The 57671-nt window shown below is 62.6% G+C and carries 51 protein-coding genes and 1 tRNA gene (1 of these 52 running past the window's edge); 30 read left to right on the forward strand and 22 right to left on the reverse strand.

What is annotated here, in order from left to right:
- Positions 1 to 660: 660 nt before the first annotated feature.
- Entirely contained in the window at positions 661 to 1383 is a 723-nt protein-coding gene (locus JQ574_RS04830; protein WP_212383348.1) for a DNA-3-methyladenine glycosylase I, read from the forward strand.
- Between the two features lie 50 nt (positions 1384 to 1433).
- Here the strand turns inward: JQ574_RS04830 and JQ574_RS04835 are convergent, their stop codons facing one another.
- From JQ574_RS04835 to JQ574_RS04860, 6 genes are all read right to left on the reverse strand, one after another.
- Positions 1434 to 3785, reverse strand: a complete 2352-nt coding sequence (locus JQ574_RS04835) for a mechanosensitive ion channel domain-containing protein (RefSeq protein ID WP_212209367.1) — start codon at positions 3783 to 3785, stop codon at positions 1434 to 1436.
- A gap of 196 nt (positions 3786 to 3981) precedes the next feature.
- Positions 3982 to 4173 carry a hypothetical protein gene (locus JQ574_RS04840; RefSeq protein WP_212209366.1) on the reverse strand — a complete coding sequence of 64 codons (192 nt, stop codon included), beginning with the start codon at positions 4171 to 4173 and terminating at the stop codon, positions 3982 to 3984.
- A 4-nt stretch (positions 4174 to 4177) separates the two neighbouring features.
- Entirely contained in the window at positions 4178 to 5335 is a 1158-nt protein-coding gene (locus JQ574_RS04845; RefSeq protein WP_212209365.1) for a PepSY domain-containing protein, read from the reverse strand.
- 67 nt (positions 5336 to 5402) lie between these two features.
- On the reverse strand, positions 5403 to 7979 hold the full coding sequence (locus tag JQ574_RS04850) for a TonB-dependent siderophore receptor (RefSeq protein ID WP_249119118.1): 2577 nt from the start codon (positions 7977 to 7979) through the stop codon (positions 5403 to 5405).
- Between the two features lie 33 nt (positions 7980 to 8012).
- Positions 8013 to 8945, reverse strand: a complete 933-nt coding sequence (locus JQ574_RS04855; RefSeq protein ID WP_212209364.1) for a helix-turn-helix transcriptional regulator — start codon at positions 8943 to 8945, stop codon at positions 8013 to 8015.
- Between the two features lie 185 nt (positions 8946 to 9130).
- On the reverse strand, positions 9131 to 9769 hold the full coding sequence (locus JQ574_RS04860; protein ID WP_212036419.1) for a GntR family transcriptional regulator: 639 nt from the start codon (positions 9767 to 9769) through the stop codon (positions 9131 to 9133).
- A 161-nt stretch (positions 9770 to 9930) separates the two neighbouring features.
- On the opposite strand from JQ574_RS04860, the gene JQ574_RS04865 reads away from it, so the two are divergent.
- The 14 genes from JQ574_RS04865 (at position 9931) to JQ574_RS04930 (ending at position 24235) form a co-directional block, all read left to right on the forward strand.
- Entirely contained in the window at positions 9931 to 10722 is a 792-nt protein-coding gene (locus JQ574_RS04865; protein ID WP_212209363.1) for an enoyl-CoA hydratase/isomerase family protein, read from the forward strand.
- A gap of 42 nt (positions 10723 to 10764) precedes the next feature.
- Positions 10765 to 11985: a CaiB/BaiF CoA-transferase family protein gene (locus JQ574_RS04870; RefSeq protein WP_212383350.1), complete on the forward strand. Its 1221-nt coding sequence runs from the start codon at positions 10765 to 10767 to the stop codon at positions 11983 to 11985.
- A gap of 60 nt (positions 11986 to 12045) precedes the next feature.
- On the forward strand, positions 12046 to 13050 hold the full coding sequence (locus JQ574_RS04875; protein ID WP_192736992.1) for a tripartite tricarboxylate transporter substrate binding protein: 1005 nt from the start codon (positions 12046 to 12048) through the stop codon (positions 13048 to 13050).
- 10 nt (positions 13051 to 13060) lie between these two features.
- Positions 13061 to 13528 carry a tripartite tricarboxylate transporter TctB family protein gene (locus tag JQ574_RS04880; RefSeq protein ID WP_212209362.1) on the forward strand — a complete coding sequence of 156 codons (468 nt, stop codon included), beginning with the start codon at positions 13061 to 13063 and terminating at the stop codon, positions 13526 to 13528.
- A gap of 12 nt (positions 13529 to 13540) precedes the next feature.
- Complete coding sequence (locus tag JQ574_RS04885; protein WP_212209361.1) at positions 13541 to 15049, forward strand: tripartite tricarboxylate transporter permease; 1509 nt, start codon at positions 13541 to 13543, stop codon at positions 15047 to 15049.
- A gap of 40 nt (positions 15050 to 15089) precedes the next feature.
- Positions 15090 to 16091 carry a 4-hydroxythreonine-4-phosphate dehydrogenase PdxA gene (locus JQ574_RS04890; protein ID WP_212209360.1) on the forward strand — a complete coding sequence of 334 codons (1002 nt, stop codon included), beginning with the start codon at positions 15090 to 15092 and terminating at the stop codon, positions 16089 to 16091.
- A 427-nt stretch (positions 16092 to 16518) separates the two neighbouring features.
- Positions 16519 to 17481 (forward strand): hypothetical protein, encoded by a 963-nt coding sequence (locus tag JQ574_RS04895; protein WP_249119119.1) that lies wholly within the window; start codon positions 16519 to 16521, stop codon positions 17479 to 17481.
- 269 nt (positions 17482 to 17750) lie between these two features.
- Entirely contained in the window at positions 17751 to 19541 is a 1791-nt protein-coding gene (locus JQ574_RS04900; RefSeq protein ID WP_212209359.1) for a peptide ABC transporter substrate-binding protein, read from the forward strand.
- A gap of 57 nt (positions 19542 to 19598) precedes the next feature.
- Positions 19599 to 20558 carry an ABC transporter permease gene (locus JQ574_RS04905; RefSeq protein WP_212209358.1) on the forward strand — a complete coding sequence of 320 codons (960 nt, stop codon included), beginning with the start codon at positions 19599 to 19601 and terminating at the stop codon, positions 20556 to 20558.
- The gene (locus JQ574_RS04910; protein ID WP_212209357.1) at positions 20524 to 21465 is read left to right on the forward strand and encodes an ABC transporter permease; all 942 of its coding nucleotides are present in this window, start codon (positions 20524 to 20526) and stop codon (positions 21463 to 21465) included. Before JQ574_RS04905 ends, JQ574_RS04910 begins: the two co-directional genes overlap by 35 nt.
- Positions 21465 to 22502, forward strand: coding sequence for an ABC transporter ATP-binding protein (locus JQ574_RS04915; protein WP_212209356.1), 1038 nt, complete (start codon positions 21465 to 21467; stop codon positions 22500 to 22502). The genes JQ574_RS04910 and JQ574_RS04915 overlap by 1 nt, the downstream gene beginning before the upstream one ends.
- Positions 22499 to 23470: an ABC transporter ATP-binding protein gene (locus JQ574_RS04920; protein WP_212209355.1), complete on the forward strand. Its 972-nt coding sequence runs from the start codon at positions 22499 to 22501 to the stop codon at positions 23468 to 23470. The genes JQ574_RS04915 and JQ574_RS04920 overlap by 4 nt, the downstream gene beginning before the upstream one ends.
- 82 nt (positions 23471 to 23552) lie before the next feature.
- Positions 23553 to 23774 carry an antitoxin gene (locus JQ574_RS04925; protein ID WP_212209354.1) on the forward strand — a complete coding sequence of 74 codons (222 nt, stop codon included), beginning with the start codon at positions 23553 to 23555 and terminating at the stop codon, positions 23772 to 23774.
- Positions 23775 to 23809: 35 nt separating this feature from the next.
- A complete protein-coding gene (locus tag JQ574_RS04930; RefSeq protein ID WP_212209353.1) occupies positions 23810 to 24235 on the forward strand; it encodes a hypothetical protein in 426 nt (141 codons plus the stop codon).
- A 56-nt stretch (positions 24236 to 24291) separates the two neighbouring features.
- On the opposite strand, the gene JQ574_RS04935 is transcribed toward JQ574_RS04930, so the two are convergent.
- The 5 genes from JQ574_RS04935 to JQ574_RS04955 form a co-directional block, all read right to left on the reverse strand.
- Entirely contained in the window at positions 24292 to 25551 is a 1260-nt protein-coding gene (locus JQ574_RS04935) for an adenylate/guanylate cyclase domain-containing protein (protein WP_212209352.1), read from the reverse strand.
- Positions 25552 to 25794: 243 nt separating this feature from the next.
- Positions 25795 to 28455 carry a nitrate reductase gene (locus JQ574_RS04940; RefSeq protein WP_212209351.1) on the reverse strand — a complete coding sequence of 887 codons (2661 nt, stop codon included), beginning with the start codon at positions 28453 to 28455 and terminating at the stop codon, positions 25795 to 25797.
- A 12-nt stretch (positions 28456 to 28467) separates the two neighbouring features.
- The gene (gene nirD, locus JQ574_RS04945) at positions 28468 to 28803 is read right to left on the reverse strand and encodes a nitrite reductase small subunit NirD (RefSeq protein WP_212209350.1); all 336 of its coding nucleotides are present in this window, start codon (positions 28801 to 28803) and stop codon (positions 28468 to 28470) included.
- An 11-nt stretch (positions 28804 to 28814) separates the two neighbouring features.
- Complete coding sequence (gene nirB / locus JQ574_RS04950) at positions 28815 to 31274, reverse strand: nitrite reductase large subunit NirB (RefSeq protein ID WP_212209349.1); 2460 nt, start codon at positions 31272 to 31274, stop codon at positions 28815 to 28817.
- Between the two features lie 111 nt (positions 31275 to 31385).
- On the reverse strand, positions 31386 to 31643 hold the full coding sequence (locus tag JQ574_RS04955) for a hypothetical protein (RefSeq protein ID WP_212209348.1): 258 nt from the start codon (positions 31641 to 31643) through the stop codon (positions 31386 to 31388).
- Between the two features lie 138 nt (positions 31644 to 31781).
- Here JQ574_RS04955 and JQ574_RS04960 point away from each other — a divergent pair, with 138 nt between their 5' ends.
- The 3 genes from JQ574_RS04960 (at position 31782) to JQ574_RS35650 (ending at position 36270) form a co-directional block, all read left to right on the forward strand.
- Positions 31782 to 33041 carry a NarK/NasA family nitrate transporter gene (locus tag JQ574_RS04960; protein ID WP_212209347.1) on the forward strand — a complete coding sequence of 420 codons (1260 nt, stop codon included), beginning with the start codon at positions 31782 to 31784 and terminating at the stop codon, positions 33039 to 33041.
- 66 nt (positions 33042 to 33107) lie between these two features.
- Entirely contained in the window at positions 33108 to 34781 is a 1674-nt protein-coding gene (locus JQ574_RS35645) for a bifunctional protein-serine/threonine kinase/phosphatase (protein ID WP_212209346.1), read from the forward strand.
- 127 nt (positions 34782 to 34908) lie between these two features.
- Complete coding sequence (locus JQ574_RS35650) at positions 34909 to 36270, forward strand: DUF1186 domain-containing protein (protein WP_212383352.1); 1362 nt, start codon at positions 34909 to 34911, stop codon at positions 36268 to 36270.
- A 25-nt stretch (positions 36271 to 36295) separates the two neighbouring features.
- On the opposite strand, the gene JQ574_RS04975 is transcribed toward JQ574_RS35650, so the two are convergent.
- The 5 genes from JQ574_RS04975 to JQ574_RS35830 form a co-directional block, all read right to left on the reverse strand.
- On the reverse strand, positions 36296 to 37096 hold the full coding sequence (locus JQ574_RS04975; RefSeq protein ID WP_212209344.1) for an AMP nucleosidase: 801 nt from the start codon (positions 37094 to 37096) through the stop codon (positions 36296 to 36298).
- Positions 37097 to 37194: 98 nt separating this feature from the next.
- Positions 37195 to 38427 (reverse strand): rhodanese-like domain-containing protein, encoded by a 1233-nt coding sequence (locus JQ574_RS04980; protein ID WP_212209343.1) that lies wholly within the window; start codon positions 38425 to 38427, stop codon positions 37195 to 37197.
- A 101-nt stretch (positions 38428 to 38528) separates the two neighbouring features.
- Complete coding sequence (locus tag JQ574_RS04985; RefSeq protein ID WP_212209342.1) at positions 38529 to 39620, reverse strand: patatin-like phospholipase family protein; 1092 nt, start codon at positions 39618 to 39620, stop codon at positions 38529 to 38531.
- A 118-nt stretch (positions 39621 to 39738) separates the two neighbouring features.
- Positions 39739 to 40983 carry an FAD-binding oxidoreductase gene (locus tag JQ574_RS04990; protein ID WP_212209341.1) on the reverse strand — a complete coding sequence of 415 codons (1245 nt, stop codon included), beginning with the start codon at positions 40981 to 40983 and terminating at the stop codon, positions 39739 to 39741.
- 91 nt (positions 40984 to 41074) lie between these two features.
- Entirely contained in the window at positions 41075 to 41677 is a 603-nt protein-coding gene (locus JQ574_RS35830; protein ID WP_212383354.1) for an isochorismatase family protein, read from the reverse strand.
- A 248-nt stretch (positions 41678 to 41925) separates the two neighbouring features.
- Here JQ574_RS35830 and JQ574_RS05000 point away from each other — a divergent pair, with 248 nt between their 5' ends.
- Positions 41926 to 43092: a S9 family peptidase gene (locus tag JQ574_RS05000; RefSeq protein ID WP_212209339.1), complete on the forward strand. Its 1167-nt coding sequence runs from the start codon at positions 41926 to 41928 to the stop codon at positions 43090 to 43092.
- 112 nt (positions 43093 to 43204) lie between these two features.
- Here JQ574_RS05000 and JQ574_RS05005 read toward each other — a convergent pair whose 3' ends face one another.
- Positions 43205 to 43648 carry a cupin domain-containing protein gene (locus JQ574_RS05005; RefSeq protein ID WP_212209338.1) on the reverse strand — a complete coding sequence of 148 codons (444 nt, stop codon included), beginning with the start codon at positions 43646 to 43648 and terminating at the stop codon, positions 43205 to 43207.
- A gap of 2 nt (positions 43649 to 43650) precedes the next feature.
- Positions 43651 to 44334, reverse strand: coding sequence for a helix-turn-helix domain-containing protein (locus JQ574_RS05010; RefSeq protein WP_212209337.1), 684 nt, complete (start codon positions 44332 to 44334; stop codon positions 43651 to 43653).
- Positions 44335 to 44472: 138 nt separating this feature from the next.
- On the opposite strand from JQ574_RS05010, the gene JQ574_RS05015 reads away from it, so the two are divergent.
- The gene (locus JQ574_RS05015; protein WP_409363405.1) at positions 44473 to 45030 is read left to right on the forward strand and encodes a nuclear transport factor 2 family protein; all 558 of its coding nucleotides are present in this window, start codon (positions 44473 to 44475) and stop codon (positions 45028 to 45030) included.
- A 56-nt stretch (positions 45031 to 45086) separates the two neighbouring features.
- On the opposite strand, the gene JQ574_RS05020 is transcribed toward JQ574_RS05015, so the two are convergent.
- Entirely contained in the window at positions 45087 to 46091 is a 1005-nt protein-coding gene (locus JQ574_RS05020) for a YafY family protein (protein ID WP_212209336.1), read from the reverse strand.
- Between the two features lie 167 nt (positions 46092 to 46258).
- Here JQ574_RS05020 and JQ574_RS05025 point away from each other — a divergent pair, with 167 nt between their 5' ends.
- A complete protein-coding gene (locus JQ574_RS05025) occupies positions 46259 to 46594 on the forward strand; it encodes a DUF1127 domain-containing protein (RefSeq protein ID WP_212209335.1) in 336 nt (111 codons plus the stop codon).
- Between the two features lie 524 nt (positions 46595 to 47118).
- Positions 47119 to 47877: an SDR family oxidoreductase gene (locus tag JQ574_RS05030; protein ID WP_212209334.1), complete on the forward strand. Its 759-nt coding sequence runs from the start codon at positions 47119 to 47121 to the stop codon at positions 47875 to 47877.
- Positions 47878 to 48160: 283 nt separating this feature from the next.
- Here JQ574_RS05030 and JQ574_RS05035 read toward each other — a convergent pair whose 3' ends face one another.
- Positions 48161 to 48514: a DUF2200 domain-containing protein gene (locus JQ574_RS05035; protein WP_212209333.1), complete on the reverse strand. Its 354-nt coding sequence runs from the start codon at positions 48512 to 48514 to the stop codon at positions 48161 to 48163.
- Positions 48515 to 48748: 234 nt separating this feature from the next.
- Between JQ574_RS05035 and JQ574_RS05040 the strand changes: the two genes are divergently transcribed.
- The 4 genes from JQ574_RS05040 (at position 48749) to JQ574_RS05055 (ending at position 52469) form a co-directional block, all read left to right on the forward strand.
- Positions 48749 to 49138 carry a hypothetical protein gene (locus tag JQ574_RS05040; RefSeq protein ID WP_212209332.1) on the forward strand — a complete coding sequence of 130 codons (390 nt, stop codon included), beginning with the start codon at positions 48749 to 48751 and terminating at the stop codon, positions 49136 to 49138.
- 123 nt (positions 49139 to 49261) lie between these two features.
- Entirely contained in the window at positions 49262 to 51331 is a 2070-nt protein-coding gene (locus tag JQ574_RS05045; protein ID WP_212383357.1) for a triacylglycerol lipase, read from the forward strand.
- Between the two features lie 7 nt (positions 51332 to 51338).
- Positions 51339 to 52079 carry a hypothetical protein gene (locus JQ574_RS05050; protein ID WP_212383360.1) on the forward strand — a complete coding sequence of 247 codons (741 nt, stop codon included), beginning with the start codon at positions 51339 to 51341 and terminating at the stop codon, positions 52077 to 52079.
- Between the two features lie 18 nt (positions 52080 to 52097).
- Complete coding sequence (locus JQ574_RS05055) at positions 52098 to 52469, forward strand: hypothetical protein (protein ID WP_212209330.1); 372 nt, start codon at positions 52098 to 52100, stop codon at positions 52467 to 52469.
- 168 nt (positions 52470 to 52637) lie between these two features.
- Here the strand turns inward: JQ574_RS05055 and JQ574_RS05060 are convergent.
- Both JQ574_RS05060 and JQ574_RS05065 read right to left on the reverse strand, forming a co-directional pair.
- Positions 52638 to 52714: transfer RNA gene (locus JQ574_RS05060), tRNA-Arg, on the reverse strand.
- A gap of 188 nt (positions 52715 to 52902) precedes the next feature.
- Complete coding sequence (locus tag JQ574_RS05065; protein ID WP_312014711.1) at positions 52903 to 54381, reverse strand: HAMP domain-containing sensor histidine kinase; 1479 nt, start codon at positions 54379 to 54381, stop codon at positions 52903 to 52905.
- A 439-nt stretch (positions 54382 to 54820) separates the two neighbouring features.
- Between JQ574_RS05065 and rpmH the strand changes: the two genes are divergently transcribed.
- The 4 genes from rpmH to yihA form a co-directional block, all read left to right on the forward strand.
- Positions 54821 to 54955 carry a 50S ribosomal protein L34 gene (gene rpmH / locus JQ574_RS05070; RefSeq protein ID WP_006609582.1) on the forward strand — a complete coding sequence of 45 codons (135 nt, stop codon included), beginning with the start codon at positions 54821 to 54823 and terminating at the stop codon, positions 54953 to 54955.
- A 25-nt stretch (positions 54956 to 54980) separates the two neighbouring features.
- Positions 54981 to 55421: a ribonuclease P protein component gene (gene rnpA / locus JQ574_RS05075; protein ID WP_212209329.1), complete on the forward strand. Its 441-nt coding sequence runs from the start codon at positions 54981 to 54983 to the stop codon at positions 55419 to 55421.
- Between the two features lie 15 nt (positions 55422 to 55436).
- Positions 55437 to 57314, forward strand: coding sequence for a membrane protein insertase YidC (yidC, locus tag JQ574_RS05080; RefSeq protein ID WP_212209328.1), 1878 nt, complete (start codon positions 55437 to 55439; stop codon positions 57312 to 57314).
- A 177-nt stretch (positions 57315 to 57491) separates the two neighbouring features.
- Positions 57492 to 57671, forward strand: partial view of a ribosome biogenesis GTP-binding protein YihA/YsxC gene (yihA, locus tag JQ574_RS05085; protein WP_212209327.1) — the beginning only. The gene runs 471 nt beyond the window's last position; the window shows 180 of its 651 coding nt (coding positions 1–180); it begins with the start codon at positions 57492 to 57494; its stop codon lies beyond the right edge, outside the window.

The following is a 57671-nucleotide window of genomic DNA, read 5'->3' on the forward strand; positions in this document are numbered from 1 at the left end:
ACCCGGCCTTCCCTGCGCAATGGCTTTACGGCTTATGCCGTGCTCTCCCCGGAGACGAGTTCTTGGTTGACTCCGTCACTGCCGTTCGGCTCTCGCCTACCCGACAGCTTGACACCTGCAACGGGCGCCAGAACCACACGGTTTTGCCGTACGCCTGTCCGCGCCGTCGTCTCAGCGCAAACCAGCGTCCACCGCAACCCGCCCAACGTCCGTGACGACGGCCGACGCCCTTCTGACCAGGACGGGATGGGCAAAGACATACCCGTGTTTTTCCTTCTGGTAAACAGAAATATTTTTTATTTCGGGGCTTGACACGACTTCCGTAAATCAGAAGTGATTTGCCCGTCGGGTTGTTTTGTCGCAGGCGACGACGACATTTGAGATTGCGAGCGATGCGACTCAGGCACTGAAGCTCGCCCCGAACTCGCTCTGTTCCCCTCCCCCCTTGCGGGGGAGGGCTAGGGAGAGGGGTTCTCACGGGCAGTCTCGCTTGTGGCCACCCCTCTCCCCAACCCTCCCCCGCAAGGGGGGAGGGAGCCGACCATTCGTGTGGCGCAAGCTCGGCATCATTGCGTAGGATGGATGCGCATCAGTTGGCCCTGCACTCGACCCATCCTAAGTGCCGCGCCAGAGGCCGAGACAGCCCGCAGGATTTTCCGCATGACCATCCCGTTCAAGACCATTCGCGCGCGCGCCGAGAAGCGCAAGGGCGGGCCGAAGGCGCTGCAGCAGCTGTTGCCGCCGAAGCCGGAGGCGAAGGCGCTTGCCAAACTCGGCGACGACCGGGTTCTCGCCGAGATGACCAAGCGGGTGTTTTCGGCCGGCTTTGCCTGGAGCGTGATCGAGAACAAATGGCCCGGCTTCGAGAAGGCGTTCCTCGGCTTCAAGCCCGGGCCGCTGACGCTGCAGGCGGATGAGTTCTGGGACGCGCTGATGAAGGACACGCGCATCGTGCGCAACGGCGCCAAGATCATGTCGGTGCGCTCAAATGCGAGTTTCGTGCGCGAGATCGCCAAGGAACATGGCAGCTTCGGCAAGTTTCTCGCGAACTGGCCCTCCTCCGACCAGATCGGACTACTCGATCTGCTGGCCAAGCGCGGCAGCCGGCTCGGCGGCAACACCGGGCAGATGATGCTGCGCTTTATCGGCTTCGACGGCTTCGTCACGTCGAAGGACATGGTGGCGTGCCTGCGCGAGTCCGGCCTAGATATCGCCGAGACCGTGACCTCGAAGCGCGACCTTGCCAAGGTGCAGGCGCAGTTCAACGCCTGGGCCGAGGAAACCGGCCTGCCTTACGTGCAGCTCTCACGCATCTGCGCGATGTCGGCCGGAGAGAATTACAGCAACGAGACGCTGGCGCGGTTCTTGGGTGGGGAGGAATGAAGATCTGAGGTCGGGGGTTTCCCTTATCAGGACACAGGCCTTCGTCGCCATCAGCCCGCCGCGCGCCGCGGCATCTGCTCCGGCGCCACCTCGGAAGGCTGCGGGATCTGCATCAGAATGGTTTTCCCTGTAGACGCGATTTCGATTCCGGCGTCCTGGAATTTCTGCTTCATGCGCCGGTTGAATTCGCGCTGCACCGGCCAGCGCCCGCTGTCGGTGCAGCGGATCTGACCGACGATCGAGACCATCGAACCATCAACCTTGTCGATGCCCCACAATTCGAGATCGCCGCGGATCGCGTGACGGTATGCGTCCTCGCGGCGCATCTCGGCGACGATGTCCTTGAGGATCTGCCCGGCGCGGTCGGTGTCTTCCTTGTAGGAAACATTGACACTGACGGACGCATTGCCGGCGCCGCGGCTTGAATTGGTGAGCGTCGTCACCGCGCTGAAGGGAACGATGTGCACCGAACCGTCGCCGGCCCGCAAGCGAATGGTGCGGATCGAGACATTCTCGACCGTGCCGGACAGGCCGGACACCGTGACGTTGTCGCCGACCTGGACGGTGTTTTCCAGGAGGAGAAACAGCCCGGTGATGAGGTCCTGCACCAGCTTCTGCGAACCGAAGCCGATGGCGATGCCGACGATGCCGGCGCCAGCCAGCAGCGGCGCGACGTTGACGCCGATCTCGCTGAGCGTGGTCAGACCGACCACCGTGACGATCAGGCACAGCAGCGCGGTGCGCAGCATCGGCTGGAACGTGCGCAGCCGCGCCGCGCGCGCGTAATGCCCCTCGCGCGACAGCGCATTGACCTGACGATCCATCAGCGCGTTGCTGATCTCCCAGATCGCGGCGGCCGCGAGCGCGGCAATGCCGATCGTCACCACCGCGGACAGCAGCCGGCTGCCGATCTGTCCGCCGTAGAACCAGACGATGGCGTCGATGCCCCATACTTCGAGCAGTGCGACGAAGCCCATGAAGGCGATGACCGAAGCGACGATCTTGCGCAGCAGCGGCAGATAGCGGTTGGCGCGGGTCTCCAGACCCGGGAAGCGCTGCAGAATCTCGGGGCGGATGCGGAAGCCTCGGTCGATCAGGCTCAGCACCACGATGATCGCGAGCCTTGCAATCAGGATGACGGCGATGCCGCCCACGAAATACTGCAACAGCAGCGAATAGCCGTTGCGGATGTGCAGCGCCCACACCGTCCACAGCGCGAGGTCGAGCGCGATTGCAGGATAGTGCCACACACCGGCAATGCGGTTGCGTATCTGGGCGGCCGCACCCGTGCGACCGTGAGGCGCGCGAATGGCGGCGGCGATCTGGCGGCGGCATTGCAGGATGATGACCACGATAAAGAGATGCACGACCAGCATCACGAGGCGCAGCAGCGCGGCATAGCCGCCGCGGCTCAGCCCGAGCAGCTGCGCCACGTTCGCAAAGGCGATGCCGGACACGCCGACGGCGACGATGCGCCGGACCCAGATCTCGATATAGGCCGCGGTCTCGGCGCGGACCCGAAACAGGCCGTACGGCCCAGCCAGCGCCCGCGCAGCACAGATCAGCGCGCGCGACAGCGCATAGCCATTGACGACCGCCTGGATCGCAAGCCGGACCGTCGGGCGATCGCCGATCTCGGTGCTCAGCAGCATGGTAGAAACGCCGACGAAGACCAGCACCGGCAGCAGTTCGAGCGCGAGCCGCCCCAGCACGAACGGCAACCTGATCAGCGACTGCCAGGCCCGCGCCAGGCTGAGACGCCGCCGGTGCAACGCCGGCTCCACGGTGACGCCAGCGGCGGAGGACGGCGGATCGACCATTGCCAGCGTCTGCGCCGGGGCGCGCGCGGTTTGCGGCAACCGCGCTTCCAACAGCGCCACCGGCCGCTTGATCAGGCGGAACACCAGCCATTCGGCAGCGAAAGCGCAGCCGAACACCAGCGCCAGTTTCCATGCGATGTCGAAGATCTGCCCGTAAGCCGCGGGATCGTTGACGGTTCGCAGGAACCAATAATAGAACGCCGGAAAATGCGTCATCGAGCGCACCAGATAGGTGACTTCGCGCGATATATCGCCGACCTGTTCGGAGACCGTCAGCAGCAATTGCGCGCCAAGACTGTCAGCGGTGAGCGGGATGGCCGGCTTCGCTTCGGGCGCCGGCTCGGCGGCCTGCGGCGATGAAGACGCACCCGCAATCGCCCGCAGCGTGTCGATCATCTGCGCGCGCTTCTTGTCGTCCTGCAGCGTCTCCAGCGCCCGCTTCGCCTGATCAGGCGTCAGCGCGTTGGTGCTGTTGGCCGCCGGGGCAGCGGCGGCCGGCGCGGTGTTGGATTGGGCAAGCGCCGCGGGGCAGGCAAACAGCGCGCACACGAGCAGCAGCGAGGGCAGGAATTTGTGCGACATCGAGGCCCCTTTTAAATGCGCACGACGGCAAAACCGGAACCGGTTTGCCGCCGCGCCAGCGTCATGTCGGAGAGCCCCTTTTCGCCGCCATCATGTGTCGGAAGTTTGCCATGGAGACGACTTTCTCTTGGCAATTTGCTCTTGGCATTTGCTGTTGGCATTTCACGAATGCCACGTCACACAAATGTCGCAGCAATTAATCGCGCGACGTCGCCTGCCTGCGGATGGTGAAGAAAAAATACAGCAGGACCGGCAGGGACAGCGAGGTCCATGACAGGCCGTCCCACCAGCCGTCACCGACGAGGGCCGCAACAAGGCCCACGGTGGAGAGGATGCCTATCAGTATAGGCAGCGAAAAGATTTGCCGCAGCGTCCGATGGTTTCTCAAGCGATCACCTGGACAGCACGGGCGTATCCAGGGCGATGGCGCGATCGACGCTGACGCCGGCCTTGCGCCGGCGCAGCCAGAGATAGACCCCTGTCCCCAACACGATGATCGTCAGCACGTCGAGCAGCGCCCAGAGGATCTTCAGCGGCATGCCGCCGTAGTCGCCAAAATGCAGCGGCTGCGAAATGAACAGCGTGGTGACGTACCAGGGCATGTCGCGGCTGTCGGTCAGCTTGCCGGTTTCCGCATCGATCAAGGCCGGCTTGAGCAGGCGCGAAGTCACCGGCGTGTCGCCCTTCAGGAAGACGGCATAATGGCTCTTGCTGCTGAACAGCGTTCCGGGGAAGGCGACAAAGCTCGGCGTCATGCCCGGCACCGTGTCCGTCGCGACGGTCACGGCCGATTGCAGCGAGGTCAATTTGGTGGGCGGCGCGCGATCGCGATATTGCGAAGTCATCTCGGCGAGCTGGCCGTATTGCCACATCTTCAGGACGAGATCGGCCCAGGTGTTGATCACGCCGGTGAAGCCGACCACGAGCGTCCACATCACGAGCAGAATACCCGCCAGATTGTGGATGTCGAGCCAGCGCACGATGCGCGGGCGCTGGCTGCGGTAGGTGCCGAAGTCAAGTTTCCGCATCGACGGCGCGTAGACCACGATGCCGGAGATGATCGCGACACAGAACAGGATCCCCATCAGGCCAAGAAACAGCTTGCCCGGCAAACCCGCAAACATGTCGGTGTGCAGCTTCAGCATGATGTAGGTGAAGCGGCCGGTGACGTCGGGCGAATCGAGATAGGCGCCGGTATGCGAATCCATCCGGACGAAGCGGTTGTTGGTCGGATCCGATGTGAGAGACTCGCCAACGCTGACGAACATCGCGTTGGGATCGTCGCGGTCCCAGATCAGGAAATGCGGCACCGGCATATTCTTCGGTGCATTCGCCATCGCGTTGGCGAGCAGCTTGTCCAGATCGGCGAACGGTGTGCCGGGCGCGACCTCGGCCGGCTTCACCTCGCTGTGCAGCAGCTCGTCGATCTCATGATGAAAGATCAGCGGCAGGCCGGTGATGCACAGCATCAGCATGAAAATCGTGCAGATGAGGCTCGTCCATTTATGGACGGCGCCCCATCTGCGAAGGGATCTGGTCGCTGGCGTCAATTGACTCTTCCTCCGTCCCGATAGGGTGCCGGTGCCATTCACAGCCCCGGCATCCCGACGTCCGAGCTCAATACTTCGTAACAAGCGCTGGCGGCTTTGGGGTTTCCCCCCAGCGATAGGTCAGTGTCGCGAGGATGGTGCGGGGCTGACCCAGCGCACAGAAAGCAAGGCCGGTGAAGCAATTCGTCACGTGATAGGTGTTGCCGATGTTGATGGCGTTGACCCGCAGATGAAGACCGCGCCAATCACGGTTCAGATAGCTGAAGTCGTACGTCAGCGCCGCATCGAACAGCGTATAGCCGGGGACCCTGATCAGGTTGGCGTCGTCGCCGAACAAGCTCCCCGTGTATCGGACGCCCCCTCCCAAACCAAGGCCCGCGACCGGTCCCCCGGTAAACTTGTAGAGCCCCCACAGGAATGCACTATCGCGATTCACGCTCGCAACGTCCTTGCCGATGATGGCAGGATCTACGTGATCCTCCACGATCGGTATGAGATGGGAGCCGCCGGCAATGATGTCGAAATTGTCCGTAACGCTCGCACGGAAGTCGGCTTCCACCCCCTTGACGCGGATTGCGCCAACCTGGAACGGAACGAATGTCGGCGTGTTCACCACGACATTCTTCTGGGTCATGTCAAAGATCGCAGCCGTGAACAGCATACTGGTGCCGGGTGGGGCGAATTTGATGCCCGCCTCGATTCCCTCTCCCGTCGTGGGCTTGAAGGGTTGTCCCGTTGCCGAAGTAAGCGACAACCCTGCGACCGGCTCGAACGACGTGGAATAACTGATGTAGGGAGCCAGGCCGATATCGAACACGTAGTTGAGACCAACCCTTCCGGTGAACGCAGAATCATCCTGGGGGACATTCACGTTGGCGAGCCTGTTGGTTGTCTCGGCAGTCGCACGGTCATGACGTCCCGTCAGGACCAGATTCCAGCGATCCAGCTTGATCTGGTCCTGAATGTAGACGCCCATCTGGTCCTTGTTTGTCGACGTGTTGATGAACGGGATCAGCCCGGCCTTGGTCGGCAGCGGCGTCGCATTATAGACCGGGTTGTAGACATCGATCGGGAAGCCGGGGAAAGTCCCGCGGTAGTCCGTATCGACTCTGGTTGTCTGGTAGTCCAGGCCGGCCAATACCTTGTGACGCAGCCAGCCCGTGTTGAAATCCGCCTGCAGTTGGTTGTCGATCGCGAAATTCTTCGTGCTGCCGCCAACAAAATTCGCATCGCGCAAGGTGATGCGTTGGGCCGGATCGAAAGCACCCGCGCAGGCGGGATGGCCGCCCGCGACAGGGCAAAGCGTCCCGGCATTGCGCATCGAAAACATATCAATGTCGACCGACGCCACCCGCATGTTCTGGCGGAACTCGAGGCCCTCGTTGAAGCGATGCTTGAACTCGTAGCCGATCATGGCCTGGTCATACCCGATCCGGTCGAACGCCGGTTCGCCGGTGTACCTACTGACGGGAATTCGACCGTTGGGATTGGCGAGGAGCGTACCGTACGCCGGCAGGTACTGATGGACCTGGCCGTTGAGGCGGTCGCGCTGCGCGCTGGCCAGCACGGTGAGGCTGGTGTCGGTGGTCGGCTGCCACGTGAAGCTCGGCGCTATGAAATAGCGTTGCTCCTTGTTCATGTCGACGAACGTGTCGCTTTCGCGCGCCAGGCCGACGAAGCGATAGAGAAATTCGCGATTCTTGTCGATGGGACCGGAGACATCGAAGGCCCCCTGAATCCGATTGAAGCTGCCGGTTTGTGCCTCTACCTCGCCGCGCTGCTCAGTGGTCGGGCGCTTGCTCACCATGTTGAGAATGCCGCCGGGAGAGGCCTGGCCGTAAATGCCCGATGCGGGGCCCTTGAGAACCTCGATTCGTTCGAGCCCGTACGGCTCTGTCCTTGGCTGAGCGAACTGGATCGTCGTATCGTAAGGCAGGCGCAGGCCGTCAAGATAACGCGGCGCGACAAAGCCACGGATCTTGACCTCGGTGTCGAACACGGACGCCGCGCCGTACAAGCTGCCCTGCGTCCCCGACGTATACCGAATGGCCTGTGCGACGCTCTGCGCGCCCTGTTGCTCGATCTGCTGCCGAGGTACGACATTGATGGATTGCGGCGTTTCGAGAATCGGCGTGTCGGTCTTGGTTCCGGTTGCGCTCTGCCGCGCGACGATCCCGTTAACCGGGCCGTTGGCGCGTTCTCTTGCGGGACCGCCACCGGCGTTCTGTTCCACCACCTGCTGCCGGGTGGGTGCCGCGACCTGCCTGGTCGCGCGTTGCGACCTTGCGGCCCTTCTCGCCGGCTGGGTTGGACGTGCCGCCTGCGGCTTCGGGGCATCGACGGTGACGGGCGGCAAGGTCTGGCCGGACTGCGCGTGAACCTCCCCGAGCTGCATGCTCAACCCGAATACGGTTACGCAGAAGAACGCCTTCGACGCCGCGCCCCACGCCGACGGCTGTACAGAATCACGCATCAGTCTCACCCCGTTCACTAATCCCCATTCACGAGAGATCAGATTTGATTTTTGGATGCCTTTGCGTATGCGCAAAAAACCTTTGATCGTGCGTCGACACTCTCCAAGTTCAACGCAGGAACTCGCCGCCCCGGTCATCGGCGCAGCACGATGCCGCCAGCCGCCGCGCATGCGGCCCGGTTCCCCCTTGGGAATGCGGTGATGTCAGGACAGTCCGTCGCGCTGGCAGCTGCTCGGCACGTAGCCAAAATGCCGGCGGAACGCCGTGGAAAAATTCGCCGGATTGGCGTAGCCCACGGCATAGGCCGCCTCGGTGACCGACAATCCCTGATGCAGCAAGGCTTCGCGCGCCGATTTCAGCCGGCTGGTTCGAAGATATTCCGATGCGCTGACGCCATAGACCCGATGAAATTGCGCGGTGAACGAACGGCGGCTGACGCCGGCATGCCTTGCCAGTTCGGCAATCGTCCAGGGATGCCGCAGATCGGATTCGATCAGCTCCCTGACCGCCTGCAGGCGTAAACGCTTATGGTCGGATACGAGACTGACGCCCTCGTTGCCGCGCAGCGCCAGCATGGCCCGGGCCAACATCTCCGTCGCATGCGCCGACAGCAGCAGCTCGGCGGTCCGGCCGTCGGCCACCGGGGAAATCATCTCCATGGCGATCGCCTTGATCCGGGGCGACGCCTTCAGCGAAGCGACGAAGATGTTTTGGTCCCTGGTGTCGAACAGTCCGATGAATTCATCCATCAGTCCGAGCCGCTCCAGGGACGCGAGGGGAAAGGCGACGCCGGCCGCCTGCATGTGCGCGCCGCGCGGCGCATCGCCGTCCCACAGCGTCGGCTCCTTGAGCGCCATGACCACGATGGAAGCATCCGAATAGCTGATGCGGGTGGCGCCCTTGCGCGCCCGGCCGCTCCCTGCCCCCTTGAGTATCACGGAGACAAAAAGCCCTGCCTTGATGACGCCTTCAGTACGAATCCGGGTGCTCAGCACCATGTTGTTGCGTTGGAAAAGGCAGCCGGGGGTCTCCAGCCATTGCGTGCGGCTGGCAAAATCTTCCACGATCGACCTGTCATCGTCATCGGGATCGACGATGCGGAACTGCTCGAAAATGTGGTCGTAGATATGCGGCATCAACACGGTTCGAAAACGCTCATGCCGCCACTATGCAATCTGCGCAGATCGTCCTCAACGAGGATCGCCGCATCCAGTTTAGAAGGCTTTGAAAATAGAATCGTTTTAATCAGCTTGCGGTGGATGTGGGCGCAGCCGCGTGCACGCCGCACGCGGCAGCAAGCAGACCCTGACCGGTTCGAATTTCATTCGCCCTCGGCGAAGCCGGCCCGGACGACTTCCTCGCGCTTTCGCCGCAGATGGTTACGCAGGATATGGGCGAGCCCGCCGGCGTCGCGCCGCTGCAGCGCGTTCAGGATTCCTTCGTGCTCCTGGATGGCAAGCGTCCAATGCTCAGGCGACATCGGCGTGATGAACCGTGCCCGCCGTATCCTTGCGGCGATCGACTCATAAAAGCCGGCAAGCACCGCGTTATCGGCCGCGCGAACGATGGCCTCGTGGATCAACCGGTTGCAGCGATAGTACGACAGCAGGTCCTGCGCGCGATAATGTTCGACCATGCTGGCCTGCAGCTCGGCAATTTCGCGCAATTGCGCGTCGGAAATGCGCGGACATGCCAGCTCACCGGCTGCGGCCTCGAGCGCCTCGCAGACTTCGAACAGTTCCTTGACGTCCTTCCGGGTGAGCTTGGCGGCGCGCGAGCCGCGATTGGGCAACAGCACCACGAGCCCTTCGGCCGCAAGCACCTTGAGCGCCTCGCGCAGCGGGGTGCGCGATATCGCGAACGACGCACACAGTTCGCGCTCCGGAATGCGCGCGCCCGGCGGGATTTCGCCCTCCGTCAAGACGTGCCTGAGGCGGGAAACCACCTCGTCATGCATCATATCGAGGTTCTCCTCAGTGACTTCATGGAACCATTTTGAATGCAAAAATGATCTAGACAAAGCAAATTAGACCAGAATTCTGTTGCATTAGATAGTTTTTGCATTCAAAAATGCCCTCCACAGCCAAACTGAGGTTCCATCCTGAGGGGTCTGTCAAGAAAATGAATGAAAACGTCACCCCCGACACAGACCTGCTTTACGAGGTCCGCGACGGTATCGGCCGGATTACCTTCAACCGGCCGCAGGCGAGAAACTCGCTGACCTTCGGCATGTATGAGCGGCTGGCCGCGATCTGCGAAGCCGCCGCCGGCGACCGCAGCCTCAAGGTGCTGATCCTCAGCGGCGCGGGCGACAAGGCGTTCGCGGCCGGCACCGACATCAACCAGTTTCGCGCGTTCAAGACTCCGCAAGACGCCATCGGCTACGAAGCCCGGATCGACCGCGTGCTGACCACACTCGAACAATGCGCCGTGCCGACCATTGCGGCGATCAACGGCGCTTGCACCGGCGGCGGCGCCGCGATCGCCGCATGCTGCGATCTGCGCATCGGCACCAGGACCGCGAAATTCGGGTTTCCGATCGCGCGGACGCTCGGCAACTGCCTGTCGGCATCCAGTATCGGCCGGCTCTCGGGCCTGATCGGGGCGACGCGGCTCAAGGAGATCATTTTCACCGCGCGCCTGATCGAAGCCGAAGAGGCCGCCGGCATCGCCCTGCTGCATGAGGTCGTGGAGGATCTTTCCGCCCTCGAACGGCGGGCCGATGAACTGGCGCGGCTTGTCGCCGGTCATGCGCCCCTGACGCTGCGCGCCACCAAGCAGGCGCTGCTGCGCGCGCAGCCCAAGCCGGCCGAAGACGAGGACCTGATCCTGATGTGTTACCAAAGCCGGGATTTCCGCGAAGGCATGGATGCCTTCCTCAACAAGCGCCAGCCGCAATGGACCGGCGACTAAGCAACAACAACAAAAACAACAACAAAGATTGCGGGAGAAACAATGGGTCCGCTGAGTGGATTGAAGGTTGTCGATCTGACGCACGTCATGGCAGGCCCGACCTGCACGCTGATGCTCGCCGACATGGGCGCCGAGGTCATCAAGATCGAAAAGATTCCGGCGGGCGACGACACCCGCTACATGGTCCCTCCCAAAATCGGCGACGTGGCGGCCTCGTTCCTGATGATGAACCGCAACAAGAAGGGCATTGCGCTGGATCTGAAGACGCCGGGCGGCGCAAAGGTGCTGCGGCGCCTGCTCGGATCGGCGGATGTGCTGGTTGAGAATTTCGGCCCCGGGGTGATGGACAAGCTCGGTTTCGGTTACGCCGATATCAAGAAGGCGCACCCTGCCCTGATCTACTGTTCGCTATCAGGCTTTGGCCGCACCGGCCCGTACAAGCATCGCCGCGGCTTCGATCTGGTGGCGCAGGCGATGAGCGGCATCATGAGCTTCACTGGCGAGCGGTCCGACGGACCACCCGTCAAATGCGGCGCGCCGCTGTCCGACATCACGGCGGGAATTCTCGCAGCCATGGGCATTCTCGCCGCCTATGCGCACCGTCTCAAAACCGGCGAAGGACAATGGGTCGAAACCTCCCTGTTCGAGGCCGCCCTCGTCCAAACCTATTGGCAGGCGGCGATTGCGATGGCCACCGGCGTGGCGCCGAAGGCGATGGGTTCGGCCCATCCGCTCAATGCGCCCTACCAGGCGTTCGAAACATCAGACAAGTGGATCGTGGTCGGCGGCGCCAACCAGAAAAACTGGATGCGCACGCTCGAAGTGCTTGATGCAACCGAACTGGCGCGGGATCCGCGGTTTGCGACCGGCGCCGATCGAATGGGGCATTTGAAGGAACTGGAAGCCGTGCTGACGGCGCGCTTCAAAACCAAATCCGCCGAATATTGGCTGGCTGCGCTCGAGGAGGCCGGCGTCCCCTGCGGGCCCGTCAACGACATGCTGCAGGCTCTCGCCGACCCGCAGACGATCGCGCGTGAAATGGTGGCCGAGGTCGCCCATTCCACGCTCGGCCAAGTGAAGACGATCGGATTGCCGATCAAGTTCTCGCAGACGCCCGGCAAGGTGCGCTCGGGCGCGCCGCTCTACGGCGAGCATACCAATGCAATCCTCGGCGCTTACGGCTTTGACGCCGACGAGATTGCCGCGCTTCACAAGGAGGGCGCGATTGCCGCGCCGGAGTTTGCGAAGGATGAAGTGGGCTGACGCAAAAGCCCGGAAACGCCGATAACAAGAAAATAAAACCAAAATACATGGGAGGACGAGATGTCTCAGAAGCCGACATTCGCTGCGATCGCCTTTGGTCTCGCCATCGGGTTCACGGGAGCGGCAAATGCCGCGTGGCAACCGGCCAAGCCGATCGAATTCATTGCCACGGCGGGCCCGGGCGGCGGCACGGACAATTTCGCCCGCGCGGTCCAGAACATCGTCACCAAATATAAGCTGGTCGAGCAGCCGATCGTCGTCGTCAACAAGGCCGGCGGCAGCGGCGCCGAAGGGTATACCTACACCAAGGCCATGGCCGGCGATCCCTACAAGGTCGTGTTTGGCACATCGAACGCCTGGAACCAGCCGATGGTCTCCAAGGTCGCCTATAACTACACCGACCTGACGCCGATTGCCGCGATGGTGCAGGACGAATTCCTGCTCTGGGTGAAGCAGGATGCGCCCTACCAGAACGTGCAGGATTTTCTCAAAGCCGTTGCCGCCAAGCCGCCGGGCGATGTCAAGATGGGTGGCGCGCAATCAAAGGACACCGATGAAACCCTCACCCGCATGATCGACAAGGCGGCCAAGGTGAAATTCGTCTACATTCCCTTCAAGAGCGGCGCCGAAGCCGCGGTGCAACTGGCCGGCGGCCATATCGACGCCCACGTCAACAATCCCAGCGAAAGCATCGGACAGTGGAAGGGCAGCACGCAGCGTCCGCTATGCGCCTTCAGCCCGCAGCGCTTGCCCGACGGACCCAAGGTCACGGCAACGCAGAACTGGCACGATATCCCGACCTGCGTTGAATCCGGCCTGGCCATTCCGCAATTCCAGCAACCGCGCACGGTGTGGCTGCCGGGAAAGGTGACCGCCGATCAGACCGCCTTCTATGTCGATCTGATGAAGAAGGTGCAGGCCACGCCGGAATGGAAGGAATATATCGAGCGGACGTCGCAAACCGACACTTTCCTGATCGGTGATGCCTTCAACAAGTTCATCAAGGAAGACATCGAACGCACCCGCAAGGTTGCTGTCGATGAAGGCTGGCTGATCTCCAACTAGGGTTCGGGCGATGGTCTCTGGACGCAGTCTGGAAGCGGCGACGGCGCTCATTACCGGGGCGTTCGGCGCAGCCGTGATCGTCTCCAGCCTCGACAACGGGATCGGCTGGTCCGCCGCCGGCGTCGAGTCCGGCACCTTTCCATTGATCGTCGGCCTCGTCATCCTGGCCGGCAGTCTGTTCAATCTCGTGCAGGGATGGTTGCAAGCGCGGGCCGTCATTCTTGGGCCAAGCGAGTTCAGGCGATTGGCGATCCTGTTCGTCCCGGCGGCGGTCTTTGTCGGGGTCATTCCGCTGATCGGGATGTATCCGGCCGCCGCGCTCTATGTGTTCGGAGCGCTGGCCTGGCACAGGCGCGGCTCGCTGCTGGTTCCGGTCCTCGCCGCGATCGGCGCGGCGCTGGCGCTCTATCTGATGTTCGAGAAGACATTCCAGATCTCGCTGCCGCGCGGCGCGCTCGGCACCTGGTTCGGCTTCTAGGGGAGCGCTTCGTTGGAAAATCTCGAAGCCCTGATGCACGGCTTTGGCATCGCGCTGTCAGGCAATCATATTTTCCTGATGGTGATCGGCGTGCTGCTCGGCATTCTGGTCGGCGTACTGCCCGGCCTCGGCGCGCCCAACGGCGTTTCGCTGCTGCTGCCGCTCACCTTCGGAATGCAGCCGGTATCGGCCATCATCCTGCTCTCGTCGATGTATTGGGGTGCCTTGTTCGGCGGCTCGGTCACGTCGATCCTGTTCAACATTCCCGGCGAGCCATCCTCGGTCGCGACCACGTTCGACGGCTATCCGATGGCGCGCGACGGCAGGCCGACCACCGCGCTGGCGACGGCGTTCGGCTCGGCTGCCTTTGGCGCGCTCGTCGGTGTCGTTCTGATTACGCTTGCGGCATCGTGGGTGGCGCAAGTGGCGCTGGCCTTTGGGCCACCGGAATATTTCGCGGTCTACTTTCTCGCGTTTGCGAGTTTCATCGGCATGGGCGGCTCGCCGCCGATCAAGACGCTGGTGTCGCTCGCGATCGGCTTTGCCCTGGCGGCCGTCGGGATCGACACGGTCTCCGGCAGCGTGCGGCTCACCATGGGCATCGACGAGATGGTGAAGGGCGTCAGCTTCGTGGTCGCCGTCATGGGCCTGTTCGGGATCGGCGAGTTGATGATTGCCGTGGAAGAGGAATTTCACGTCAAGGCGATCTCCTCCAAGGTGGAGTGGCGTGAAGTCTTCCGTACGCTCGTGGGTCTTCCGAAACATGGCTGGGCGCTGCTGCGTAGCGCGGCGATCGGCTGCTGGATGGGTATCACGCCGGGAGGCCCGACCGCCGCATCGTTCATGAGCTACGGCATCGCCAAGCGCCTTTCGCCCCGGCGCGCGAATTTCGGCAAGGGCGAGCCGGAAGGCATCGTCGCTCCGGAAGCCGCGGACCATGCCGCCGGCACCAGCGCCCTGCTTCCGATGCTGTCGCTGGGCATCCCGGGATCGGCGACCGCGGCCGTCATGATGGGCGGCCTGATGATCTGGGGCCTCAATCCCGGACCGATGCTGTTCGTCGAGCAAAAGGACTTCGTCTGGGGACTGATCGCCTCGATGTATCTCGGCAACGTCGTCGCCGTGGTGCTGGTGCTGCTGACGGTGCCGATCTTCGCGGCGCTGATGCGCGTGCCGTTCTTCATCATTGCACCGGTGATCGTCATCATCTGCACCGTCGGAGCCTATTCGGTTTCCAATTCCTATCTCGACGTCATGTTGATGATGGGATTCGGCGTGCTGGGATATCTGTTCAAGAAGCTTCATTATCCGCTGGCGCCACTGGTGCTCGCGATCGTGATTGGCGACAAGGCGGAAGACGCATTTCGCCAATCCATGCTGATGTCTAAGGGCTCGCTCGGAATATTTTTTGCCAAGCCGCTGGTGACAACGCTGATCCTGCTTGGCGCGGCGCTGCTGCTGATGCCGACAATCTGGCGGACGATCGGCCGGATGATGCCGCGGTCAGAAGTGAAGCCATGATCGTCGTAGAGAACAATTTGACCGCAGAACGGGGATTCCAATGAGACCGATCATAGCGCTTGCGATGGGTGATCCCGCCGGCATCAGCCCGGAACTGACGGCAAAACTCCTCGCCCTCGATGAGGTCGCGGCCCGGGCCCGGATCGTCGTCATCGGCGACCGCCGCGTCCTCGATGACGGCGCACGCGTTGCCGCGGTAAAGCTTGACCTGATATCCGCGTCGCCCGACGCCGATCTGTCGAAGGAAGAGCGGGTCCCGGTTTTCATCGATCTCGGCCATCTCGATCCGGCATCGGTCGCGCGAAGCACCGCGACAGCCGAAGGCGGCCGGTTTGCGCTGACGAATTATCGTCAGGCGCTGACGATGGCACGCGACGGCCGGGCCGACGCCGTTTGCTTTACGCCATTCAACAAGAACGCCATGCGACTTGCACATCCCGTCTATGACGACGAGATCAGCTTTTCGGCCGACGTGGTCGGGCTCGACGGCCCGGCAAGCGAATTCAACGTGCTGGATGGGCTTTGGAATGCCCGCGTCACATCGCATATCCCGCTTGCGGAGGTCGCTTCGCACATCACCAGGGAACGCGTCCTGCGTGCACTGCGGCTAACCGATGCATCGATGCGGACCGCCGGATTCAAGCGTCCGCGCATCGCGGTCGCCGGCCTCAACCCCCATGCCGGCGATGGCGGGAATTTCGGGCGGGAAGAGATCGACGCGATCGGCCCCGCGGTAGATGAGGCCCGCGCTGACGGGATCGCGACCGAAGGCCCGTTTCCCGCAGATACCGTGTTCCTCCGCGCCAAAGCCGGCGCATTCGATGCGGTGCTGACGATGTATCATGACCAGGGCCAGATCGCGATGAAGCTGATGGGCTTCGATCGTGGCGTGACGCTGCTGGGCGGCTTTCCGTTTCCGATCTGTACGCCGGCCCACGGAACGGCCTACGACATCGCCGGGAAGGGAATCGCGGGAATCGGAGCCGCCCATGCGGCGATCCTGCTTGCGGTGGAAATGGCGAAGAGAAAGTTGCAGGCTTGAATCGGTGTTGGGCAACCAACTCGTGCGGGAGAGCCCTCTCTGAAACCAAGATCGCTCGTTCGATTTCTCTCCGTGAGGTGCGCGAATCGCGGGAACAGCCGCGGCCGCCGATGTGCGCGTGAGGATCTCGACTGGCATCCATAGCGTCTATTCCGAGCTCGCTCCGGCTTTCGGGCCTGCCAGCGGCTAGCGTCTGGAACGCTCCTGCCGTATTCGGTTTGACGAATAACCACGGCGACAAATTTGATCGCGACCAAAATATTTGATGACAGTTTTATGACAGCGCCGCTCGCGCAAGCGCAGAACGCAACGCGCTCAGCATCACCCCGCAAGACTCCTGCCGCACGCATATTTTTGTCGTGATTCGCTGCAATTTATGACAGAAGTAAAACAATCAGATGTCAGTTCGATTAATGCGGAGCGGTAAATGAGCTTGGAATGGCGTGCGCAACCAGCCTCCCTGGCCTGGTCTAACCCGGTGATCCGGTGGTGGGGCATGCTGACGCTGGTCAGCGGCGCCAATATCGCGGTTTGGTTCGTGCTGTACCGCCAGCTCCACGGACAGCCGATTGGAAGTCCAGCCAGCGCGTCCGGCGTGGAGTTGATGCTCGCGCTCAGCGCGGCCTATGTGTTCGGCTGCGCCTTCCGCTCGATCCTGCCGCGCGCCGACGTGCAGCGGATCTGCCTGTTCGACACCTGGCTGTCGAGCGTGTTCGTCGGCCGCTCGGTCGCGACCGTGGCCGAGATCGCCTTCGCGGCGCAATGGGCGATCATTCTGCATCAGCTCGGCACCATGACTGGCGCCGACACCACCGTGAACGCCGCCTGGGTGATCGTGCCGCTGATCGTGATCGCGGAGTGCTACTCATGGCACGCGGTGCTGACCACCAAATATCTGAACAACGCCATCGAGAATTCGATCTGGGCCGTCGTCTTCTTCATCATCGGCGTCGGCCTCTGCCGCCTGCTGCCGGAGTTCGACGGCGCGGTGCGCGCGATCCTGGTCGTCACCACCGTCGGGATCGCATTCTATCTGGCGTTCCTGATGACCGTCGACGTCCCGATGTATCTGAACCGGTGGCGGGCCGATGTCGCCGACGGCAATCCGCTGCTGCATCCGCTCGAGGGTCTGCGCGACGTGCGCACGCGCTGGATCGTGACGCACGACATTGCCGAGTGGAAGGAAGAGATTGCCTGGATGTCGCTGTATTTCAGCCTGGCGGTCTGGTCGAGCCTGGCGCTGTGCGTGTTCTATTCGCTCGAGGATCATCTGCCGCGCTATCGCACCCCGGCCCCGGTCGCGAGCTTGCCGTCGACCGCGAGCATTTCGTCGCAGGCGCCGGCGGTCATTGCCGGGCTTGATCCCGTCATGGTGCACCACCGCAATTAGTCGCGGACGCCGCTTTTCCCAACGAACTTGCGTGGCTGCAGTCCGGATAGCCGGTCTCCTGGCGAACCGGTCGCTTGGTCAGCCGGGTCAAGCCGGACTTTTGGTCAAGACGGTTTTGGCGAAGCGTGGCCCAGTTCCTGCTTTGACAGTCTGGTACTAACCTGATCCATTTCCTTGGTGGTCCAATCATTTGGTCCACCCCCCTGCGGCGGCAGGGGCGCCAGGGGGGCGCAAGTCAGGCATTCAGCACCAGCCGAGGAGTCAATCCGATGCAAGAACGGGAACTTCGAGATCTCATTGCAGACGTCAAGACCGGACGCTTGTCGCGGCGGTCCTTTGTCCAGCAGATGATCGCCGTCGGCCTGACCGCGCCGATGGCCGGCATGATGCTGGCCCAATCCGGGGTGGCGATGGCCCAGACCACGTTCCCCTACAAGCCGACCAAGGCCGGCGGCGGCGGTTTGCTGAAGCTGCTCTATTGGCAAGCGGTGACCCTGCTTAACCCGCATTTCGCCATAGGGACCAAGGACCAGGAAGGCTCCCGAATCTTTTACGAGCCGCTGGCCGGATGGGACGCCGAAGGCAATCTGGTTCCGGCGCTCGCCGCCGAGATTCCGAGCAAGGAAAACGACGGGCTCGCCGAAGACGGCCGCTCGGTGGTGTGGAAGTTGAAGCGCGGCGTCAAATGGCATGACGGAAAGCCGTTCACGGCTGATGACGTGGTCTTCACCTGGGAGTACGCGCGAAACCCGGAGACCGCCGCGGTCTCGATCGCGAGCTACAAGGACGTCCAGGTCGAAAAGATCGACGATTTCACCGTTCGCGTCGTGTTCGCCAAGCCGACGCCGTATTGGGCCGATGCCTTTGTCGGTAACTACGGCCCGATCCTGCCAAAACACGTGTTTGCCGATTATATCGGCGCCAAGTCACGCGACGCGCCGGCCAATCTGAAACCGGTGGGCACCGGCGCTTACATGTTCGTCGATTTCAAGCCGGGCGATGTGGTGGTGGCCAAGCGCAATCCCGACTACCACGTCGCCAATCGACCGCAGTTCGATACGCTGGAAGTCAAGGGCGGCGGCGATGCCGTGTCGGCCGCGCGCGCGGTGCTGCAGACCGGCGAATATGATTACGCCTGGAACATGCAGGTGGAAGACGAAATCCTGCTCAGGCTGGAGGCGGCGGGCAAAGGCAAAGTGACCATTACGCCGAGCGGCAACGTCGAGTTCATCATGCTCAACGCGACCGATCCATGGACCGAGGTGGACGGCGAGCGCGCCAGCGTCAAGACCAAACATCCGCTGTTCAGCGACCCGGCGGTGCGCCAGGCCATCGGCCTCCTGATCGATCGCACCTCGATCGAGAAGTTCATCTACGGCCGGACCGCTACCGCTACCGCGAACTTCCTCAACAATCCGGAACGCTTCCGGTCGAAAAACACCAAGTTCGAATTCAACATCGAGAAAGCCAACGCGATCCTGGAGGCCGCCGGCTGGAAGAAGGGCGCCGACGGCATTCGCGCCAAGGACGGCAAGGCGTTGAAGTTCGTGTACCAGACCTCGATCAACGCGCCCCGGCAGAAGACGCAGGCCATTGTCAAGCAGGCGTGCCAGAAGGCCGGCATCGACGTCGAGCTGAAGTCGGTGGTCGGATCGGTGTTCTTCTCCTCCGACACCGCCAACCCCGACACCTACCCGCATTTCTATTGCGACGCGCAGATGTACAACACCACCATGCCGCAACCCGACCCGCAGCTGTTCATGAACCAGTATGTGTCATGGCAGATTGCGAACAAGGAGAACAAGTGGCAGGGGCGCAACATCTCGCGCTGGCAAAACAAGGAGTACGACGAGCTTTACAAGCAGGCCGAGCAGGAGCTCGACGCCGTGAAGCGGGCGGCGATGTACATCAAGCTCAACGACATGGTGGTCGGCGACAATTACATCCAGCCGGTCGCCGCCCGGTCGAGGGTCTCGGCGGTAAAAGGCGGCGTGACTGCGCATTTCAGCGGCTGGGACAACGACCTGTGGCAACTTGCAAACTGGTACCGGGAAGCGTGAGATCAGACGTGAGATTCGTGATGCGCAAAAACTGAACGGGCGGCAGCAGGACGAACGATGGGAAAGTACATTCTCAGACGCCTGACTATCGCCCTTCCCAGCCTGCTCGGCATCAGCCTCATTCTGTTTGTGCTGCTCGCGCTGGCGCCGGGAGATCCGTTCGGCGAACTGGCTACCAACAGCAATATTCCGCCCGAGGTGGCAGCGGCGTTGCGGGTGAAATTCGGGATCGACGATCCCATTATGATTCGCTACCTGCGCTGGCTCGCGGCGATGCTGCAGGGCGACTGGGGCTTTTCGTTCGCCAGCCGCATCGACGTCGACCAACTGATCCTGCAACGCGTGCCGACCACATTGTTTGTGGTCGGCTCGTCGCAGATCCTGGCGTTGGCGGTGGCGCTGCCGGTCGGCGTCTATGCGGCGATGCGGCCCTATTCGATCTTCGACCAGATCGCCAACACCTTTGCGTTCGTCGGCTTCTCGCTGCCGACGTTCTTCACGGGCTTGCTGCTGATCCTGGTCTTCAGCGTCAATCTCGGCTGGCTGCCGTTCGTGTATCGCGCCGACATACCAGGCAGCGGCTGGCAATGGGCCTGGGAATATTTCAAGCAGGCCATCATGCCGATCGCGGTGCTCGGCCTGTTTCAAGCCGCCTCCTATACCCGTTACGTGCGCTCGGCGGTGCTCGACGTCATCCGGCTCGACTATGTCACGACGGCACGCTCGAAGGGCCTCAATGAAGGCAAGGTCGTCATCAAGCACGTGGTGCGCAACGCCTTGATTCCCGTGGTGACGCTGGTCGCGCTGCAAATGCCGGCCGTGTTCGGCGGCGCCATCGTCACCGAACAGATCTTCCGCATCCCCGGCATTGGTTCACTGCTGATCAGCGCCATCCTCGCCAACGACACGCCGGTCATCATGGCGGTGACCTTCGTGTTCGCCTGTCTCGTCGTCGTCTTCAACCTTTTGGCCGATATCATCTATGGCTGGCTCGACCCACGCATCTCCTATCGCTGACGTCGTCGTTCCGCTTGAGGGACGCCCGCGCCACATCTCGCCCGGCTTTGACGCCTGGCGAAAATTTCGCCGCCATCGCATGGCGGTCGCGAGCATCGCGATTTTGACGTTGCTGACCGCGGCTGTCCTGTTCGGGCCGCTGATCTGGCGGATGCCGATCAACGAAATCGATTTCACGGCGCGGCTGAGTCCGCCGTCGTGGGAGCACCCGTTCGGCACCGACGATCTCGGCCAGGACCTGCTGGCGCGCATGCTGTACGGCGGACGCATTTCGCTGGCGGTAGGGTTCGCGGCGATGGCGGTCGCCATCATCGTCGGCGTCCTGATCGGGGCGATCTCGGGCATCTCCCGCGGCAGCGTCGACGCCGCACTGATGTGGATCACCGATCTGTTCCTGGCGTTGCCGCAGCTGCCGCTGCTGCTATTGGTGATCTATCTGTTCCGGGATTTCCTCAAGAACTGGGTCGGCGCCGAAGGCGGCGTCTTCATCCTGATCGTGCTGGTGATCGGCGCGTTTCGCTGGATGCCGGTGGCGCGTTTGGTGCGCGCGCAGTTCTTGTCCTTGCGCGAAAAGGAATTCGTCGAGGCGGCGCGCGCGCTCGGCGCCACCACGCCGCGGCTGGTGATCAGGCATATCCTGCCGAATTCGCTCGGACCGGTCATCGTGGCCGGCACCATCGACGTCGCGGCGGCCATCATCGCGGAATCGACGCTGTCGTTTCTCGGCCTCGGCTTTCCGCCTGACATCCCGACCTGGGGACGGCTATTGTTCGACGCCAAGGATTATCTCGACATCGCGCCGCACTGGGCGCTGTTCGCGGGCGCCGCGATTTTCCTGACCGTGCTCACCATCAATTTCATCGGCGACGGATTGCGCGACGCGCTCGACCCCCGGAGAGTCATGTGATGTTGCGTCCGGAGGATACCGCGAACGTGCCTGCAGCACGGACCGGCGAAGCGCCCTTGCTCGACATCCGGGGCTTGAAGACACATTTTTCGACGGATGACGGCATCGTGCAGGCGGTCGACGGCGTCGACATCGCCGTCCGGCGCGGGGAAACCGTCTGCGTGGTCGGCGAGTCCGGGTGCGGCAAGACGGTCACGGCGCTTTCCGTGCTCAAGCTGATCGCAATGCCGCCTGGACGGATCGCCGGCGGGCAGATTCTGTGGCAGGGCCGCGACCTGGTGCCGATGGCGGCGGACGAGCTGAACCAGATTCGCGCCAAGGAAATCGCCATCGTGTTCCAGGAGCCGATGACCTCGCTCAATCCGGTCTACACCATCGGCGACCAGATCGGCGAAGTGATCGCCCTGCATGAGGGCTTAGGGCGCCGCGCCGTGCTGGAGCGGACCATCGACATGCTGGCGCTGGTCCAGATCCCGAACCCGGCGCGCCGCGTCAATGACTACCCGCACCAGTTCTCCGGCGGCATGCGGCAGCGCGTGATGATCGCGATGGCGCTGTCGTGCGGTCCGAAGCTGCTGATCGCGGACGAGCCGACCACGGCGCTCGATGTCACGATCCAGGCGCAGATCCTCGATCTGCTGCAGGACATGAAATCGCGCCTCGGCATGTCGATCATGCTGATCACTCACGCCATGGGCGTCGTCGCCGAAGTCGCCCAGCGCGTGGTGGTGATGTATGCGGGCAAAGTGGTGGAGGAAGCCGCGGTCGAACAGCTGTTTGCCAACCCCCGCCATCCCTATACGCAGGGCCTGATCCGTTCGATCCCGCGCGTCGACCGGGGCGGCGGCCGCAAGGCCCGGCTGCAGACCATCGCCGGCACGGTGCCTAAACTGATCAACCCGCCCGGGGGCTGCCGCTTCGCGCCGCGCTGCGGTTTTGCGACCGATGAATGCGTGCGCGCGCAGCCTGCCTTGCGCGAGCTCGAACCCGGCCACAAGGTGGCCTGCATCCACGCCGAAGCGACGGTGGTTCAATGAGCGAGCCGCTGCTCAAAGTCGCAAAGCTGACCAAGGAGTTTCCGCTCAAGGGCGGGTTGTTCGGCGGTCACACCGCCAGCGTTCATGCCGTCGACGGCGTCGATTTTCACGTCGATCGCGGCGAGACGCTGGGCCTGGTCGGCGAATCCGGCTGCGGCAAGTCGACCACCGGCCGCTGCGTGCTTCGCCTGATCGAGCCGAGTTCGGGCGAAATCCATTTCGACGGCAAGGATGTCCGGTCGCTCAAGGCCGACGACCTTCGGATCCTGCGCCGCGACATTCAGATCATCTTTCAGGACCCCTATGCGTCGCTCAATCCGCGCATGAATGTGGGCGCGATCGTCGGCGAAGCGCTGATCATCCACCAGTTGACCAAAACCAAACAGCAGTTCGAAGAGCGTGTGGTGGATTTGCTGGAAACCGTCGGTCTGCGCGCGGACCATATGGGCCGCTATCCGAACGAATTCTCCGGCGGCCAGCGCCAGCGCATCGGCATCGCGCGGGCGCTCGCGGTCGAGCCCAAGCTGATCATCTGCGACGAGCCGGTGTCGGCGCTGGACGTTTCGATCCAGGCCCAGGTCATCAACCTGCTGGAAGATTTGCAGGAGAAGTTCGGGCTCGCCTATCTCTTCATCGCCCATGATCTCGCGGTCGTCGAGCATATCTCCAAGCGCATCGCGGTGATGTATCTCGGGCGTATCGTCGAGATGGCGTCGGCCCACGAGCTGTATGCCTCGCCGCGACATCCCTACACCGAAGCGCTGCTGTCGGCGGTGCCGATACCGGATCCGAAAGTGAAGCGGCAGCGCGTCCGGCTGTCGGGCGAAGTGCCGAACCCGATTTCTCCGCCGACCGGCTGTCACTTTCACACAAGGTGCCCGATCGCGCAGTTTCCGCTATGCAAGAGCGAGGCTCCGCCGCTCAAGCAAAGCGCCGACGGCCACTGGGTCGCCTGCCACTTCCGCTGACAAGGGCGCGAAGGATCAGGCGCCTCTTGTGATCAGACAGGTTTTGGCCGATGTCTATAGCATATGCCTTGGAGATGAGCCCATGCCTGAGCAGAGGCGCGTCAGACTGTTTCGCAATGGCCGCAGCCAGGCGGTCCGCATTCCTGTGGAGTTCGAATTGCCAGGCGACGAAGCTATCATGCATCGCGACGGCAACCGCTTGGTGATCGGGCCAGTGCGCAAACGCGGACTGATCGCCTTGCTCAAGGCGATGAAGCCGCTTGACGGGGCGTTGCCTGAAATCGGCGATGTATCCGTGGCCTGAACATGGAAAATTGGCTTGCTTGAGACGGCAGACCCATGCCCACTGATTTTCAGGAATTACTTCTCGCATACGAATACGTAAGCAGCGGGGCCGGCCTGCATCAGGCCTTCCTGTGCAGACGGACGGGCAAGATCCTCTGGCATTCCGATTTTTCCGATCACGATGAATTCAACGACGAGTTACCCGACGACATCGAGGACGACGAGAAATACATCGCAATCCCCGACAAACGGGAGCTCGATCTCGGCAAACCCATGGCGCTGAATTTTGCGCGTGAATTTCTGTCTGATGACTTCGACGAGGTCAGATATATGTTCAGCAGGCGTGGTGCCTACAAGAAATTTCGGGCGCTGCTGATCCGCAGGAATGTGCTTGAGCGCTGGTATGATTTCGAATCGAAAGCCACTGCGCGCGCGTTGCGCGAATGGTGCGAGATCAACTCCATTGAAATCACCGGCTGACGCCGCGCAACGCAGTGCATCACCCTTTTCGGGCGGCGGCGGCGCAAAGCGCTCGCTCATTCCTGTTTCCAGAAGCGCTCGTTTGGCATTATCCCGGCTGGATCAGCAGAAAATTCGGGTCTGATGCGGTTGAGATAATACATATTCACCAAACCCTGGTGCTTCACTTCGACGGCACCACGGGCGTCGGTCTCGAAGCGCGTCTTGATGTGCTGCCAGGTCGATTCGGCGATGCTGATGCGACCGGGAACACCGGCGGCTTCGACGCGCTGGGTAATATTCACGGTATTCCCCCAGATATCGTAGGTAAATTTGTGTTTCCCGACGACGCCGGCGATGACTGGCCCGGTATTGATTCCAATTCTCACCTGCCACGCCGGCAGGTGCAGCTTCTCGCGTTGCCGATTGATCCTGGCCAAATGATCGATGACCTGCAGCGCCGCCAACGCGGCATCGATGGCGTGCGAGCGATTGGGCTCCGGCACGCCGCCAACCGCGAGATAGGCGTCTCCGATCGTCTTGAGTTTTTCGAGGCGATGCTTGGCCATGATGTCGTCGAACACGGTGAAGTGCTGGTCGAGCTGGTCAATGACGCTCGCCGGCTCCATGGTTTCGACCAGCCGGGTGAAGCCGGTAAAATCGATCAGGATCACCGTCGCAGAGTCGAAGAAGCGCGGCTGAACGCGGTCATTTGCCTTGAGCTCGGCTGCGATCGATGACGGCAGGATGTTCAGCAGCAGCTTGTCCGATTCGGCCTTGCCGACAATTGCGTGGTCGCGCGCACGCTCCAACTCACGCAGCATCTCGTTGCGCACGAGCAATTGCCGGCGCAATTCGAGGTGAACCATGGTCTGCCGTGCCAATCGTCTGAGCGCCTCCTGCTGCTCGAAGGTCATTTCTCGCGGCTCGAAGTCGATCACGCACAAGGTGCCCAGGGCATGACCATCCTGCGTGATGAGAGGAACGCCGCAGTAGAAGCGAATGTGCATATCGCCCGTCACAAGCGGGCTGGTATTGAACCTTTGATCCTTTATCAGGTCGGGAACGTAGAGGATGTCGTTGTTGCAGATCGTGGCCGTGCAAATCGAAATTTCGCGCGGGCATTCCGAAAGCTCTGCGGGAAGTGGGCCGTATTTCGCCTTGATCCATTGCCGCGATGCGTCGACGAAGCTGACCAGGGCGGCGGGGCTGCCGCAGATCTGCGCCGCCAGTTCGGTGATTTCGTCGAATCCAGGTTCTGGAAGCGTGTCGAGGATCGCGTAATTCGCTAGCGCGACAAGGCGTCCGGGCTCGTTGGCTGGAAGCATTTGGTTCATGACAAGCCCTTCGCGTTAGCAGGGTCATCAAGTCTGGTCGCGATACACGGGCCGTTACATAGCCGCATCTTTCCGTCGTGAGAGACGAACACGGCTAGGCGTCAGAAAGTTCCTGGAGCCATGCTGTCGGCTCAAATTAGCACAGTGGGGGCTGAAAGACGAGCGATGGGAAGAGTACAGTGGGAACGCGTGGCCGACATCGCCGGCAGAATGGCCCGGCAAATAGGCCGGGAATCGAAAAACTTACGCCGGCAGGGGTTTTGGCACAGGCGCGCCATTGAGCAGCTTGCCGATCTCCGGCTTGCATGCCCCGCAATTGGTGCCGGCTTTTAATCGTTGACCAATGGCTTCGACATTTAGCGCGCCTTTGTTGATCTCGGCCGAGATTTGCCGTTGCCCGATGCCGAAGCACGAACAGACGATCGGCCCGATATCTTCGCCGGCTTCCAGCGGCTGCCCTGTGAGCAGCGACATCCGCGCCTTTGGCGAGAGCGTGTTTTCCGCGAACAAATTGGTCAGCCATGAACGCGACACCAGTCTGTGGTCCGAGGCGATGAAGATGCATCCCTCCAACCGCCCGTCGCGAATGCTCGCATAGCGATACCGGCCGATGCTCGGATCGCGATAGGCGAGCCATTCGATGTCCGCCTGCTCGGCGCGGAGCTGCGCGCGCGCCCAATCGCGCCAGCTCGCCGGCCGTTCCTCGATCGCCAGCTCCATGCGCCAGCACATGCCCGCCCGTCCGGAAACCCAGTAGCCCTGCTCCGGGCGCTCGATCTCGTAACGGCTGAGAATAAAGGCATGCCATTTCGGCAGATAGGGCTCGGCCTTCACGGGCGTATGCTTGGATTCCGGCTGTCCGGATATCGGGTCGGTCGCGGGATTGACCAGCGCGTTGATCAGGCCGTCGCCGGCATACTCGCCATTCCAATGCATCGGCACGAACACGCAGCCGCGCCGCTGTTCGGTGGTGACGGTCACGCGCGCCACCATCTGGCCCCAGGGACTGGTCAGCCGGGCGAGCGCGCCATCTTCGATACCGGCCTTGCGCGCATCCTCGGGGTGGAATTCCGCACAGGGTTCGAACATGTGCATCATCAGTCGCGGCGCTTTCCCGGTCCGCGTCATCGTATGCCACTGATCGCGAATCCGGCCTGTGTTGAGGACCAGAGGATGCTCGCGGCTGGTCGGGTTCTTGGGCGGTCGCGGCACGACCGGAACAAAGCGCGCCTTGCGATCGGGGGTGAAGAAGCTTCCGGACTCGAACAGCCGCGCCGTGCCGGTCGGATAATCCCGCGTCACCGGCCATTGTACCGGGGCGAGCGTTTCGTAAGCGCGATCATCGAGCGTGCTCAAGGCGGAGAGATCGAAGTCCCGCGCGCCATTATTCTCAAAGCCCGACAGGCTGGCATGCTCCCGAAAGATCTCGGCGACGCTCATATAGTCGAAGCCCGAAAATCCCATGCGGCTGGCGACATCGCAGATGATCCGCCAATCCGGACGCGCGGCGCCGGGCGCCGGCATGAACGGCCGTTGCCGGGAGATGCGGCGCTCGGAATTGGTGACCGTGCCGTCCTTTTCGCCCCATGCCGTCGCAGGCAGCAGCACATCGCCGTGACGCGTGGTGTCGGTATGCCGCACGCAATCCGACACCACGACGAGATCGCAGGCATCCAGCGCGGCGCGAGCGCGAGTTGCATCCGGCAGGCTGACCAGCGGATTGGTGGACATGATCCAGACCGCCTTGATGCGGCCGGCGGCCATCGCGTCGAACATCTCGACCGCCTTGAGCCCGGTCTTGTCGGCGATGACGGGCGAGCGCCAGAACCGCTGCACGAGTTCGCGATGGCGGGGGTTCTCGATCTCCATATGGGCGGCGAGCTGATTGGCGAGGCCACCGACTTCGCGTCCGCCCATCGCATTGGGCTGGCCGGTCAGCGAGAACGGCCCCATGCCGGGTTTTCCGATCCGCCCGGTCAGCAAATGGCAGTTGATGATCGCATTGACCTTGTCGACGCCGCTGCTCGACTGGTTGATGCCCTGCGAGTAGAGCGTGACGACACGCTCGGTCTTGGCGAACCAGCTGAAAAACTGCTCGACTGCACCGCCCGTCAGCCCGCAGACATCGGCCGTGTGCGCCACGGTCTGGCCGGCGACTTGCGCCAGCGCCGCCTCGGCGCCGGTGGTGAAATCGCCGACGAACGCGCCATCGGCCGCCTTGTTCTTCGCAAGATAGGCCAGCAATCCGTTGAACAAAACGGAGTCGCTGCCCGAACGAACCGGCAGATGCAGATCGGCGCCCTCGCAGGTCGCCGTCCGGCGCGGGTCGATGACGACGATGCGGCAAGCGGGATTTTTCGCCTTCGCCGCCAGCATGCGCTGGTGCAGGATGGGATGACACCAGGCCGCATTGGATCCGACCAGGACCAGCAGGTCGGCCAGTTCCAGGTCTTCGTAACACCCCGGAACGGTGTCGCTGCCGAAGGCGCGCTTGTGACCGACCACGCTGGAGGCCATGCACAGCCGCGAATTGGTATCTATATTGGCGGTGCCGACAAAGCCCTTCGCGAGCTTGTTGACGACGTAGTAGTCCTCGGTGAGCAGCTGGCCCGAGACGTAGAACGCCACCGCGTCAGGCCCGTGCTCCCGGATTGCCTTGCTGAATCCATCGGCGACATGGCCGAGCGCGGCATCCCAGGTCGCAGCGCGGCCGTCGACCATCGGCTCGAGCAGGCGTCCTTCCAGACCGATGGTTTCAGCCAGCGCCGATCCCTTCGCGCACAGCCGCCCGAAGTTTGCCGGATGCACCGGATCACCCCGGACCGTGACCGCCCCGGCCTGGTCCCTGTCGGCCACGACGCCGCAGCCGACACCGCAATAGGGACATGTCGTCTTGACTGGCACGCGTCGTTACCCTCAATCAGCGGAAGCGGTGACTACCTCACGAACGGACAGCCACACGGTGCCGTTCTCCACCTTGGCCGGATACGAGTGCGCGCATCCCTCGTCAGGAGCGACCGCCTCGCCGTTCGCAAGCTCGATGACAAAATTGTGCAGCGGACAGGTGACGCGCTTGTTGTGCACGATGCCTTGCGACAACGGTCCGCCCTTGTGCGGGCAGCGGTCGTCGAGCGCGAATACCTCGTCGTCTTCGGTCCGGAATACCGCGATGTTTCCCGACGCCGTGCGCACCACGCGGGCGCCGAGGCGCGGAATCTGGTCCAGAGCTCCGATTTCAATCCACCGTGTCATGCGAGCTCCGGTCATGCGAGTTCCAGCTCCGCCATCGGCGCAAACTCGTTGCGATCGACACCGCGTTGGGCGCGTTCCGCCCATGGATCGCTTTGCGAGAACTGCTGCGAATACACGAAGCGGTCGTACAGCGCTTTGCGGTTGGTGAGGTCATCGACCACCTGCTTGCGGATGGCATCGAGACCGACACGATCGCACCACTTGTAAATCCGCTCCAGATACCAGCCCTGCTCGCGATAGAGCTGCGTCAGTGCCGCGATCAACTCCAGCGTCTCCTCCTCGGTCGCCACCTTGGCGAGGAATTCGGTTCCCTTGATGTGAAGGCCGGCAGCGCCCGCGAAATGGATCTCGTATCCGGAATCGACGCAAATCACGCCGACATCCTTGCAAGTCGATTCGGCGCAGTTGCGCGGACAACCCGATACCGCCATCTTCACCTTGGCCGGGGCCCACGACCCCCACATGAATCTTTCGATCTTGATGCCGAGCCCGGTCGAGTCCTGGGTGCCGAAGCGGCACCATTCCGAGCCGACGCAGGTCTTCACCGTGCGCAGCCCCTTGGCATAGGCATGCCCTGACACCATGCCAGCGTCGTTGAGGTCGGCCCATACCGCGGGCAGATCCTCCTTCTTGACGCCGAGCAGATCGATGCGCTGGCCGCCGGTGACCTTGACGGTCGGAATCTTGAACTTGTCGGCGACGTCGGCAATGGCCCGTAATTCATCCGGCGTGGTGACGCCGCCCCACATCCGTGGCACCACCGAATAGGTGCCGTCCTTCTGGATGTTGGCATGGACGCGTTCGTTGATGTAGCGTGACTGCTGGTCGTCGCGATATTCGCCGGGCCAGGTGGCGAGCAAGTAATAGTTCAGCGCCGGCCGGCAGGAATGGCAGCCGTTGGCGGTCTTCCAATCCATGAACTTCATGACGTCGGGAATGGTCTTCAGCTGCTGCTCGACGATGACGCGGCGCGCGTCGTCATGGCTGTGATCGGTGCACTTGCACATCGGCTTGACCTTCGGCGCCGTCGAGTAGTCGCCACCGAGCGTGAACGCAAGCACTTGCTCGACGAGGCCGGTACATGAGCCGCACGATGACGACGCCTTGGTGTGGGCGCGCACGTCATCGATCGTGAACAGCTTCTTTTCGGAGATCGCCTTTACGATGGTGCCCTTGCAGACGCCGTTGCAGCCGCAGATCTCCGCCTCGTCGCCCATGGCGGCGACCGAATTCTGGCCGGCGTGACCGCCGTCGCCGAGATTGGCCGCGCCGAATACCAGGCGCTCGCGCATCTGCGAGATGTCGGTGCCGTCGCGCAGGTGCTGGAAATACCAGGGCCCGTCGACCGTATCGCCGTAAAGCACGGCGCCGACGATCTTCTTGTCGCGCAGCACGATCCGCTTGTAGACGCCGCGCGCGGCGTCCTGCATCACGACTTCTTCCTTGTCGGCGCCGGGCGCGAAATCGCCGGCGGAGAACAGATCGATGCCCGTCACCTTCAGCTTGGTCGAGACCACCGATCCCGAATAGCTGGCAAAGCCCTTCATGGCGAGCTGATTGGCGCAGACCTTGGCCTGATCGAACAAGGGTGCGACCAGGCCGTAGGTCTGGCGACGGTGCTGCACGCATTCGCCGACCGCATAGATGCGCCCGTCATAGGTCTGCATGGTGTCGGAGACGACAATGCCGCGCTCGCAATGGATGCCCGCCTTCTGCGCGAGTTCGATGTTCGGGCGGATGCCGACGGCCATTACGACCAGGTCGGCCGGCAGTTCCTCGCCGTCGGCAAAGCGCACGCCGGTGACGCGGTCCTCGCCCAGGATCGCCTGCGTCTGCGCCGGCATCTTGAACACCATGCCGCGCTCTTCCAGCGACTTGCGCAACATTCCGCTGGCAACCGGATCGAGCTGTCGCTCCATCAGGCAGTCGAGCAGATGCACGACGGTGACGTTCATGCCGCGCTTCATCAAACCGTTGGCGGCCTCGAGGCCGAGCAGGCCGCCGCCGATCACGACGGCGTTCGGATGGCTCGTCGAGGCTTCAACCATGCGCTCGACGTCCTGGATATCCCGAAAGCCGATGACGCCGGGAAGATCCTTGCCCGGAAGCGGCAACATGATCGGGTTGGAGCCGGTCGCGATCAGCAGCCGATCATAAGCGACGCGCGCGCCCGTGGCGGTGACGACTTCGCAAGTGCGCCGGTCGATCATCACGATCGTCTCGCCCTTGCGCAGCGTAATGCCGTTGTCGTCGTACCATTGCTCGGTATTGAGCATGATGTCGTCGACGGACTTCTCGCCGGAGAGAACCGGCGACAGCAGGATACGATTGTAATTGCCGTAAGGCTCGGAACCGAACACCGTGATGTCGTAGAGGTCAGGCGCACGCTCAAGCAGCGTTTCCACTGTGCGGATGCCGGCCATGCCGTTGCCGATCACCACCAGCTTCTGCCTGCTTACTTTCTCGAGCATGATCTGCCTTTCGCATTCCGACGACACCGCGCGTCGACGCGACATGCGTCGTCGATCGGTGGAAGAGAGATTGGGAGTTTTGAGGAGCCCATCCGCGGGCAGTGACCATCATCAATGACGATCGATATTTCCTTCAATACAAAACGCGTGCCAACTTTGGCGCAGCGATTCCGCAAGCAATATCAATAGCTTTACGGACTGCCGCGAATTCGGGCGCTTGTGCGCACCGCACAAAAAAGCACCACCTTGCGCGTTTGAGTGGCGCGGGATGCTGCCCGCTGCAGCAAGTCGGGTTTTCTTCCCTGTCGGTGGAATAGCGGTCAACGCGTTGCGATTAAAGGCAAAGTGCCGCTCGCGATCGAATGGCACGGTTATTGCTGCCTTTAGAACCAATCGAGACCGTCTCAATGACGAGTACGGCTCTCGCTTTCACCACATTCCATCAGATGTGCCGAGACCCGCCGCACCTGTGCGCATGCTCGGCCGCATGATCGCGAGGCTGTCGCAATGAAGTTTGCTGAGTTCAAGAAGGCTGGCCATTGGCCGACGCTGCTGGCGGCGTTTCTTTACTTCGACATCAGTTTCATGGCCTGGGTCGCGCTCGGCCCGCTGATGGTCTACATCGCGCACGACATGAACCTCGCGGTCAGCGAGAAGTTTACGCTCGTGGCCATCCCGGTTCTGGCAGGCGCGCTGCTCCGCGTCCCGATGGGTATCCTCGCTGATATCATCGGCGCCAAGCGAACCGGCATTATCGCGCAGCTCATCGTCACGGCGGCGACGGCCTGGGTCTGGCGGTACGGACTCGACAGCAAACTCGCGATCATCATCTTCGGCCTGGTGCTCGGCATTGGCGGCGCGTCCTTTGCCGTCGCCCTGCCGCAGGCGAGCCGCTGGTACCCGCCGCAATATCAGGGCGTGGTGATGGGCATCGCAGGCGCCGGCAATATGGGCGTCGTCATCGATACGATGCTCGCACCGACGATCGCCGAACATTTCGGCTGGCAGGCCGTGTTCGGGTTCCTGCTGATTCCGATGGTGCTGGTGCTCGCGTATTACGTCTTCGCGGCCAAGGATGCGCCGGGCGAACGCAAGCCGATCTCGCTGAAGGCCTATGCCACGCTGCTACGCGATCCTGATAGCCGCTGGTTCATGTTCTTCTACTTCATCACTTTCGGCGGCTTCGTTGGCCTCGCCAACGCGCTGCCGCTGTATTTCACCGTGCAGTATCATGTGTCCGGTGTGGCGGCGGGTCTGCTGGTCTCGCTGATCGTCGCCTTTGGCTCCGGCTTCCGCCCGGTCGGCGGGCTGATTGCCGACCGCATCGGCGGCATCCGCTCGCTGTCGGTGCTGTTCGCGGTTGTCATCGCGGCTTATCTCGCCATCGCCTTCATGCCGGAAGGACCGGCGGCGCCATCAGCGGCGGGCTGGTCGCTGCTGCAGATGCCGCGCATCGCGTGGATGTCGGTGCTGCTGTTCTCGGTCGGCACGCTGGCACTCGGCATGGGCAACGGCGCGGTGTTTCAACTCATCCCGCTCCGCTTCCGTCAGGACATCGGCCTGATGACCGGCCTGGTCGGTTGCGCCGGAGGCGTCGGCGGCTTTTTCCTGGCCCAGGCGCTCGGCACGGCCAAGGCCGCAACCGGCGGCTTCGGGGCCGGCTTCGTGTTTTTCGGGGCGCTGGCATTGCTTGGCTTTATCGGACTTGCCATGGTCAAGGTCCGCTGGCGCACCACATGGGGCGCGGTTTCGGGGGCGCGGGTCTGACGACGCGCGCTTTCAAAGGCTCGGCAGGTCTCTGACGTGACGATCGGTTCGCAGAGAAATCTTCAGGTGCGTGTCGGTTTCGTCAGCGAGACCGGCAAGCGGGTGACCAACGAAGACTACGTCGCGGCCTGCCTCGGCCAGACCGGCGCATTCAACCGCGACATCGTTGCCGCGGTGGCGGATGGCGTCGGAGGCCACAAGGGCGGACGGGAAGCCGCCGAACTGACCGTGCGTTGTTTTCTCGACGCCTACTATGCCCTTCCCGAAACGCTGGGCGTCCGGCGCATCGCCTCGCGGGCGCTAGAGGCCACGAACAGCTGGATCCATGCGCAGGGCCGCGTCGACTCCAGGCTCAGCGGGATGAGCTGCGCGTTCTCGTCGATCATCCTGTCGCGCCGCACCTGTCATATCGTCCACATCGGCGACACACGCGCCTACCGTTTGAGCGAGGGCCGCCTCGAGCGGCTGACCAAGGATCACGTCGCCGGACGCGGCGACCTCGCCCACGTGCTCAACCGCGCCATCGGCTTCGAGGATTTCGCGCGCGTCGACTATGCCGCGGTCGGCCTGCGGCAACATGATCGACTGCTGATCTGCAGCGACGGCATTCACGGTGTCCTCGACGACGGCCGCCTGCAGGTCCTGCTCGACGAGCGCGCTTCACCTGAGGAAACCGCGCGCAAGCTGGTGGACGTGGCGCTGGCCGCCGGCAGCAGCGACAACATGACCGCGCTGGTGCTCGACGTCATCGACCTGCCGCCGGCCGACCGCAACGAACTCACCCACGCCATCGAAACCCTTCCCATCCTGGAGCTGCCATCGTCGGGTGAGACCATCGACGATTTCGTTCTCCAGGAGGTGCTGTCCGACGGCCGCTATAGCCGGCTGTTCGTCGCCACCGACAAGCGGCAGAACCGCAAACTGGTGCTGAAGTTTCCGCATCCGCGCGTCGCCAGCGAAGGTTCCTATCGTCTCGCCTTCGTGCGCGAAGCATGGGTGGCGGCCCGCGTCAGGAGCCTGTGGATCGGCGAAATCATCGAGGTTCCCGCCGGGCGCCAGACGCGGCTGTATTCGGTGATGCCGCTGTACGAGGGCGAAACGCTCGAACATCGCCTGAACCGCTCGCCGCAGCTCTCGCTCACCGAAGGCATCGGCATCGCCACCAAGCTGGCGCGCGCGATAGCGACCTTGCATCGCGCCGGCATCATTCATCGCGACATCAAGCCTGATAACGTCATCCTGCTGACGGCCGGCGGATTGCGGCTGGTCGATCTCGGCGTCGCCCGGGTGCCGCTGCTCGAGGACTTCCCCGCCCAGGACATTCCCGGCACGGCGAGTTACATGGCGCCCGAACTGTTCAGCGGGCGCGCGGGAGACGAGTTTTCCGATCTCTATGCGCTGGGCGTGACCGTCTACCGCATGTTCAGCATCGCCTACCCCTATGGCGAGATCGAACCGTTTTCGCGGCCACGCTTCGGCAAGCCGGTTTCGCTGTCGCGTTACCGTCCCGACCTGCCGGCCTGGCTCGATGCCGTGATCGGCAAGGCGCTCGCCGTCGATCCCACGCAGCGCTTCGGCGACGTCATCGAATTCGCCCACGAACTGGAAAATGGCGCCATGTGGGCGAAGCCCGCCGCCGAGAAGCGGCGCGCGCTCTATGAGCGCAACCCGCTGGTGTTCTGGAAAGTATTGTCGGCGAGCCTCGTCATCCTGGTCGCGATACTGCTGGCGTGGCGCTGACCCTCAGCGACGGCATCCGCCGGAACCCCGACGCGTGGCAAAGCGCCGTTTACTGCCGGTATTTCTGACGGCTATGATAAGGGCTGCAAACTTGCCCTGACATTGGATACACAAGCGAGACCGTTCCGTGCAAATCCTTGAGCAATTGGGTTCCGGCGAGGGCCTGCCGACCGAGGCGATCCGTGCGGCGACCGCCGATCGATCAACCGTGGCGCCGCTGCTACTGGACGCCATCGACAGATGCGAACCGAAAGACGAAGTCGAGGAGAACGGCCTCTTCATCGCGTTCCATCTTCTTGGCCAGTGGCGGGAGAAATCAGCATATCGCACGATCGCGCGCTTTTTGCGCCGGCCGGACGTCGAATTGATTCTCGGCGATGCCACGACGGCGACCAGTCACAAGGTACTGGCAAGTGTTTTCGATGGCGATCCAGGTCCGATCTACGACATCATTCGAGATCCCAAGGCGGACGAGTTCGTGCGCTGGAGTGCCCTCGACGCCCTCGTGATACTGGTTTTTCGCGGCGAACTCGACCGGGCTGCGGTCGCCGATTTCTTGCGGTCGGCCTTCGACGATTTGCAGCCTCGGGATGTGTGTGCCGTATGGGACGGCTGGCAGGGCACGATCGCAGTGCTGGGGTTGGTCGAACTCGAGCCTCTGGTGCGCGAGATATTCCGGCTCGGCTTCAATGACCCTATGTTGAAGGATTTGAAGGATTTCGAGGATGATTTGAAGGAGGCCTGCGCCGGCGGCCCGCTTCAGCCGTGGCGGCGCAGGGAGTACGAGCCGTTCGGTGATGTCATCGAGGAATTATCGGGCTGGGAGATAGTCAATCCGGAGGAATATCAGGATCAGATCGCTGACGACCCGAGCCTCGATCCGTGGCCGGCGATGCCGGCGCACAACCCGTTCCGCAATGTCGGCCGCAACGACCCCTGCCCCTGTGGCAGCGGCAAGAAATTCAAGAAGTGCTGTATCGACAAGGCGAGACTGCCGCAAGTCGCATCGCCGGGCGATCCTTTCGACATCGACGATCCCATCGACATAGACGAAGTGTATGAATTCGACGACGTCGAAGCCCGGATTCGGGACTACGACCCGCTGGTCGAGCCTGATCCAGGCGACTGGCTCGCGACCGACGAGCAACGACGTCTTGACATGATCGAGCACTACCACCGGCGCGCCGGTATTAAGGTGGAGCGCGCAGCAGCGCATGCGGCCATGCACGTGGTCGTCGAGAACCAGATCGCGGAAGGAGATCGATTGCCGGTCCGCCGCACCCTGCTGCGGCTGATGACCGAGGGACTCGATCGTCACGAGGCGATCCATGCGATCGCCTCAGTCCTTACCTTTCATATCACGGAGCAGTTGCGCGAAGCAGATGCGCAGGCTCGGCGGCCCGAGCAACAGTCCGACCGCGACGTCACGGGCCCTTATTTTTCCGAGCTTGAAAAGCTGACGGCCGAAAGCTGGCTGCGCTCCGGGTGATATTCCTAGCCGACGCTATACCTTGTCACGTCTCGATCCCGCGGTCGAAATCGTCTTCGAAGCGCAAATGCTTGACGCTGCGGCCGCGGCGGCGCACCAGCTTCAGCGCTTCGATCCCGATCCGGATGTGGATCTCGACATAGTTCTCGGTCACTGTCCGGTCCGATGCTTCGGTCTTCACACCTTCGGGTATCATTGGCTGATCGGACACCAGAAGCAGCGCGCCGGTCGAAATATGGTTGGCGAATCCTGCCGCGAAGATCGTCGCCGTCTCCATATCGATCGCCATGCTTCGCGTCCGGCGCAAGATTTCCTTGAAGCGGTCATCGTGTTCCCAGACGCGGCGATTGGTCGTGTACACGGTGCCGGTCCAATAGTCGCGACCGAGATCGCGGATCATCGTCGACACCGCGCGCTGCAACTCGAACGCGGGCAGCGCGGGGACCTCCGGCGGCAAATAATCATTCGACGTCCCCTCGCCCCGGATCGCCGCGATCGGCAGAATCAAATCGCCAATCTGATTTTTGCGCTTCAGCCCGCCGCACTTGCCGAGAAACAACACGGCCTTCGGCGCGATGGCGCTGAGCAGATCCATCACGGTCGCGGCGTTCGGGCTTCCCATGCCGAAGTTGATCAGCGTGATGCCGTCGGCCGTCGCGTTGGGCATCGGTCGATCGATGCCGTTGACCAGAACGCCGTTCCCAGCGGCGAACCATTCGACGTAATTGTCGAAATTGGTCAGGAGAACATAGTCTCCGAATTCGGAAAGCTGTGTGCCGGTGTAACGCGGCAGCCAGTTCTCCACGATGTCCTTTTTGTCTCGCATTGCCTTTCGACTCACCTCGCGGCGCCCAGCAAGGCCAAGACTATCACGCCGACAAGGACTGTGCCGTCGCCTTCGGCATCAAATTACGAGGTAGCCATTCAAATCACGAAGAAACCATGGCTGGCGTCGCGCCGGAGCTGGTCGACCAGGCCATATTCCCAATCGAGATAGGCCTGCATTGCAGCGGTCGAGGCATCGGTGCCCTCATAGGGACGCCGGTAGCGGTGCGACGGATCGGGCCTTGGCAGGACCACCGGCGGGCCGACTTCGAGCGCGCCGTCATAGCCGCCATCGAGCACATAAGTTTCCCATCCCATCTGCGCGAGCCAGGACGCGGTCATGTCGGCGCGGACGCCGAGATTGTCGGACAGAAGCATCCGCGCGCCGCGCACCGGCGCGGCCATGTCGATCTCCTGCACCAGCTGCCCACCGGCGTAATGGCGGAAGCCCGGGAGGTGACCGGCGGCATATTCCTCGGCATCGCGGACGTCGAAGCGATAGAGGGTGCGGCTGGTCTGTGCCGCCATCGCCCGCGCCTCTTCCGGGCCGACACGGCGGACGCCGGCGCGATAGGCGACATCGCGCGCATTGGCTTTTGCATTCTCGGAAGCGCCGATCGCACCACGACGGCCAGAGCCGTGCTCCAGATCCTGCTTTGCCAATGTCCAGCCGATGGTGCCGTTGCGCAGCGCCACCACTTTATTGGCGACGCCGGCATTGATCAGCGACTGCGTGCCGATGATCGAGCGGGTGCGGCCGGCGCAATTGACGACGATGGTGGTTTCGGGATCCGGCGCCGCCTCGCCGGCACGCAGCACCAGTTCGCCACCGGGCACGCTGATCGAGCCCGGGATATTCATGGTCGCGTATTCATCGAAGCGGCGAACGTCGAGAATCCTGATATTGGCCTTGCGCGCAATCAAGGCGGCGACTTCTTCCGCCCCAAGCGACGGCGTGTGGCGGCGATGCTCCACCAGTTCCCCAAACGCCTTGGCGTAGGAATTGACGTCCTGGAACAGCTCATAGCCCGCCGCCTGCCAGCCCTGCAGCCCGCCTTCGAGCGCGCGGACGTTGGTGTATCCCAGCGCTTTGAACCGATCGATCGCCTGCGGGACGAGGCCTTCGCCCGCGTCGTACACCACGATCGGCACGTCCTTGCGCGGCAGCCGCGTCTCGGCTTCGAGCGCGATGCGGCCGGCCGCCATGTTGGCGGCAAACAGCGGATGGCCGGTGGCGAAAGCCGCCTCATGCCGCAGATCGAGCAACGCGATTTCATCGCGCAGCAGAAGCGCGGTGCGTATTTGCGAGGGTGTGACGGTGGGTGGGGTCATGGCGCGGCGGGTCTGGAGGTGGCGTTGCTGCCGTCATCGCACAACGCCGCGAATAATTCACCAGCAAATAACGACGCGCCACCCTTCGGCACATTGCATATCTAGAGATACACTTCGTCGATATTGACGGACGATTCGACGCCGAGCTTGACGAAATGGCTCGTCAGCCAGTCGTTCGCGCATTTCCGGCCCTGGTCGCGAAGGAAAACCAGAAAATCCCAATCGGCGTTGTATTTGCTGGTCGGGCTGAGCGCCCCCATGAATTCATCATCGGCGACGCTATGGATGAAGATCTGCCGGACGTCTCCGCCGACGATGTGGTTTTGCTTGACCAGCCTGGTAATGAAGCTCACCGCCCGCATCTCCCGCATCAGCGATGAATTGAAACTGATCTCATTGATGCGGTTCAGGATGTCGACTGCCGCATGCGGCAATTCCTTGCGGAACAGCGGATTGATATGAACGATGACAATATCGGAGCTCTTGCAGTTGTAGATGAGTGGGAACAGCGCCGGATTTCCCATGTAGCCGCCGTCCCAATAGGCCTCACCGTCGATCTCGACGGCGTGAAACATGGTCGGAACACATGCCGAAGCCATCACGGCCGAAGCGGAAATTTCAGCCCCCGAAAAGATCTTCACCTTGCCGGTACGAACGTTGGTCGCAGACAGGAACAGCTTGACCGGACAGTCGGCGCGCTTCAGCACCTCGAAATCGATCGATTGCTCGACCACTTCACGCAACGGATTATAGTCCGACGGGTTGAACTCATAGGGCGACAGCACGCGCGTCACGAAGCCGAGCAGCGAGAAGACCGGCGACCAGGTCAGCTTGTGGTTCCCCAGCAGCCGGTCGATCGGGCTTGGTTGCAACGGCCCCAAACTCGCCGCGTCGCTGACACGCTTCCAGTAATCGGTCAGCGCCTTGCGCGCCCCTTCGCGCCCGCCGACGGAAAGCCCGTAGGCAAAGACCGCAGCATTCATCGCGCCGGCGCTCGTCGCGCTCAATCCCTCGAAGGCAACGTCCTTTTCGTCGAGCAGCCGGTCGAGCACGCCCCAGGTAAAAGCGCCATGGGCACCGCCACCCTGTAGCGCCAGATTGATCGTCCTCACCTGGTTGGAGCGGGCCGGCCCGTCGCCGGCATTCCCTGCCTCAGGCGTTGCCGCCGAAAAGCGCCCCGAAGCCGCGTCCATCGCAGAACTCCAGTTTCAATGGTGTCGCAAGCAGTCAGGAAGAAATGTGGCTCCCGAGCACAAGATCCGCAAGCAGACCCTGGTCAATAGATATACCGAGGAAAGGCGCCATGGCACATCAGATGTAACGGCTCGGCGCAAAAGCTGTGACGTCATACGATGGCGGTGTTCCCTTGATCATGGCGGCGATCGCGGCGCCGGTCGCAGGGCCCGTGGTGAAGCCGATGTGCTGGTTGCCGAACGCCAGCCACAGGCCGGCATGCCGCGGCGCGGGGCCGATCATCGGCAGGCTGTCGGGCAGCGTCGGCCGCGCGCCGCGCCAGGTATCGCCGACCTGCTCGCCGAACTCGACCACCTCGCGCGCCAGCGGCTCCACCGCATCGATCTGGGCGTAGGACGAAGGCGCATCATGGTCGGTGAGTTCGACGCCGGAGGTGACGCGAATGCCCTGCTCCATCGGCGTCATCAGGAAACTGCCGTCGGCGTCATGGATCGGACGCCGCAATGTGCGCGCCGGGTTCGGCTTGAACTCACGATGGTAACCGCGTTCGAACGCCAGCGGCACGCGATAGCCGAGGGGCCGCAGCATTTCCGCCGACCACGGTCCGAGCGCGACCACGACATGGCGCGCGGAAAGCGCGCCATCGGCGAGCACCACGCGCCAGCCCTCGCCGTCAGGCATGATCGCCCTGATCTCCGACTGCCGGATCTCGCCGCCTGCGCCCGCGAGCATTTTGGCATAGGCCTTCACCACCGCGCCCGGCGAATCGACCGAAGCGGTCTGCGAATGCAGCAGCCCGACCTTGTAAACGGGCATGATCTCGGGCTCGAGCGCGGAAATCGCCTGGCGGTCAAGCAACTGGCTTTCGATACCAAATTCGCTCAGCAAGGCCTGTTCCCGCTTCGCCGCATCGATCGCGTCGCCGCGCCACGCCTTCAGCCAGCCGGTCTCGCGGATGCGGTGTCCCGCGCCCGCTTTCACGATCCAGTCCCGATGCAGTTGTAGCGATGCGCCGATCAGCCCGTGCAGGGCCGTCGCCCGCGGTCTGGTTCGAGACGGGATCGCATTGGCCAGAAACTGGAGCACCCATTCCGCGTTGCGAATCGACCAGCCGATATTCCAGCGCAGCGCCGCATTCCTGTTGGTCAGATATTTCGGCAGCGCGCTCCACAGCGACGGATTGTTCAGCGGCGATATCGAGCCGCTGGAGAGAATGCCGGCATTGCCGTAGGAGGTCTCGCTGCCGGGCTCACGCCGGTCGACGAGCACGACCGACAACCCCTGCTGCCGTGCGGCATAGGCCGCCGACACACCGACGATGCCCGCGCCGAGCACGATCACGTCCACTTTCTTGTCCGACATCTATTTCACCACCAGGGAATTTCGCATTCGCACCATCAGCGTCAGCCTGCCGCCGGGTGGCAACAGCGCGCCACGCGGGGACGACTGCACGTCAAGACACGGCTTCCTCCGGGAGATCGGAAGGAAATTCGCCGAATGCCGCGACCATCTTTTCGGCATGTGGCGCACCTGCCACGGCCTCGATCAGTTCAAAGAACAGCGTCTTGTAGGACAGGATGATCACTCCCTCGGACCTCAGCCTCACCAACGCAGTATCGACATTACGCGCCGACGAGAACAGCAGTTCCTCGACCGCGAAAACCTCGAAACCCATTTCGAGAAGGCCGAGGCAGGATTGCAGGACGCACACATCGGTCTCGCAACCCGCAACGACGATTTGCGTCTTCTTCAGCCGTTTCAGATGGGCCCGGATCGGCTTCTCCTTGGTGAGGTCGAAGAAATCCTTCTCGAAAACCTTTGCGGCGCTGCCGAGCGGCGCCTTGATATCCTGCGGCACCGCGCCCTTGCGGTGGACTGGTCGCTCGAGTGTGACGACCGTCGGAATACGCATATACGCAAGAAGGCGCGCGAAGTTGCGCATGTTTTTGCGCAGGCGAGAGCGGTTGCGCGGCTCGAGCTGCGCCAAAAAGAAATCCTGATAGTCGATGATTGCGCCGCAACACCGATCGGCGTGGACGCGCTTAGGGGCTGACATGCCGCGACGATAGTTCGTCCGCCGCCGTTTGGCCAGAGACGGGGCTGCGTGAATGCCGCAGTCGGGCGATCGCGCTCGCGCATGACGCGACCCATCCGTAGGCGCAGCTCCATGCCGGCTAGGTGAGATAGATCACGGTTCTATGTGGCATGAGTGGGGTTGATCATTCGGCGACACGATCGGCACGGGCCGAATGTGTGACTGCATTTTCAGGTCACACTGCACAATATGCCTGCGGAGGATCGACGATGAAGTTCATTTCAACGATCGCGGCGGCGATGGCGCTGATCACGACCATGGCGGCTTCTACACCCGGCCTGACGCTAGCCGGGCCTGCCTCGCCATCGGACCACCCGGCCCTGCTCGAAGAAATCACCTTCCTCGATATTCGCGCGCCGGGTGGAAACTACCGGCTGGAAGCCTTGATCGTACGGCTGGCCGCCGCGAAGGGACGGCTGCCGGTGGCTTTGCTCACGCATGGCAAGCCTCGGCTGCCGTCCGAACTCGTGAACATGCGCGCCCCGTTGATGGCGCCGCAAGCCCGCGACCTCGCCTATCGCGGCTATCTCGCTGTCGCCGTGGTGCGGCGAGGTTACGGGGTGTCGGGCGGGACGACGGGCCAACCCACCAATGCGGCCTATGCCAGATGCAATGATGCCGACCTGCGCCGCTATTTCTCGGTGGAGGCCGATGATCTCGAGCGCGCGCTGCGCGTCGTGGCCGGACGCGGCGATGCCGATGCCACGCAGGTGATCGCGATCGGCGGCTCCGTGGGAGGCGGCGCCGCGCTCGCGCTTGCGGCTCGCAATACCCCGGGGCTGAAGGCGGTCGTGAATCTCGCCGGCGCCATGCGGCTCACCGACGCCCAGGGGCAGCTCGCCTGTCCGCAGGATATGCCGATCGCGGCGCTGGCGTCGTTCGGCAGCCAGACAAGGACGCCGACGCTGTGGGTCTATTCGGAGAACGACGGCAATTTCGGGCCCGACGCCGCACGCAAGGTGCATGCGGCCTATGTTGCACAAGGCGGCGTCGCCACCTTGAAAATCGCTCCGTCGCTGCAACCGGCCGACGGTCACAACATCTTTGAACTTCCGGCAGGGCGGCAGCATTGGCTGGCGGCGCTCGATCCCTTCCTGCGCGCGCAGAACCTGCCGACCTGGAGTGCGCAACAGCTCGATGCCTTGATGCGGAAATATAATATGCCGGCGACCCGCCGACCCTGGCTCGAGGAATACTTCTCGCTCTACACCCCAAAAGTGCTGGTCCGCGCGCCGAATGGCGTCCCAAGCTATTCCGCAAGCACCGGCGGGCTTGAACCCGCGCAGAGATCCGCTTTGGATAGCTGCGAGAAGGCGGCCAAGATGGCCTGCAATCCGGCCATGAAGAATTTCGATATCGTGGCGACGCCGAACTGAAGGGCGCGGCCGTCGCGGCATCAACATCACCGCAGGAGCTTGCGGCGCGCTGCGCATGTAACGTCACGCGCAACGATCACGTCTTTCTGCGCGCCGCTGCAATCGGCCGCGATCAGAGATCGGTTCGTTCCTCGGAGATATCGCGCCGTTTTTCCATGTTGAAGCGCCCGGCATAAATGGGTCTGCCGCCGGTGGTTGGTCCCGGATATTGAACGATCAGGATATCGCCGCCCGTCGCCGTCTCGAACTTGCCTTCGAAATGCGGATCGGGATGAAAGATCATCGTGCCGGCAGTGTAGATGACGTCGTCGATCCTGAATTCGCCCGACAGGATGTACCAGACCTGCGCGAAATCGTGATTGTGAATCGGATGATGGGCGCCAGGCTCTAACCGTAAAATTCCGGCGTTTGGTTCGGTCGGCCGTTCCGGCCGCGGGTGAAACAGCATCTTGCCGGTTTCGCCCGGCCAACGGATGGTCTCCCACTCGAAATCGTTGATGTGCTTGGCCTCGTACGGCAAATGCTTGCCGCCGGCTGCATTGGACGCTGGTTGCATCGTCATTCTCCCTGGCTGATTTTGCTTTTGCTGGTTTTCCGCGTGCTGGATCTCGTCGGGGCCGCGGCACCGGCCACGCGCCACCAGTCGAAATGTTCGGAGGATTTGGCGTGCGAGGATTTGGCGACCACCATCAATATCCGCGCTTCATCGTCGCCGATATTGTCGGCGCGGTGCGGCAGTTCGGAATTGAGGAAGATGCCTTCGCCCGCCGCAAGCTCAAAGATTTCCGCGCCGACATGAAAGCGGATGCGGCCGGAGAGCACGTAGCAATATTCCTGCCCCGGATGCGACACCATCAGATCCATCCGGTTCTTGCGCGGGAACGATAGATGAAAGACCTCGAGGTCATCGTTCGGCATGCCGCCGGCAAACAGCCGCCAGCGATAGCCGGTGCTCGGAATGCTCTGGTCTTCGCCGCCGTCGCCGTGGCGATGCACGGTGATATCGCTGCGAAGCCGGTCCGGCGGATCGGCGAACAGTTCACTGACGCCGATGTCGAGCGCCTCTGCAATCTGGATCAGGTTGGCGACGGAGCTTGAGACCTGGCCCCGTTCTAAACGCGACACGAACGCATCCGAGAGCCCGGTGGCGTCGGCCAATTGCTTCAGTTTCATGCCGCGCCCCTCGCGCAACGCGCGGATGCGGCCGCCCAGCCTCACCAAGGCTTCGTCCTGGATTTTCATGGTATGGAGCATTTCCTGTATTTGCCTTATTGTCAATAAAAATTGCTTCACAAGCAATTTTCGATCCTAACAAACCGCAGTGGCGGCGCCTGTCGTTGATGCACCGCCAATCGCAACCCGGCATCGCGATCCCCGTTGATGAAGCTCACAACTGCGTTGCCGCTGGGAACGCAAGGATGTCTGGCCGTTCAACAGCGGGAGGCCGCAGCTTGCATCATGGACCCGCCAAAATTGCTACGGCTGCAATCTTCGGGAGGCCTCCATATGGAGAATAGCGTGAGGGAGTTGTTTGAGCGCTACGAGAACCTGTTCCGAATGGCGCTCGCGGATGAAATCGACATGGACAAGGTGGCATCCTCATACGCTGCCGCATTCGTCGCGGCGTCTCCGGCTGGCGTCAGCGTCGGCCAGAATGACGAGCACCTGAAGCAGGTGATGCTGCAGGGATTCGAAAACTATCGCCGAATTGGTACAAAGGACATGCGACTTCGCAATGTCCGTATCGCACCTATCGACGAGCACCACTGCCTGGCGCACGTCGCCTGGACCGGGATCTACGACCGAGGCAGCGAACCGGATATTTCCATTGATTTTGAGGTCCACTACCTGGTGCAGCAGCTTGAAGACGCGCCAAAGATATTTGGATGGGTATCGGGGGATGAACAAGCCGTTCTGAAGCAACACGGGATCACCTGAGGACCTTGCGAGAAACTGCGACCGGGGGCTCAGCCCATCGAGGTGCGGTGCAGCCTTCAGCGCTTGCGTGGTCGCGGCCGGCGCTCCGTCGGCTGCACGGGCGCGTAGAGGCGGACCAGCGCTTGCACCGTTACGACCAGCCGCTCGCGCAGTTCCGGGGGTTCGACGACCTCGATGTCAGCGCCGAGCGCGATCAGGTCGGACGCGGCCCGCTCAAACGACTCGATCGGGATCGTGACGCCAACCCAGCCGCCGGCATCAACAGGCGTTGCCGTCTCGGCGGCCGCCTGGGCGACGCGTGAGCCGAGCACGTCGAGCCTGGCGAGGCCGCGCGCCGTCACGCGCAGCGTGGCGTTGGAATGATAGACGCTGGTTTCGAACGCGCGTGACGAGGTGACCCAGAAGCGCGCCAGGTCGAAATCCTTCCGCCGGTCGAACGACTCCTCGGTCACGGCAAGATCGATGAAATTGGAGACGCGATAGGTGCGCGGCTGGTCGCCGACCTGCGCGACGAGATACCAGATGCCCGCCTTGAGCACGAGACCGAGCGGCTGCAGCCGGCGTTCAACCGCGCCCTCGACGCGCCGGTAGTGCACGTCGAGGCACTTCTCGTTCCACACCGCGTTGGCGATTGCCGGCAGCAGCCTTGCGTCATCGGCACCGCGGAACCAGCCAACGGGATCGAGGTGGAAGCGTGCGGCGACGCGGCCTGCGGTCGCGCGCGACCGTTCGGGCAATGCCGCGCTCAATTTCAGTTGGGCCGCGGTGAGCACGTCGGCGAGCCCGAGTTGCGCCGCCGGTCCCGGCAGGCCGGCGAGCGACAACGTCTCGGCCTCGGCGGGCGACAGGCCCGTGAGCTTGGTGCGGTAGCCGTCGAGCAATTGAAATCCGCCGCTCGGGCCGCGATCCGCATAGATCGGCACGTCAGCGGCGCTGAGCTGATCAACGTCGCGATAGATGGTGCGAACCGAAACCTCGAACTCGCTCGCCAGCTCTTCGGCCGTCATCCGGCCGCGGGCTTGCAGAAGCAACAGGATCGACAACAGCCGGCTCGCGCGCATTTCCGCAGCCTAGCAGAAAATACCTGACACATCCTGTCAGGTATGGCGGCGCATAATCAGAACAGCAATCGCCGACGCCGTCACGGGCTGGCGAGATACGGCAGAACACACTGAAATTACGAAGATATCCCTTCGAATGGCCGCAACACAGAGAACAGGAGACGATCATGTCGACATTGGTGTCAGAACGCCGTCAGCCGATCATCGCGCCCAGACTCCTGGACCGAGTCCCGGCGCAACGCTCGACCCCGCGGACATCGGCCACGCAGGAGCCCGCAGCCGCGGTTGCCGCTCCAGCGGTGGTGACGCCGCCCGCGAGCTGGAGCCTGATCCTGGGCTCGATCGTCGCCACGTTGCGCGTGTGGCGCCGCCGCAGCATGGCGCGCCGCGAACTCGCCAGCCTCGACGAGCGGATGCTCCGCGACATCGGCCTCGATGCCGGCACTGTCTACTACGAGGCAAGCCAATCATTCTGGCGAACCCCTCGCGATTGGCGAAATTGATTCGGCGGAGCGGCGAAGCGAACGGCCGTCATGGTGGTAGCGGCGACCGGCCTACATCTTTGGACCGGCGCCGAACACCAGGAAGCACAGGACCGTCGTAGACCCGAAACGGATGTCAATCTAACCTGCGGAAGCGTCGCAATCGGGAGACTGCGAACGCTTGGACGGCAATGAGGAGAACCCGCGTGAAGCGTGTGTTGATCACAAGTATGGCCGGCACTGGAAATCGGTGTCGTAGGAGAGCTAGCAGCAAGAGGCCATCGGGCCGTGGATCTGGATACGCCGGAATGGTCCGAATGGATCGACGTCGATCCCTCAGACACGCTTACGCCAGGAGAAGGCAAGGATTGGGTCTGGCGGGAGAAACAGTCCGAGCACTTCTCGCCGGGCACATTCTCCGGATTTCGTAGCTCGCGCTAATTGCGATGTCGCCGACACCGGTTGTTTGCCGACGGGAAACGGGTGGCTGGGCTGCGTACCCAACTGTTAGAGCGCCCTGGACACAACCACCTGGAGCGCTCGTCATGGAACTGAAAAACAAATCAATCATCGTCACTGGCGCAAGCAGCGGGATCGGCGCGGCAGCGGCTTTGCTGTTCGCAGCCGAGGGGGCCAATGTGGTCCTTGGCGCGCGCCGATCGGCGGAGCTGGAAGCGCTTGCTGGCAAGATCAATCAAAGCGATGGCCGGGCTGTATTCCTTCCCGGCGATGTAAGGGATGAAAACTACGCCAATGCTCTCGTCGATCTCGCCATGAGGGAGTTCGGTGGGTTGGATGGCGCATTCAATAATGCAGGCATCGTGGGAGAGATGGGACCGGTCGCGGAGATGGGGATCGCCAATTGGAACGATGTCATTTCGGTCAATCTGACAAGCGCGTTCCTGGCCGCGAAAGCCCAGATACCGGTCATGAAGAAGCAAGGGCACGGCTCGATCGTCTTCACGTCTTCCTTTGTCGGCTTCAGTAATGGGGGAATGCCGGGAATGGGAGCCTATGCGGCGTCCAAGGCCGGGTTGATCGGCCTGGTGCAGTCGCTGGCATCCGACCACGCCGCAGATGGCGTCCGGGTCAATTCGCTGTTGCCGGGCGGCACGATCACGCCAAGCGGAGGCGAGGGAAATCTTCCGGTGATGGATTTCATCGCAAATCTGCATCCCATGAAGCGAATGGCGAATGCGAAGGAGGTGGCGCAGGCAGCCCTTTTCCTGCTGTCCGACCGGTCGACCTTCATGACGGGAAGCCCGATGATCGTGGATGGCGGCATCTCCGTTCGACTGACATAGATGCCGCACGCGCGTCGTCCGGTGACCGGTGACCGGTGACCGGTGACCTATGATGCGGTAGCGCTGCAACGCGTGCCAATCGGCAAATCTGCGACGGCGGATCGCGCTTGGCTGATCCGTCCGAGGTGCTAGTTGACGTCGCGCGTCAGTGATCGTCAGCCCCCTGGACCAACTCCATCAAACGCTTGGCCTCGGCATGGCAGCGCCAGTGCCATCCGAGCGCGGGACTCTTCGCGGGCCTGGTGGTTGCTTGAAGCCCAGCGCCTCCGAAGATCACAATCGTTTACGGCTTCCGCAGAATCTTCTCCATCGCTTTCCCCTTTGCGAGTTCATCGACGAGTTTGTCCAGGTAACGGATTTCGCGCATGGTTGGTTCGGAGATTTCCTCGACGCGGACGCCGCAGACGGTGCCTGTGATCAGGGTTCGTGAAGGGTTCAGCCGAGGGGCCTTTGCAAAGAAGGTTTCAAAGTCCGTTTGCTTTTCCAGTTGCGCTTTCAACTTTTCACCACGATAACCCGTCAACCACGCGATGATCTGATCGATTTCCGCTTTTGTGCGTCCTTTTTTCTCTGCCTTGGCAATGTACAGGGGATAGACGCTTGCAAAGCTCGTTGTATAGATCCGGTGTTTCGCCATGTTGCCGTTTCCGCCTGCCGAGTCGACGCGCGCTCCTATGAGATTAGGTGCACTGCCACCATAATCCCATCGCCAATTCCTCCAGCGCTTCGGAATTCCTGCATGATACGGCGAAGATTCCACTTGGTTGAGCGCTGGCGGGTCAATATTCTGGGGACAAGGTTCCGAACGACATGGCCGGGGCGGCGCGTCCGCCTGGCGAATTCATGATCTCAACTGCCTCAGCACGGTGCCATGAGCCTTTCAGCCGACGCTCTGTACAAAATGTCCGACGTGGAATTGCTGGCCGCCTATGTCGAAGGCCGGCGACAATTCGTCGAAAAGAAATTCACCCGCGATACACACCGGGCGCGGCTGGATTGGATCAAGGCCAAGATGTTCACCGGCAGTTCGGGCGGGGTCACCGAGCGCAACATGGCTATCGACGTCTCGGAAGAGATTGCCCGCAAGGGTCAGGAATTGCGCGAGATGACGCGCGACCTCGACCTGCTCAAGGTCGAGGTCGACATCATCGCGATCGTCATTCGATCCCGCAGCGCATCGGCGCCGACGGGCGTGCAAGGCGAAGACCTGGGTGGAGGCGATCATCCCGAGCGCGAAGGCCGTTCCGGCTCGTCCGACTGACGGTGAGCACGCGACTGCAACTTGCAAGTAGCAATCAGACTGCCTCCAACATAGACAGTGAAGCCGTTGTGATGCATCCTCAAGCTGCGTGAGATCACTCCGGCTACTCGAACGGGGATGGCAATGGGGGCAGGCTGCGACGAACTTGTGATCCTCGTCCATGGAACGGGCGCGTCGCAGCGCGGGCCGAAGGGTCAGGAGCGCTGGTGGCAGCCGGAGAGCGCCTTCGCACAGGAAATACTGACCGAACTCTCCAGGCAGGCCTCGGACAATGCGGATCGGCACTTCCGGCTAGAGGCCTTCGTCTGGTCGGGCGCCAACTCCGAGCGTGAACGGCGAATCGCCGGCCAGACTCTCGCCGAGCGGCTGAAGGATCTGGAAGGCAGACGTATCCCCTTTCACCTCGTCGGCCACAGCCATGGCGGGTCGGTCATTTGGCACGCGATGCGACGCATGCTTCGGGATGGGCGGCCGCGATCGCTGCGAAGCTGGACCACCGTTGGCACCCCCTTCCTAACCTTCGGCGACAGAGGTGCGTTCTACCTGGTGCTATTCCTCTTCCTTTCGCTCTTCACGGTTGGCATGGCCTACCTCCTGCTCGGCTCGTTACCTGGCATCTATGCAACCGAGCTTGGACGCATCGTTCGCGATGTGCCGCCCCTCGCTCTGGTCGGCGTGCTTGCGGGCGGTGCGGTAGTGGTTGCGCTCGTGGCCTATTCGCTCGTGGTGTTCGCGCTCCAGCTGTGGAGGCGAGTGCATGGCCGCTCGCGTCAGATCTCGGCGCACGACGCTGTTTTCCTGGGCGAGCGGTGGCTCCCGCTGGCGCATCCAGAAGACGAGCCGATCAACGCCCTCCGCGCGTCAGTCATACAGCCAGCGGAGCCGTTCATGCCCCGATTGAAGGCAGGGCTCGGCGTTCGGGAAGCGGGGAAATTCGAGACCGCGCGCGAGGAAGGGCCTGCCGACAGGAGGCCGGCCCGCCCGCCCATCACGCTCGGCACCGCAGCAACTGCGGTGGTATCGCTGATCGCCGCGCCGTTCTACAACAGGATCGTAGCTCCGCTGCTGGACCAGTTCCTGTGGGAGACCGCGAAGCAGGTCGCCCAGGGGAATGATGTCGCGGGCGAGTACCTGATCCGCTGCGACCGTGCGCCTCCCGAACTCCTCTCTTGTTGGAAAGAGGGTTCGCCGGACTTTCTCGCCAAGCTCTCCACCCTGGCGGACTCCTCGGCGGCAGGCACCGCACGAAACATCCGCAGCCGGCTTGCGGCGATCGGCGAGGGAACCTCGCCCGTGTCTGCGTTCAGCAGCGCGCTCTCCTGGAGAGAGGTGATTCACACGGCCTACTTCGAGCCGGGATGCGGCGTCGCCGCGATCGTTGCGCAGAGGATAATCGAGAGCGGCGGCGTTGCCGGGGCGGCGGGGCCGACCTCTTCCGCGGCATCAGCGGGGCCGGCAAGTCGCAAGCAGCGGCTGTTCCGGCCACGATATCTGTACCTGGCGCTGACCGGCGCGGCGGCCGCGGTTTGCGCTGCCGCGTCCATCTCCACTGTAGCCATCGAACGGGCTTGGCTCTGGCCATACACGAACGCGTTCCAGATCGACCGAATCTACACGAGCCTGTTCGAGGCGCGAGCCACATCGCTTCGCCTCATGCAGGGGCTCGACAAAATTCTGATCCACTGGGTGCTGCTCGACCGCACCGAGATGGCGATATCCACCGCACTGAAACTCGACGACATGATCCGATACATGGGCGTGAACGCCAGGCTTGAGCGACTGCAGGACATCGCCTTCGCCATTGGCGCGAAAGGCTCGGCGGCCGATCTCGCTCTTCTCCTTCGCAGCGACTTTTGCGCGAAGAGGGGACCCTCCTGCCTGGAGGGCCGGAACAAGGATGAAGTGACCGCATATCTCCTGGCGCACGCGGCTGCTGGCGGACGGGCAGCGGGAAACGGCTTTCACCGAATCCCGGAGAAGCAACTCGAGGAGATGGTGTCAAAGGCGAGCCGGGATACCTGGTCGCCGGAGTATCTCGTACGCGTGATGCTGCATGCGGGAGCCTTCGAACTGGCGGAGCGCTTCGCCGCGGTTAATTCGTCGTTCTGTGACGGAGTCAGAGATTGGGCGCGTGAGTCTCCCGACGGAGTCCCGACCAATAGCATTCCGAGCCTGTCTGGATGCGCCGATTGAGGACTATGTGGCGGGACAAAGCCACGATTACCGAAACTACTTCTCGCTTCCTTCGACGGTTCTGCGTCAAGTTATCAAGGCCCTTCCGGGTTCCGAGTTGAAGTCCTGCAAATCAGAGGTTCTTGGCGCAGCCAATGCGATGATCCGTTGCGAGGAAGACCGGAAAAATCTCACTCTCATCTTCAAAGACATGCAGCAGCGCGAGCTTACGTATAGTCCAGCGACGCCGGCACATGCGCTGCTTACAGAAATCTCCAATTACGGCAGTGACCTGCCGTCCTGTCTCTCTCCGCTGGACAGCCGGATCGCGTACCTGCAGCTCTGCCTTCGACGGGCAAGCGAGCCGGCGTCGCCGGATACGCGGAGCGAACCTCCGATCCCATCTGCCGAGGAGGACCGTTTGTCGTGGTGGACATCCGATGTCTGGAAATCAGGAGCTGAGCAGCAGTCCCCGATCTGCCGCGAAGACGTCGCCGCGATAGGCAGCGGATATGGAGGGAAGATGCTGGCGATGAATCGCCGGCTGGACGAACTCACGCCGCGCGACCGTGAGGAGGTGAAGCGGCTGGTCACGCTTCGGACCGATTACGAGCTCAAACAGCCGCAGTTCATCGATCCTACGACAGCCGGCAAAATGGACATCGCCGACGCCAGGTGCGGATGGGCCAGCTTGGCGCTGGCCTGGACGTGGCTCGGGCATGAAAAGCAGTCCACAAAACTTCTCGACGCAGTGCTGCCGAAGCAATAGCCGGCCTCCGGCACCCAGATGCTCGACTTCTATCTCGGCATTGCGGATGCCCTGGCCAAACGCGCTCCCGCGCAGGCCAAGCGGTTTCTCGACGGGTCCTTCGACCTGGTGGACGATAACGATCCTGCCCTGTTCCGCAAATCGAGCGACGGATCGATCGATGATTTCTTCGTCTATGGAAAGTCGGACATTGCCCGGCTATATGCCGACATCGGCGAGTATCGCCTCGCGGCCGCGACGAACAACATGGTCGACCGGTTCAACGAGGGGGCTGTGTCCGCTTATCTGACCATCCTCGAATCGGAAATCCGAAGCGCCGCGCGATACGCTGATGCGGTCCTGAAGGCGGCCTTGCGCTCACCGCGCCCACCCGGCTTCCGGCTGAACTGACGCGACGGTCGAAGCTCGAAAGCTGCCCCCTGGTGCCCATCTTGTTCTGGAGTGGTAGCAAAATGGCGCCCCGCGCTCGATGAAGATGGGGCACTACTGCTTCGCCGTAGCACTGAGATTGTGAGACGCTCGATCAGCGCACGTTGGCGTCAATGGCGTATTCCGAAATGGCGCGCCCGAAGAGATTCGAACTCCTGACCCCCAGATTCGTAGTCTGGTGCTCTATCCAGCTGAGCTACGGGCGCGTTTTTCGCTAGGGCCATCGTGGGCTAGTCGCCCCGATGCATCCGAATGGTGTCGGAAACGTCGCGAAAGAGCGCTTTAGCTACCCGCTCCGCGTCCGATTGGCAAGCTCCGGAACGCGGGTTCTGGCAAACGATTTGGCCGGGGCAAACCGGCCAGATCGGTCACAAAAGGCAGCAAATAGCGTGATTTACGCCCGTGCCCGCTCGTTGCGGACGCTTTGCAGTTCCACCGGGCGGTCGGGAATCGAGATCCGGAAGGTGGCGCCGATGGTGCCTTCGACCAGATGGATATCGCCGCCATGGGCGCGAACCAGTTCGGCGGCGATGGCGAGGCCAAGCCCGCTGCCGCCGGGCCGGCCGGAGGTCTGGAAGGCCTCGAACAAATGCTCGCGCGCCCGCGCCGGCACGCCGGGGCCGGTATCGGAAACCTCGATGATCGCGACCGCGCCTTCGCGGCGGCCGGTGATGCGGATCTGCAGCGCCGCCGCATCGTCCTTCGGACGGGACTCCAGCGCCTGCGCGGCGTTGCGCACCAAATTGAGCAGCACGCGGAACAGCTGATCGGGATCGGCGTCCACAGTGAGGCCGCGTTCGATCGCGCTGACCCAGGCGATCGAGGCGTCGGCGGCAATGCCTGCGGATTCGCGCACTTCGGCCACCACGGGCTCGATCAGGATCATGCGGCGGTCGGGGGCAGCTTCCTGCACGCGGCCGTAGGAGAGCGTCGACTGGCAGAAATCGATGGCGCGCTCCAGCGAACGCATCAGCTTTGGCGCAAAGCGCTGCACCCGCGGATCGGGCACGCTGGCGAGCTGGTCCGACAATAATTGCGACGACGCCAGAAGATTGCGCAAATCATGGTTGATCTTGGAGACCGCAAGGCCGAGCGCGGCGAGCCGGCTCTTTTGATGCAGCATCGACACCAGGTCGCGCTGCATGTCGGACAATTCGCGCTCCACGACCCCGATCTCGTCGCCGCGCTGGCTCGGCACGATGATTCGCGCCGAACTTTCCGGGTTTTCATGGAAACCGACCAGGTTCGCGGTCAGCCGCCGCATCGGCCGTACGAACAGATGATGCATGGCGAAATAGACCAGCGCCGCCGTCAGCATGGCGATCGCCAACGAGACCAGGAGCGTGTTGCGCGAGAAGCGGTACATCGCCTGCCGCAGCGGCGCCTCGTCGACGACGACCTCGATGAATTGCCCGCCGCCGGGCGCAGGTCCCACCACGCGGATCACATGGTTATCCGTCTCCAGCATGGTTTCGATGGAATCGACGATGGCGGACCATACCGTGATGGTGCGCATGTCGATGTCGTGGTCGATCGCCGTCGGCAAATCGGCGCTGGCGAGCAGGCGGCGCTGCTGTCCCATCTTGATGGCGACCGCGCGGGCGCCGACGCTCTTCAAAATCTGCCGCGCCAGCGATTCAGGGACCATGCCCGAGGGGGCGGCGTCCAACACCAGCGCCGCGGTGCTCGCCGCGGCAATGCGGTCGTTCAGGCGGTTGATGCGGAAATTCGCGATCGCGGGCACGTAGATCATCAGGCCGGCGATCATGACGAGGGGAATGGTCAGCAGCAGCAGCTTGCCGGACAGGCCGAGCCGGCGCGGCGTCGTGGGCCGCGGCGCTTCAATGGTCGGCTGGTCGTCGGTCGCTGACACGAGATATCCGCCTTGATAACCTTGTTTGACGCGCAGGATCGGACCTTAGGATCGGCCTCATTGCCGCCGCCCGCACGCTGATTTGCGAGGATGCGTTCCGGCCACGGACCGGTCAAATTACCGATCGCTAATGTCCGCCGGTTCCGATGACTGGGGCGAGCTGCCGTCCCGTCCCTAAAAACCCCGCGAAAACAATAATATTCGCCCCAATTGTGCCATTTCAAAGAAGCCCGATTGTGGCACCGCGCAACATTGACGAAAACAGGTCGCTCCCGTATAAGCCGCGCAATTGTCCGCTATGGCCCGGTTCTTTCCGGGGGCGGCTCATTTGGGGCCGTCAATGGCCCGTCTTGGGCCGGCCAGCATTACCGGACTTACCATCAATTCAGCGGCAGTTTGCAATTCAGCGGCAGCTTGCCAGGTTAGCGGAGAACTACCCGTGAAGCGGACTTATCAACCCAGCAAACTGGTGCGCAAGCGCCGTCACGGCTTCCGCGCCCGTCTCGCCACGACCGGCGGCCGCAAGGTTCTCGCTGCGCGCCGTGCGCGTGGCCGCAAGCGTCTGAGCGCCTGAGCCGGACGTCTCCGGAGACCTTATTATGGATCGGCTAAGGCAGCGGGCGGACTTCCTCGCCGTTGCCAATGGCGCGCGAGCCAACAGCGCCGCCTTCGTGGTGCAGGGACGCTGCCGCGACGATGATGGCCCGATCCGGATCGGTTTTACCGTTACCAAAAAGAACGGTACCGCTACCGAGCGTAATCGTATCCGGCGCAGGCTTCGCGAACTGGTGAAGCGGCTGGACGTCATACCGATGCGACCGCACCATGATTATGTGCTAGTCGGGCGGCGCGCGGCGCTGCACCGCGACTTTACGACCATGCTCGACGACCTTCGCCAGGCGCTGCTTCGCCTCGACCGGCAGCCGGCAAAAGTGGCCAAAGCGCTTCCGAACGAAGGCGCTACCGGTTCGCGTCAAGACAACGCGTCCAAAGACACCAAGATAAAGACGACGGCGCGAGCCGGAACCCGAGTGGAATGACGAGACCTTGAAACGATGACCGACAATCGCAACACCATTCTCGCCGTCATTCTGTCCGGCCTCGTGCTGATCGCGTGGCAATATTTCTACAACGCGCCGCAGATGGAACGGCAGCGCCTGCAGTCGCAGACCCAGGCCGAGCTCGCAAAATCCGCGCCGCAGACAGCGCCGGGCTCCACCACCACGCCGACGCCAGGTTCGGCGCCGTCCGCCACCACACCCGCCCAGCCGGGCGTGGCCGCGCCCGTCATCAGCCGCGAGGCCGCGATTGCCGCAAGCCCGCGCGTCAAGATCGACACGCCGCGGGTGACGGGCAGCATCGCATTAAAGGGCGCCCGCATCGACGATCTCGCATTGGTGCAATACCGCGACACCGTCGACCCCAAATCACCTGCAATCGTGCTGTTCTCTCCGTCGAACACCGCTCATCCCTATTATGCCGAGTTCGGCTGGGTCGGGGCCGCAGGCTCGACGGCACGGCTTCCCGACCGCGATACGGTGTGGCAGCAGGAAGGCTCCGGCGCGCTGTCACCGACCCACCCGGTGACGCTGAAATGGGACAATGGCGAAGGCCTCACCTTCCGCCGCACCATTTCGATCGACGACCGCTATCTGTTCAGCGTCAAGGACGATGTCACCAATGTCGGCACCGCGCCGGTCACGCTCTATCCGTTCGCCCTCATCTCTCGTCACGGCACGCCTGAGGTCTCGGGCTATTACATCCTGCATGAAGGCCTGATCGGCTATCTCGGCGACAAGGGCCTGCAGGAGCACGGGTACAAGGCCGTCGCCGAGGCGCCGGTGCTGGGCAGTGGCGGCCGAGGCTTCGAGTTCAATGTCACCAATGGCTGGCTCGGCATCACCGACAAGTACTGGGCTGCGGCGCTGTTGCCTGACACGTCGGCGCGCCTGAAAGCCCGCTTCCTCGCCGAACCGGGCGCCAAGGTCCGTTATCAGACCGACTATTTGCAGGATCCGCAGACCGTCGCGATCGGCGGCACCGGCAGCACCAACGCGCGGCTGTTCGCCGGCGCCAAGGAAGCCAACGTCGTCGGCATCAACTTTCCCTTCGCCGGCCACGGCGGCTACAACAAGCAGCTCGAGCTCAACCATTTCGACCTGTTGATCGACTGGGGCTGGTTCTACTTCATCACCAAGCCGATGTTCCTGGCGCTGGATTACTTCTTCCATTTGGTCGGCAATTTCGGCGTCTCGATCCTGCTGGTGACGGTGCTGGTGAAGCTCTTGTTCTTCCCGCTCGCCAACAAATCCTACGCCTCGATGGCCAAGATGAAATCGGTGCAGCCGCAACTGGCCGCACTGAAGGAGCGCTATCCCGACGACCGCCAGAAGCAGCAACAGGAGATGATGGAGATCTACAAGAAGGAGAAGATCAACCCGGTCGCCGGTTGTCTTCCCGTCCTGTTGCAGATCCCGGTTTTCTTCTCGCTCTACAAGGTGCTGTTCGTCACCATCGAAATGCGCCACGCGCCGTTCTACGGCTGGATCAAGGACCTCTCGGCGCCCGATCCGACCACGATCTTCAATCTGTTCGGGCTGATCCCGTGGGATCCCATGGTGCTCGGACCGCATGTCGGCCCGTATCTGATGCTCGGCGTCTGGCCGATCATCATGGGCATCACGATGTGGATCCAGATGAAGCTCAACCCGACGCCGCCGGATCCGACCCAGAAGATGATCTTCGACTGGATGCCGCTGATCTTCACCTTCATGCTGGCGGGCTTCCCGGCGGGTCTCGTGATCTACTGGGCCTGGAACAACCTGCTGTCGGTGCTGCAGCAGGGCTTCATCATGCGCAAGAACGGCGTGAAGGTTGAGTTGTTCGACAATCTCAAGGCGACGTTCGTCAAGAAGGCCGAGCAGAAGAGCTGACGACCGGCATCTGGTTGTTGGACGCGGATACTCCCAACTCGTCATGCCCGGCCAGAAGCGCGAAGCGCGTCTTCGCGCTAGACGTGCCGGGCATCCACGTCTTTGGGACCCGCGAAAAGAGAAGACGTTGGATGGCCGGGACAAGCCCGGCCATGACGAAGAACGGGAAACCTTCGCATGACCGCGGAAACTGATGCGAAGCTGATCGAAGAGGGACGAAAACTGTTCGCCGGCGAATGGCAGTTCGTCTGGGCCTCGCCGTCGATCGAAACGCTGCCGCCGATGGCCAGCGTGGAGGTGGCGTTTGCCGGCCGTTCCAATGTCGGCAAATCGAGCCTCATCAACGCGCTGACCGGC

The sequence above is a fragment of the Bradyrhizobium sp. AUGA SZCCT0158 genome (assembly GCF_018130065.1).
GTDB lineage: Bacteria > Pseudomonadota > Alphaproteobacteria > Rhizobiales > Xanthobacteraceae > Bradyrhizobium.

What these genes read in the sequence shown, in the direction of transcription:
- JQ574_RS05005 (WP_212209338.1), bottom strand. Translation starts at nt 43,648, where the DNA reads ATGCAACCAGCGTCCAATGCAGCCGGCGGCAAGCATTTGCCGTACGAG.
- JQ574_RS04985 (WP_212209342.1), bottom strand. Translation starts at nt 39,620, where the DNA reads ATGGACGCGGCTTCGGGGCGCTTTTCGGCGGCAACGCCTGAGGCAGGG.
- JQ574_RS05000 (WP_212209339.1), top strand. Translation starts at nt 41,926, where the DNA reads ATGAAGTTCATTTCAACGATCGCGGCGGCGATGGCGCTGATCACGACC.
- JQ574_RS04875 (WP_192736992.1), top strand. Translation starts at nt 12,046, where the DNA reads ATGTCTCAGAAGCCGACATTCGCTGCGATCGCCTTTGGTCTCGCCATC.
- JQ574_RS04960 (WP_212209347.1), top strand. Translation starts at nt 31,782, where the DNA reads ATGAAGTTTGCTGAGTTCAAGAAGGCTGGCCATTGGCCGACGCTGCTG.
- nirB (WP_212209349.1), bottom strand. Translation starts at nt 31,274, where the DNA reads ATGCTCGAGAAAGTAAGCAGGCAGAAGCTGGTGGTGATCGGCAACGGC.
- JQ574_RS04860 (WP_212036419.1), bottom strand. Translation starts at nt 9,769, where the DNA reads ATGATGCATGACGAGGTGGTTTCCCGCCTCAGGCACGTCTTGACGGAG.
- JQ574_RS04915 (WP_212209356.1), top strand. Translation starts at nt 21,465, where the DNA reads ATGTTGCGTCCGGAGGATACCGCGAACGTGCCTGCAGCACGGACCGGC.
- JQ574_RS04890 (WP_212209360.1), top strand. Translation starts at nt 15,090, where the DNA reads ATGAGACCGATCATAGCGCTTGCGATGGGTGATCCCGCCGGCATCAGC.
- JQ574_RS05045 (WP_212383357.1), top strand. Translation starts at nt 49,262, where the DNA reads ATGGGGGCAGGCTGCGACGAACTTGTGATCCTCGTCCATGGAACGGGC.
- JQ574_RS04895 (WP_249119119.1), top strand. Translation starts at nt 16,519, where the DNA reads ATGAGCTTGGAATGGCGTGCGCAACCAGCCTCCCTGGCCTGGTCTAAC.
- JQ574_RS05025 (WP_212209335.1), top strand. Translation starts at nt 46,259, where the DNA reads ATGTCGACATTGGTGTCAGAACGCCGTCAGCCGATCATCGCGCCCAGA.
- JQ574_RS04865 (WP_212209363.1), top strand. Translation starts at nt 9,931, where the DNA reads ATGAATGAAAACGTCACCCCCGACACAGACCTGCTTTACGAGGTCCGC.
- JQ574_RS04920 (WP_212209355.1), top strand. Translation starts at nt 22,499, where the DNA reads ATGAGCGAGCCGCTGCTCAAAGTCGCAAAGCTGACCAAGGAGTTTCCG.
- JQ574_RS04980 (WP_212209343.1), bottom strand. Translation starts at nt 38,427, where the DNA reads ATGACCCCACCCACCGTCACACCCTCGCAAATACGCACCGCGCTTCTG.
- JQ574_RS05020 (WP_212209336.1), bottom strand. Translation starts at nt 46,091, where the DNA reads ATGCGCGCGAGCCGGCTGTTGTCGATCCTGTTGCTTCTGCAAGCCCGC.
- nirD (WP_212209350.1), bottom strand. Translation starts at nt 28,803, where the DNA reads ATGACACGGTGGATTGAAATCGGAGCTCTGGACCAGATTCCGCGCCTC.
- JQ574_RS04870 (WP_212383350.1), top strand. Translation starts at nt 10,765, where the DNA reads ATGGGTCCGCTGAGTGGATTGAAGGTTGTCGATCTGACGCACGTCATG.
- JQ574_RS04990 (WP_212209341.1), bottom strand. Translation starts at nt 40,983, where the DNA reads ATGTCGGACAAGAAAGTGGACGTGATCGTGCTCGGCGCGGGCATCGTC.
- JQ574_RS35830 (WP_212383354.1), bottom strand. Translation starts at nt 41,677, where the DNA reads ATGTCAGCCCCTAAGCGCGTCCACGCCGATCGGTGTTGCGGCGCAATC.
- JQ574_RS04910 (WP_212209357.1), top strand. Translation starts at nt 20,524, where the DNA reads ATGGCTGGCTCGACCCACGCATCTCCTATCGCTGACGTCGTCGTTCCG.
- JQ574_RS04975 (WP_212209344.1), bottom strand. Translation starts at nt 37,096, where the DNA reads ATGCGAGACAAAAAGGACATCGTGGAGAACTGGCTGCCGCGTTACACC.
- JQ574_RS05010 (WP_212209337.1), bottom strand. Translation starts at nt 44,334, where the DNA reads ATGAAAATCCAGGACGAAGCCTTGGTGAGGCTGGGCGGCCGCATCCGC.
- JQ574_RS04925 (WP_212209354.1), top strand. Translation starts at nt 23,553, where the DNA reads ATGCCTGAGCAGAGGCGCGTCAGACTGTTTCGCAATGGCCGCAGCCAG.
- JQ574_RS05030 (WP_212209334.1), top strand. Translation starts at nt 47,119, where the DNA reads ATGGAACTGAAAAACAAATCAATCATCGTCACTGGCGCAAGCAGCGGG.
- JQ574_RS04830 (WP_212383348.1), top strand. Translation starts at nt 661, where the DNA reads ATGACCATCCCGTTCAAGACCATTCGCGCGCGCGCCGAGAAGCGCAAG.
- JQ574_RS04905 (WP_212209358.1), top strand. Translation starts at nt 19,599, where the DNA reads ATGGGAAAGTACATTCTCAGACGCCTGACTATCGCCCTTCCCAGCCTG.
- JQ574_RS04935 (WP_212209352.1), bottom strand. Translation starts at nt 25,551, where the DNA reads ATGAACCAAATGCTTCCAGCCAACGAGCCCGGACGCCTTGTCGCGCTA.
- JQ574_RS05040 (WP_212209332.1), top strand. Translation starts at nt 48,749, where the DNA reads ATGAGCCTTTCAGCCGACGCTCTGTACAAAATGTCCGACGTGGAATTG.
- JQ574_RS05055 (WP_212209330.1), top strand. Translation starts at nt 52,098, where the DNA reads ATGCTCGACTTCTATCTCGGCATTGCGGATGCCCTGGCCAAACGCGCT.
- JQ574_RS04930 (WP_212209353.1), top strand. Translation starts at nt 23,810, where the DNA reads ATGCCCACTGATTTTCAGGAATTACTTCTCGCATACGAATACGTAAGC.
- yidC (WP_212209328.1), top strand. Translation starts at nt 55,437, where the DNA reads ATGACCGACAATCGCAACACCATTCTCGCCGTCATTCTGTCCGGCCTC.
- JQ574_RS04880 (WP_212209362.1), top strand. Translation starts at nt 13,061, where the DNA reads ATGGTCTCTGGACGCAGTCTGGAAGCGGCGACGGCGCTCATTACCGGG.
- JQ574_RS04850 (WP_249119118.1), bottom strand. Translation starts at nt 7,979, where the DNA reads ATGCGCGGCGGCTGGCGGCATCGTGCTGCGCCGATGACCGGGGCGGCG.
- JQ574_RS04855 (WP_212209364.1), bottom strand. Translation starts at nt 8,945, where the DNA reads ATGCCGCATATCTACGACCACATTTTCGAGCAGTTCCGCATCGTCGAT.
- JQ574_RS04835 (WP_212209367.1), bottom strand. Translation starts at nt 3,785, where the DNA reads ATGTCGCACAAATTCCTGCCCTCGCTGCTGCTCGTGTGCGCGCTGTTT.
- JQ574_RS05035 (WP_212209333.1), bottom strand. Translation starts at nt 48,514, where the DNA reads ATGGCGAAACACCGGATCTATACAACGAGCTTTGCAAGCGTCTATCCC.
- JQ574_RS04900 (WP_212209359.1), top strand. Translation starts at nt 17,751, where the DNA reads ATGCAAGAACGGGAACTTCGAGATCTCATTGCAGACGTCAAGACCGGA.
- rnpA (WP_212209329.1), top strand. Translation starts at nt 54,981, where the DNA reads ATGGATCGGCTAAGGCAGCGGGCGGACTTCCTCGCCGTTGCCAATGGC.
- JQ574_RS05015 (WP_409363405.1), top strand. Translation starts at nt 44,473, where the DNA reads ATGAAGCTCACAACTGCGTTGCCGCTGGGAACGCAAGGATGTCTGGCC.